Genomic DNA, 57107 nt, shown 5'->3' on the forward strand with positions numbered 1-57107 from the left:
CGATGCCGATCATCAGCACACCTCTTCGAGCTCGTTGGATCGCTTGTAGGCATCGGCGATGAAGGCCGCGGCGCGGCGCAGTGCCGGGCCGGCTTCGGGCGCCAGATGCGGCAGGGCCTGGAACACGTGAACCATGCCGGGCCAGACCTCGAGCGTGCTGGCGCCACCGCCACGGCGGAGTTCGGCGTCGAGGTAGCGGGCGTCGGCGCGCAGCATCTCGAAACCACCGACCTGAATCAGCATGGGCGGCAACTGCTCTGCCTTGGCGAAGTCGAGCCGCAGGCGCGGATCGGCCAGGTTCTGGCCTTGCGTGTACAGCCCGACCATGCGCGCGGCCGCGGTGGCCGACATCGCTGGATCACGGTACGTCGCCTTCTCCTGTTCGAGCGCGAGCCCGAGCGTCACGTCGATCAACGGCGAGAACAGCACCACGCCCGCGGGCCGGAAGTCCGGGTCGCCGGCGTGCGCCAGCAGCATGTCGCAGGTCAGGTGACCGCCGGCGGAGTCGGCGCCCATCACGATGTCCGAGGCCGCATAGCCTTCCGCCAACAGCCACCGGTACCCGGCTTCGACGTCTTCGGCCGCCGTCGGGAAGCGGTGCTCGGGTGCCAGCCGGTAGTCCACCACGAACATCGGCAGTCCGGTCGCCTCCGACAACCGGGCCACCAGCTTGCGGTGGGTGCGTGCCGAGCAGATGACGTACGCGCTGCCGTGCACGTAGTAGCCGGCGCGGCGGCCGAACTCGACGCCCGGGCCGAGAACCCACTCGCCCCGCAGGTTCGGCGTGCGGACCGGGACGATCCTGGTGCCATCGGGCATCGAACCGAAGGTCTCCATGATGGTGGCGATCAGCCCGCGGCCGAACCAGACACCTGGGGTGTTCATCGGGATGACGCTGGTCAGATTGCCCAGGGTCCAGCGGGTCACCGTGGCCGAGAGCGCGGCGCGCAACGTTGCGCGCGTGGGTACTTCGGGCAACGTTGCCCGATCAGTTTCCGTCACGGCAACTAGATCATCATTAACTGTGCCATTTGTCAATGGCACAGTTAACGACGACAATCTGACCTGGTCCCACGACGGAAGGCATTTCCCATGACCGCATCGACAGCGTCCAGGTCGCACGAGTTGACCGTGGTCGAGGTGATCACCGAGACCCCCGACGCCGTGTCGCTGGTCCTGACGGCCGCGCACGACGCGCGTGACCAGTTCACCTACCAGGCCGGCCAGTTCCTGACCCTGCGCATCCCGGCACACGGCGGCGCGGTCTCGCGGTGCTATTCACTGTCGAGCAGTCCGGCCGCCGACGAGCACCTGAAGGTGACCGTCAAGCGCACCGCGGGCGGCCTCGCATCCAACTGGCTGTGCGACCATGCCGAGGCCGGTATGACACTGGAATCCCTCACGCCCGCAGGCGCTTTCACGGTCCGTCCGGCAGACAGCGAGCTGGTCTTCGTCGCCGCCGGCAGTGGCATCACCCCGGTCATCTCGATGATCCGCGCCGAACTGCTGCAGTCCGGCCGCCGGGTGACACTCGTCTACGCCAACCGCGACCGCGAGTCGGTCATCTTCGACGCCGAGTTGGCGGAACTGCTTGCGGCACATGCCGACCGGCTGACGGTCGCACACTGGCTCGAGTCGGAGTCCAGCCTGCCCACTCCGGCCGGCCTGCGCTCCTTGCTGCCCTCGACACCCGCAGCCGATACCGCCGCCTACCTGTGCGGCCCAGCCGCATTCATGGACGTGGCCGCGGCCGCCCTGCACGACGCCGGCGTCGCCTGTGAGCACGTGCACCGCGAGGTCTTCGTCTCACTGACCACGGATGCTTTCGCCGCGCCGGAGCCGGCGACCCGTTCGGCCGCAGCCTCCGACGCGGTGACCGCGACCGTCGAGATCGACGGCGATACCCACGAGATCAGCTGGCCCAAGAGCGAAGTGCTGCTCGACACCCTGCTGAGCCGAGGTATCGACGCACCCTACGCCTGCCGCGAAGGCAACTGCGGCGCCTGCGCGTACACGCTGCGCGAAGGCCAGGTGAGCATGCGGATCAACGACACCCTCGACGACTACGAACTCGGCATCGGCGTCCGGCTGGCGTGCCAGTCGATACCCGAATCCGACTATCTGACAGCTGTTTTCGACCGCTGACCGGCCGTCACGCCGCGTTGTCGGCGCCGGGCTCGGTGGCGTAGGTACCGGGGTTGAACATCGACGCCACCGCACCCAGCAGCATCATGACCGCCGCCGCGCCGAACACCACGACCAGGCCGGAGTGGAACGGCTCGGTGATGAGCTGCGGGAAGAAGCTCTGACCCGTCAGGGTGGCGGCATCGACGCCCGGCTGTTGCAGCGTGTGGAACGGAGCCAGCAGCTCGCCCACCGGGTTGTAGCCGAGGAAGGCCGCGAACAGGCTGCCCACCGGCGGCAGTTCGGCGACCTGCTGCGCGACGTCGGCCGAAACCCCTTGCTGCTGCAGGCCACTGGACAACGCGGTCGGCAAGGTGCCGGCCAGCCCGACGACCATGAGCGAGAAGAAGATACCGATCGACAGCGAGCTGCCGGCGTTGAAGAACGTCGACCGCACACCCGACGCCGCGCCGCGCTGCGCCGCCGGCACGCTGGACATGATGGCCGCGGTGTTCGGCGCGGTGAAGATACCGCCGCCGACGCCGTTGAGGAACACCAGCAGGGCGAATTCCCAGTACGCGAAATTGACCGGAATCAGCAGCAGCGCAACGAAGGTCACCGCCATCAGCAGCATGCCGCCGACCGCCAGTGGCCGCGCGCCGAAGCGGTCGGACAGGCTGCCGGCGACGGGTGCCGCAACCAGGAAGCCGATGGTCGCCGGCAGCAGGTAGATGCCCGCCCACAGCGGCGTCGATTCGAAGTCGTAGCCGTGCAACGGCAGCCAGATGCCCTGCAGCCAGATGATGAGCATGAATTGGAGGCCACCGCGGCCCACCGACGACAGCAGCCCGGCCAGGTTGCCCATGCCGAAGGTCGCCGACTTGAACAGCCGCATGTCGACCATCGGCGATTCGACCTTGAGCTCGATGAAGCAGAACGCGACCAACAGCAGCAGACCGACGCCGATGGAGCCGAGGACGGCGGGACTGCCCCAGCCCGTCGGCGAATTGCCGTACGGCTGAATGCCATACGTGATGCCCAGCAGCAGCACCGTCAGGCCCAGCCCGAATGTCACCGTGCCGGCCCAGTCGAGCTTGCCGGGCGACCGCGTGCCCAGCTCGCGCAGCGAGCGGTAGCTCCAGATGGTGCCGATCACGCCGATGGGGATCCCGACCCAGAACACGGCCTTCCACTCCCATTCGGAGAGGAACCCGCCGATCAGCAGACCGAGGAACGAGCCGGCCACCGCGGCCACCATGTTGACGCCGAGCGCCATGCCGCGCTGGTTGGCCGGGAAGGCGTCGGTCAGGATCGCCGACGATGACGCCATCAACATGGCGCCACCCACGCCCTGGATCACGCGCCACGCGATGAGCCAGACCGCGCCGCCACCGAGGTGGAACGGATCGAACGACAGCGCCACCGCCGCCAGGGTGAAGACCACGAAACCGAGGTTGTAGATCCGGACCCGGCCGTACATGTCACCGAGCCGGCCGAACGGCACCACCAGAACCGCGGTTACCACGAGGTAGCCCATCAGCATCCACAGGAGGTAGCTGACGTTGGTCGGTGCCAACGGGTTGAGGCCGATGCCCCGGAAGATGGCGGGCAGCGAGATCAGCACGATCGACGCGTTGATGGTGGCCAGCAGCGTGCCCAGCGTGGTGTTGGACAGGACGACCCACTTGTAGTGCGGGTGGTCGTGGTCCATCTGGACGCGGCGGCGCGCGGTTGCTGCGAGGGCGGTCTCGCTCTGCTCGGTGAGCTCGGTGTGAGTCGTCATCAGTCGGTGTTCGCTCCAATATCAGAAAAACATATGTTAGCTATACAAACGACCGCATGACAATTCGATTCCCAGGTCTCGACCGCTGGACGGAACGCCGCCGCTGCACCCTTGCCTTCCAGCACGGATCGACTACGGTGAACACCGTCCGCGCGGGAGCGCACACCTTGGTGCGCTGAGAGGACGGCTGAATGGCGCCGTCGACCGTATGAACCTGACCGGGTAATGCCGGCGTAGGGAGTAAGCAGATGACTGCAATTGGCGTATCGCCAGCTCGTTTCAATGACCTTTCCTGCGGCCCCATCCAGGGCAGCACCAAGGTTTACCGGGAGCTTCCGGGCGGTGGAAAGGTCCCGTTCCGGCGGGTCAACCTGACCACCGGCGAGCACCTCGACCTGTACGACACCTCGGGTCCGTACACCGACGAGAACGCCACCATCGACCTGGAGAAGGGCCTGCCCGCCCGTCCCGGCGTCGTCAAAGACCGCGGCACCCAGCTGCAGCGCGCGCGCAACGGTGAGATCACCGCCGAGATGGCGTTCATCGCCGAGCGCGAAGGTGTGCCCGCTGAGCTGGTGCGCGACGAGGTTGCCCGCGGTCGCGCCATCATCCCGGCCAACCACAACCATCCCGAACTCGAGCCCATGATCATCGGCAAGGCCTTCGCCGTGAAGGTCAACGCCAACATCGGCAACTCGGCCGTGACGTCGTCGATCTCCGAAGAGGTCGACAAGATGGTGTGGGCCACCCGCTGGGGCGCCGACACCATCATGGATCTCTCCACCGGCAAGGACATCCACCAGACCCGCGAATGGATCCTGCGCAACTCCCCCGTCCCGGTCGGGACCGTGCCGATCTACCAGGCGCTGGAGAAGGTCAACGGCGATCCCACCAAGCTGACGTGGGAGCTGTACCGCGACACCGTGATCGAGCAGTGCGAGCAGGGCGTCGACTACATGACGGTGCACGCCGGCGTGCTGCTGCGCTACATCCCGCTGACCGTCAAGCGCGTCACCGGCATCGTCTCCCGCGGCGGCTCGATCATGGCGGCGTGGTGCCTGGCGCACCACCAGGAGTCGTTCCTGTACACGCACTTCGAAGAGCTCTGCGACATCCTGCAGCGCTACGACGTCACCTTCTCCCTCGGTGACGGCCTGCGTCCCGGCTCCATCGCCGACGCCAACGACGAGGCCCAGTTCGCCGAGCTGACGACCCTCGGCGAGCTCACCAAGATCGCCAAATCCCACGGTGTGCAGGTGATGATCGAAGGCCCGGGCCACGTCCCGATGCACAAGATCGTCGAGAACGTCCGCCTCGAAGAGGAACTCTGCGAAGAGGCGCCGTTCTACACCCTGGGCCCGCTGGCCACCGACATCGCGCCGGCGTACGACCACATCACCTCGGCCATCGGCGCCGCGATCATCGCCCAGGCCGGTACCGCGATGCTGTGCTACGTCACCCCCAAGGAACACCTGGGCCTGCCCAACCGCAAGGACGTCAAGGACGGGGTGATCGCCTACAAGATCGCCGCGCACGCCGCCGACCTGGCCAAGGGCCACCCCGGCGCCCAGGACCGCGACAACGCATTGAGCCAGGCCCGCTTCGAGTTCCGCTGGCACGACCAGTTCGCGCTGTCGCTCGATCCGGACACCGCCCGCGAGTACCACGACGAGACGCTGCCCGCCGAGCCCGCCAAGACCGCGCACTTCTGCTCGATGTGCGGCCCGAAGTTCTGCTCCATGCGCATCACGCAGGACATCCGCGACGCCTACCCGGACGGGGTCGCCCCCGATTACGCGGACGAGATCGCGCAAGGCATGGCCGAGAAATCCCAGGAGTTCGCGGACCACGGCAACCGCGTGTATCTACCCTTGGCTCCGTGAATCTCTTGCCCTTGACCCCGCCGGGCGACACGCCCCTGCGGGTGATGACGATCGCCGGCTCCGATTCCGGCGGCGGTGCCGGTATCCAGGCCGACCTGCGTACCTTCGCGATGCTCGGCGTGCACGGCTGTGTCGCCGTCGCGGCGGTGACGGTGCAGAACTCGGTGGGGGTCAAGGGTTTTCACGAACTGCCGCTGGACATCATCAGCGGTCAGATCACCGCGGTGGCCGACGACATCGGCATCCAGGCGGCCAAGACCGGCATGCTCGCGTCGGCCGAGATCATCGGTGCGGTCGCCGAGACGTGGAGTTCGCTCGACGGTGACATCCCGCTCGTCGTCGACCCGGTGTGTGCGTCCATGCACGGCGACCCGCTGCTGCACCCGAGTGCGCTGAATTCGGTTCGCACCCAGCTGTTTCCGATCGCCACACTGGTCACCCCGAACCTCGACGAGGTCCGGCTGATCACCGGTATCGACGTGGTGGACGAGGCCAGCCAGCGTGATGCCGCCAAAGCCCTGCACAACCTCGGCCCGAAGTGGGCCCTGGTCAAGGGCGGCCATCTGCGGTCCAGCGACCACAGCCCCGACCTCCTGTACGACGGCAGCGAGTTCCACGAATTCACCACCGAGCGCATCGACACCGGCCACGACCACGGCGCCGGCGACACCCTCGCCGCGGCGACGGCTTGTGCACTGGCGCACGGTTATTCGGTGCCCGACGCGGTGGCGTTCGGCAAGAGCTGGGTGACCGAATGCCTGCGCGCGGCCTACCCGCTGGGGCACGGCCATGGTCCGGTGAACGCGCTCTTCCGGTTGCAGCATGGATCTTGAGGCCATCGCCGGCGTCGCGCACGAGCCGTCGGGCACGCCCAAGGGGACAGTGCTGCTCACCCACGGCGCCGGCAGTAACCGCGACGCGGCGCTGCTCGTCCGGCTCTGCGACGAATGGGCGCGCCACGGTTGGCTGGCCATCCGCTACGACCTGCCGTACCGGCGCCGCCGGCCGAAGGGGCCGCCGTCGAACTCGGCGGCGTCCGACCAGCAGGGCATCACCGAGGCCATCGAGTTGGCCCACACCCTGACCGACGGGCCCGTGATCGCCGGCGGCCATTCCTACGGCGGCCGGATGACGTCCATGGTGGCAGCCGCCGGGGCTGACCTGGCCCTGCTGGCGCTGTCGTCGTATCCCCTCCACCCGCCCGGTAAGCCAGAGCGGGCCCGCACCGAGCATCTGCCCCAGATCGCCGTCCCGACGGTCTTCACGCACGGCACGGCCGACCCGTTCGGCACCATCGCCGAGCTCACGGCCGCCGCTGCCCTGATCCCCGCCCCCACCGAGCTCGTGGAGATCACCGGCGCCCGCCATGACCTGGGTTCCAAGACGCTGGACGTCCCCGCGCTGGCGGCTACTAGGGCCATTGGACTCATGGCCGCAGGCGGTACCTGAGGTACCGTCTGACTATGACGACGCAGCAGTTCGACGCGGTCATCGTCGGCGCAGGATTCGCCGGTATCGGTGCGGCCATCCAGCTCAAACGCCTCGGGATCGAGAACTTCATCATCCTGGAGCGCGAGGACGACCTCGGCGGCACGTGGTACGTCAACCACTACCCCGGCCTCGCCGTCGACGTGCCGACCACCACCTACTCGTACTTCTTCGAGCCCAACCCGAACTGGTCGCGGCTGTTCACCCCGGGCCCGGAGATCAAGCGGTACGCCGACGACGTCGCGGCCAAGTACGACGTGCGCCGGCACATCCGATTCAACGTCGTCGTCAACGGGGCCCGCTGGGACGAGGAAGCCTCACTGTGGCGCATCAGCGTCGCCGACGGCGAAACCCTCAGCGCCCGCTACCTGATCACCGCCACCGGGTTCCTGTCGCAGCCGAACATCCCGGCGATTCCGGGTATCGAGACGTTCGAAGGCCGCGTCATCCACACCACCGACTGGGACGACGACTACGACCCCGCGGGCAAGCGCGTCGCGGTCATCGGTACCGGTGCCACCGCGGTGCAGCTGATTCCCGAGCTGGCCAAGACCGCCGCCGATCTGACGGTGTTCCAGCGCACGCCGATCTGGGTGGTGCCCAAGATCGACCCGCGGTTCGGCGCCCGGGCCAAGAAGATGTTCGCCCGCTTCCCGTTGACGCAGCGCGTACTTCGCTGGCTCACCGACTCGATCTACGAGGTCATGGTGTCCGTCGGCGTCCGCCACTACGGCATGTTCCGGGGCCGCTTCAACATCTCGGCATCCGACCTGTCGAAGATGCACCGGTTCTTCGTCATCCGCGACAAGGATCTGAGGCGCCGGCTGACCCCGGACTACGACTTCGGTTGCAAGCGGCCGACTTTCAGCAACGGCTACTACCAGGCCTTCAACCGGCCCAACGTGCACCTGCAGGACGCGGGCATCGACCACATCGTCGCCGACGGCATCATCGGCAACGACGGCGTCAAGGTTGAGATCGACACCCTGGTGCTCGCAACGGGTTTCGACCTGTGGGAGGCCAACTTCCCCGCCATCGAGGTGATCGGCCGCGAGGGCCGCGATCTCGGAAAGTGGTGGCGCGAAACGCGGTTCCAGGCCTACCAGGGCGTGTCGATGCCGTACTTCCCGAACTACCTGAGCCTGGCCAGCCCGTACGCCTTCCTGGGGTTGAACTTCTTCAACACCATGGAGTACCAGATGCGGCTGATGGACCGGCTTTTCACCGAAGTCAAGGCGCGCGGGGCGACGACGTTCGAGGTCACCGAGGAAGCCAACACCGCCTTCCTGGACCGGATGACCGAACTGCTCGGCGACTCGCTGTTCACGCTGGGCAACTGCGCCAGCGCCCACTCGTACTATTTCAATCCCGCGGGTGAGCCCACGCTGCTGCGGCCGTCGTCGACCGAGACGGCGATCCGGGAAGCGTCCGAATTTCCGTTGAGCGACTACAAGATTTCGTGATCAGAGAGGACCACAGGTGACCGACGCCGCTGAGAACACCGCTGGGAAGAAGAGCCTGCTGACCGGCATCCTGCTGGCACTGGCCGGGGTGGCGCACTTCGTCAAGCCGGACCTGTTCAAGGGCATCACCGCGACGGCGTTCCCGCAGGACATCGACAAGCATCTGCAGATCAACGGGTCCATCGAGACGGCGCTCGGCGTCGGTCTGATCGTGCCCCAGACCCGCAAGGTCGCCACCGTCGGTGCTATCGGCTACGTCCTGTACCTGGCCGCGAACGTCATTCGCAACCGCGCCTGACTACGCCGTGGCGGGCAGGTGCTTGGACCAGCCCGCGGCGCAGACGACGGTACAGCCCGCCGCCAGTAGACCGACCACGGTGAGCATCGTCGGGTAGCTGACGTAGTGGGCCAACGCTGCCAGCACCGCCGGCAGCAGGAAACCGACGTACGCCAGCGAGTAATAGACGCCAGAAACCCCAGCCAGCTCATGGGGTTTGGCGATGCGCTGAATCTCCAGCAGCCCGGACACGATGGCGATGCCGTAGGCGCTGCCCAGCAGCATGGCCACCAACACCGCGATGGCCGGTGACCGCGTGACGGCGGTGGCGACCGCGGCGAACACCCCGGCCGACATCAGCACCATCGACACCACCACCGCGCGGGCGCTGGAATGGTCGTCCAATCGCCTCGCGATCGGCTGCACCAGCACGCCGCACGCCAGCGTCAGCACCGTCAAGCCCGCGGTGTACAGCAGCGCCCAGGAACCCAGCCGATCGGCCACGAGGGCCGGCACGATGGCGTACGCGATGGCCGCGGAGCCGAACACCCACGGCGCCATCGGGGCCACCACGCGGACGAAGCGGCGGTGCGTCGCGGCCGGAACTCGCAACTGGGACAACAGGTCTCCGCTGACCCGCGCGCCGCGGGTCTCCACCGTCCGGGTCAGCACCAGCCAGAGCGCCGGCACACACAGCGCCGCCTGCACCAGATACGTCAGGGTCAGGGGCAACGGCGCGAACTGCGCCAGCAGGCCCGAACACAGCGGCCCGATGGCCAGCCCGAGCGACAGCCAGATCGAGGCCCGGCGCGCGCCGGCGCCGGTCGCGGCCGAGTCATACGGCGGCGCGGACAGCTCGGCGATCCAGGTCGAGCCGACCGCCATTGCGACGCCCACACTCAGCCCGCAAAGCAGCCGACCCATGAAAAGTGCTGGGAATCTGCCGAGTTCGCCTGTGGCGAGGATCAGGCTGCCCAGCGCCGAGCTAATCAGCCCGGCAACCATCAACGGCCGGCGGCCATAGCGGTTCGACATCGCCGCGGCGACCAGCAGCCCGGGGATCAGACCCAGCACGTAGGCGCCCAGCAGGACGTCGACGTCCACGCGGGAGTACCCGGCGCGGTGCACGTACTCGATCAGCATCGGCGTGAATTGGTTTCCGCCCCAACCGATGCAGAAGACACCGGCGGCGACCGCGAGCCAGGGCCTCATCGGAGCACCACCTCGTAGGTCGACTCGAGGTGCGCGAGCAGACGGGCGTCGAACGCCGCCGCGTCGCGGGTCCCGATGGCCTGGGCCAGTTCGGCATGCTCGGCGATGAGCCGGTCGACGAGGCTCCTGTCGGCCTGCACGGCGTCGGCCATCATGCGACGCTGCCGGTCCCCCAGCGAGCCGTAGAAACGCTGCGCGATGCAGTTGCCCGCCGCATCGACGATGTGCCGGTGAAAGGCGTCGTCGAGTTCGGCGAAGCGCACCAGGTCGGCGGCAGCACCGCGCTGCTGGTCGATCAGGCGGGCGAGTTCGGCAGACGCCGCCTGCGCGGTGGTTTCGGAGCGGCAGAGCCGGCGCACGGCGCTGCCCTCCAGCGCCAGGCGCATCTCGAGCAGATCAGTGGCTTCCCGCGGCGGGATGGGCACAACGACCGCGCCCCGGCGGGGCAGCAGGTCGAGCAGGTCCTCCGCGGCCAGGCGTAGGAAGGCCTCGTGCACCGGCGTCCGGCTCACTCCCAGTTCGGCCGCGACCTCGACCTCGCTCAGCAGTTGGCCACCCTTGACCGCACCGACCAGGATCTTTGCCTTGGTATCCCGGTAGGCGCGCTCGCTGGCGGGAGTCTGCTCGATGGCCATCTGACAACGGTAGCAACTTGCATGCAAGGTTGCATACAAGCAGTGACGGACCTAACTCAGGGCCTGATCAGTGCTGCTGCGGCCCGAAGTTGTTGAAGCCGCCGCGCTCGCGCGGCTGCGGCTGGTAGACCGTCGAGGTCTGCACCGACGTCGACGTTTCCGTCGAGGTCTGCACCGACGTCGAGGTCTCGGTCTGCGTCTGGGTCTCGGTCTGGGTGGCCGTCTCGGTGTTGGTCACCGTCTCCGGAGCGGGCGCCGGCGCCTGCTGCTGACCGCCGCCCGCGCTACCGCCGCCACCACCGCCGTGGTGCTGCTTGGCCGTCGTCGTGGTGGTCGTGGTGCTCGACGGGGTGACTGTCACGGTGGCCGGCGCGTTGTTGCCCTGCGAACCACAGGCGACGGTCAGCCCGCCCATGGCCACGACAGTCACGGTGCCGGCAACGGCCGACCAACGGCGATAGGTGCTTTTCATGGGCACCATTACTAACCCGGCAACCTGGCAACCGGACTCACAGGAACGGCGATTCCAGTTATGCAGTAGCTGTGAAACTCGGCTACTTGCCTGCTTGCCGGTGTCGTTCGTCGTGCAACGGCACACCGTTGGGGCCCGTCAGCGACTGCGCGTACGTGCCGACCGCAAACGCGACGGTGGGTCCGGTCACGGCCAGCGCCGCGCGGTTCAGCTGCTCGACGGTATCGCCCTTCGGCCCGTACCCGGGATCGAAAGCGGCGCCCGCCTGTCCGCCCCACAAGCGCGCCTGGATCGGTGATTTCCGCTGCGACGTGCCGGTCGAGATGCCGCCGACCGGAATCCCGGCGGTGAGGAACGGACCGTAGCCACTGCCCAGATCCATCGTCATGTCGGCGGGCCGCTTGCCGGCGAGATACAGATATCCGGCCAGCGTGCGCTCGAGCCCGGCCGACCCGGCGGGCACCGCGTCAAGCGGGATCTCAGGGTTCGCCTGGCCGGACTGGTCGCCGTCGAACGTGAAGAACCCGGCGTTGGGTGAACCGAGGATGTCGAAATCCAGATACAGCGCAATGTCATTCAGCGGTTCGGCAGCCAACCCGCGCACGTACTTGGTGGCGCCTTCCTGACCCACGGCGCCCGAACCCCAGAACGTGAACCGCACCGCGTTCTCGATCTTCGGCGAGCCGCCCAGCGCTGCGGCCGTCTCCAGCAGTGCCGACACCCCGGTTGCCGCGTCATTGATGCCCGCGCTCGTCGGCGCGCTGTCGAGGTGCGCGCCCGCCAGCACGACGCTGTGCTGGTCGCCGGTCTTGGTCTGAGCCAAGACGTTTCGCGATTTCACACCGGTGTTCTTGGCGTCGAGGGTGAGCTTCACCGGGCTGTTGGTTTTCAGCAGTACGGCATCGGCGTCCTTGCCGATGATGCCCACCGGCGTGTTGAGGTGTTCGTAGTAGCCGGGGCTGAACAGCCCGCGCGGGGCGCCGTTCGCGCTGGGCGGGCTGACCACCAGCACCGCGACCGCGCCGCGGGCCACCGCCGCATTCTGCTTGTCGACCACCGAGCACACCGCGTCGTCGACCACCGCGATGGCTCCCCGCAGGTTGAGGGTGCCGTAATCGTCCGGAGCGCAACCGGCCGGCTTGACAGGGTGCAACGTCGGCGCGGTCAGGCCGCCGGGCGCCGTGGACGTCAACAGCGAGGCCTGCACGACCCCCCACCGACGGCCACCGACGTCGAGCACCGGATTGCCGGGGGCACCGCGTTCCACGCGCACATACTCGGGGGTCTGCACGTCGAACCCTTTGTCCCGCAGCAGGTTCGCGACGTAGTCGACGCTGGCCTGGTAGCCGGGGGTGCCGTCGGCGCGGGTGCCCTTGTTCTCCGCCGCGATGGCGGCGAACTTCCTCAGATGCGTGTAGATGCCGTCGGTGCCCACCCTGCCGGCCAGATCGCGCGCGAGATCAGGCGCGGGCGGCGGCGGTGGGGCCGGTAGCTGCGGCGGTGGTGCACACGACGCCAGAACAGCGGTCAGCAGCCCGGCGGCCAGTGCCCGCCTCATGATGCCGAGACCACGTGCCGGGTCCGGTCATCGCGGACCGGAACGCCGTTGCGGCCACTCAAATCCTGGGCGTACCGCCCCACCCCGAAAGCCACTCCACGACCCATGATGTCCATTGCCGTGCGGTTGATGTGCGCCAAGTCGTCCGTCTTCTTGTGGTAGTTGGAGTCGAAAGGTTTTCCGGCGGTGCCGCCCCACAGCCGGGCCTGCTCGTCGTTCATGTTTTCCTCGTCGCCGGTGCCCAACCCACCCGCCGGGATACCGGCCTTGGTGAAGGCGTCGTAGTCCGACCGTCCGTTGAACGGGTAGTCCTGAGGCGGCTTACCGGCATCGGACAGATACGCCGTGAAGGTGCGATCGATTCCCGCCGAGCCCTCCGGGATACGCGGCACCAGGTCGTCGGCCAGCGGCGGGCCGGACAGGTTGCCGTCGTAACTGAAATAGCCGGCGTTCTCCGAGGCCAGCATGTCGAAATTCAGATACAGCGCAATGTCTTTGAGCGCCTCGACGTCGAGGGATTCGATGTATCGGTCAGAGCCGATCGTGCCCTCCTCCTCGGCGCCCCAGAACGCGAACCGCACCGCGTTCGCGATCTGCGGGGCGCTGCCCAGCTGCAATGCCGTCTCCAGGACCGCGGCCACGCCGGAGCCGTTGTCGTTGATCCCCGGCCCTTCCTTGACGCTGTCCAGATGTGCACCGACCATCACGACGTCATGCTCGGACCCGGTCTTGGTCTGGGCTATCACGTTGCGGGTGTGGTCAACCCGCACACCGGCATCCAGCTTGAGGGTCACCGGCCCCGGCGCGGCCCGCAGCCGGGCCCCGGCGGCCTTCGGGATCAGTACCACGGGAATCTTCACCGTCGCCTTGGCACCCAGGGTGCCCCCGCGCGCGGGGGCACCCGCGTCGTCGACGTCGTCCTTGTTGTCGGCCACCACCAGCGCGACCGCGCCGAGGACTGCCGCCGTCGCTTCCTTCACCGCGAAGGTGCACGTGCCACGGTCGACCAACACGACCGCGCCCTTGATCGGAAGGCCGTCGTAATCGGCGCTGTTGCAGCCTGATCCGGGACCGCCCTTGACCGGCACCAGCGGTGCGGTGAGACCGGGGGTGCCCACCGAATACTCCAGCGCCCGCGCCGGTATCCGTGCGCCGGCCACGGTCAGTTCAGGCGTGTTGTTGTACGCCACCTTGACTTCCATATCCGGAGTGACGACGTCGAAACCCTTGGCGCGCAGCGCATTCGCGACGTAGTCCACGCTCGCGTCGTAACCAGGTGTGCCGAACGCCCGGTTCCCACCGTGAGCGTCGGCGATGGCCTGCAGCTTGGCCAGGTGACCGGTCGTCGCCTCGACCGTCACGCTCTTGGACAGCTCGCCGGCGAAGTCATCGGCCGTAGGCTCCGATCGGCCGCACCCCGAGATGCCGACCGCCAGCACGAGCGCGAGCGCGACGCGGGTGCGGACCATGGGCACCACCGTAGCGTGCAGGCTCACAGAAACCGATGCACCGGGCCAGATGGCGAAGCTGGTGGCCGTTCCCGAACGCCCGCAGTGGATGAGCTGAACCGTTTCGGTGGAAGCGCAGCAAACATCAACCGAAATCGGGTATACGGATTCAGTGGACAATCCACCCGGGCCGACCATCTGCCTCAACATGATCGTGCGCAACGAAGCACACATCGTCACCGAGGTGCTCGATGCGGTCGCGCCCTATATCAGCTACTGGGTCATCGTGGATACCGGCTCCGCCGATGGCACCCAGGAGACGATCCGAAATCACATGGCGCATCTCGGAGTCCCCGGGGAGGTCCACGAACGCAGATGGCGCAATCTCGGCGAAAACCGTTCCGAAGCACTGCAGCTCGCCCATGGCCACAGTGACTACATCTGGGTCATGGACGCCGACGACACCGTCCGCGGCCGGCCCGACTTCACGCGACTCTCCGCCGACGTCTACTCCATGCGGATCAGCGACGGGCTGCTGTACTGGCGGCGGCAGCTATTTCGCGACGGCCTCCCGTGGCGATACATCGGCGTCGTCCACGAATACGCCGACTGCACTGAGCCGTTCCACGAGGAGCGCCTCGAAGGCGACTACTTCATCGAGTCCCGCCGACTCGGCGCCCGTAACAACGATCCGCGAAAGTACGAGCGGGATCGCGACCTGTTGCTGGTGGAGGTGCAGCGCGACCCGACGAACGAACGTTCGGCCTTCTACCTCGCCGAAAGCTATTTCAACCTGGGTGATTTCGCCAACGCCCGAATCTGGTCGGGCCGGCGCGCCGAGATGGGCGGCTGGGACGAAGAGACGTTTTACGCCCTATGCCAGGTGGCCCGGTCGATGTGCCGCCTGGGCGAACCGTGGCCGCAGGTCTTGGATGCTTACCTGCGGGCTTGGGCGTTCCGGCCTACCCGCGCTGAGCCGCTACATGCCATCGCCGCCGAGTACCGTGCCCGGGGCGAGTATCAGCTCGGTTATCTCTTCGCACGATGCGCAGCGGAGATACCGCTTCCGGAGGCAGACATCCTGTTCGTCGATTCGTCCGTCTACCAATGGCGTGCCCTCGATGAACAATCCGTCTGCGCATCATGGACCGGCCGGCACGCAGAATCGTTTGCGTTGTGCCGTCAGCTGCTCGCCCGTACTGACATCAACGGCGAGGACCGCAGCCGAATAGCGAGGAACCGCGATCAGTCCGTTCCGGCGCTGCTCGAAGCCGCGTCGGCATACCCTGAAGCATTGGTACACAACATGTCCAGCCACCAGCGGGGTGCCGCGGTGACGATCAGCCTGCTCGCGGGACCGGACATCCGAACAACCCAACTGGCGCTCAACACATTCATGAACTGCTGTCTGGACGTAGGCCAGGCACATCGATTCCTGGTGCTCGACACCGGTCTCGCCGGCCGAGACCGGGCACTCTTGTTGGAGCAGTACCCCTTCCTAGAATTCGTCGATCACACCCCTCGACGGAACCACTGGCAGAACTCAGCGCACTGCGCGAGCACATCAATGGCCGCTACTGGTTCCATCTCGACCAGGGGTGGCTGTTCTTCGCCCCCGAGAATTTGGTCGGCAGGATGCGGGCAGTCCTCAACGCCGAGCCGACCGTCGTTCAGGTAGGCGTCAACTTCGCTGACGCACAATCCATCTCCGGCGTGTACGCACGAAACGACATAGTCTTGCGGACCGCTGAAGGCCACCGATACGTCGTCGTCGATGACGCCACCCGCGGTCCGGCGATGATCGACCTATGGCGTCTGGACGCCAAACCCGCAGCTGGGCCACGAACAACCGCCCTTGACGAGGTGTTCTGCATCAAGGGCGGTTGATCGTTCGCGGTTTATCCGCCGGCGCCACCTGCACCGCCGGCACCTCCACCGCCACCGGCACCACCAGCGCCGCCGCTCACACCGAACGTCGCATGGCCCGCGGAGCCGGTGCTGCCCGCGCTGCCGGCAGCACCTGTGTGTCCGGCGCTTCCTGCCGCACCCGCAGTGCCACCGGCGCCAGTGGCGCCCGTACTTCCGGACGCGCCGGTCTTTCCGGGCGTTCCGGCTGCGCCGGTGCTGCCTGTCGCTCCGGTCGCGCCTGTCGCACCCTTCGCGCCGGTGGCACCTGTGCTGCCGGCCGTGCCGCCGGACCCAATTCCCAAGCCGCCCAACAAACCGCCACCACCGCCGGCGCCCGCAGCGCCGCCGGTACCACCCGTGCCGCCCACGCCGCCCTGGCCGCCGTTGCCTCCGGCACCAGGCGCACCGCCGGCCCACCGGTTGCACCGCCGCCACCGGCACCACCAACGCCGGCCGCGCCGCCGGTACCACCCGTACCGCCGGTGCCACCCTTACCACCCGCACCGCCGGTGCCACCCGCACCACCTGCGATCGCGAAGGGCAGCGGGGCAATCGGCGAGATGCCGTCGCCACCGGCGCCACCGGTACCGCCGGTGCCACCGGTACCGCCGGTACCGCCCGTGCCACCAGTCCCACCGGAACCGCCCGTGCCGCCTGCGCCACCATTGCCGCCTGCGCCACCATTGCCACCATTGCCACCCGTGCCGCCGGTGCCACCCGAACCGCCGGTGCCACCGGTTCCGCCGGTGCCACCAATACCGCCGTCACCACCTTGGCCGCCGCCACCGAACAACGTGAGCAGGCCGGCACTGCCACCGGCACCACCGGCACCACCGGCACCGGCCGCAGTACCCTGCAGACCCGTCCCACCGGCACCACCGCCGCCGCCGGAGCCGCCCGGCGTACCGGCACCACCGGTTCCGCCGGTGCCACCGGTTCCGCCAGTGCCACCGGTACCACCAGTGCCGCCTGAAGCACCCGCGCCACCCGCGGCGCCCGCACCACCGGTGCCACCAGTGCCGCCCTTCAACCCGATCAATACAAAGTCGCTGCCCTTGGAGCCGGTCGCGCCGGCAGTGCCCGCAGTTCCCGCGGTGCCCGCGGTACCTGCCGCGCCGGCTGCGCCTGCGGCTCCGGTAGCGCCGGTCGCACCTGCCGTACCGGTCGCGCCGTCGGTGCCAGCAACGCCGTCACCGCCCGCGCCGCCGGTGACGCCAGTCGCACCGAAGCCACCTGCGCCGCCATTACCGCCCTTGCCGCCGGTCCCGAACAGCCCGAGCAGACCCATGTTTCCGCCCTTGCCGCCGTTACTGCCGGCCAGGACGTCGGTGCCGTCGGCGCCGTTGCCGCCTCGGCCGCCACTACCGAACAGCAGACCTGCTGCGCCGCCGTCACCGCCGTTGACTCCTGCATCGGTGCTGTCCCAGCCTGCGCCGCCGTCACCGAACAAGATGCCACCGGCTTGGCCGTTCGGGTGCGCAGCCGTACCTGCCGCGCCGTTACAGATCAGACCGCACGGACTGTCCAATGGGTCCGGCGTCGTCGGGGCGAACGGCTTGATGAGCGCTTTCGGTCCCGGCGGCGACGCGTTCGCCCCGAACAACCCGGTCAACCACCACAAGGGGTTGTTCGGATCCTGCGCAGGCGCCAGCGGGAAGCTGAAATCGGTGAGTTCAACCGCTCGCGGCGACGCTGTGAGCGCGTCCACCGCGCCTGGCGGAATCGCCATTACGATGCCGGCACTCGCGGCTGCGACGCCCAAGGCACCGGTCGCGAGATAATTGACGGACCTCAAGGTCCTGCCGGACTTTTGTTTGCGATGCTTGGACACGATCGAATCCCCTTTGGATTCAGAGCGTTTTGCCGCCCCGCGCTCGGCCTATTGGAAATTACCATGTTTGCCCACTAGCCAACAGATTCCTCAAAAAATCCGCATAAACGCACGTGGAGTGCTGATATTGCTACTGCATAGTAAATATTTGCAGTTTGCAGGAAGAAGGTTTATTAACTATCGCGATTGAATATTTTTAATCGGTCTCATACGCCTCATGCGCCACTCCATGTTCTCCGCTACACGAAAATGGAAACGCGCGGCAGAGAGTCGACTTTGCAAACAAATCTATGCTCGGCCAATCGTGAAAAGACGGGGTGGTTTCCATTTTCTGCGGACGGCATCTTCTTTTGCGGGTGCGGCATCGAGGCGGCGGTCGACCATTGTCGATGCCGCCATCGAGGACACCGATCACGCCAAGTTCGAAGCAAAACGCAAGGGCGGCAACGCCCATCGCGATGGCAGGGAAGGTACATGCTGAGGCTCTCGCGTCGTTTGGCTCGCTACGTGACGGGGATCAGTGCTTTATGCCGATGAGGAGGCGATCGCACCACTATGGAAGGGCAAACGCTTTCCGATGGAAGCGTGCACCGCGCCGACAAGGCGATGTACCGCGCGCGCCGAGCAAGCTGAGAATGGCCTACGTTTCCCGCCGCATACCTACAACCTGCGTTCGGGCGGCGTAGAGGAATGACGCGGGTCTGCGTCGGATCGGTGCCGAGGGGTGGCCGAATGTACCGACAAGAATCGGGTTTCGCCCGAACCTGTCGCTTTGGCCTGATACATGGCGGCATCGGCCTGGCGTAGAAGATCGGTGGGCGTTGTTGGCCGGGTCGGGTCGACGCCGGCAACGCCGATACTGGCGCTGACGGCGATGGTGTGCTCATCGGTGACGATTGGGTTCTCGAGGGCGTGGTGCAGCCGCCGAGCGATCTGCTGAAGGTCTGCGGCGCTGGCTGGTGCAGCGACGAGCACCACGAATTCGTCGCCGCCGACACGGGCGAGGGTGTCGGTCGCGCGGATCGCCCCCTGGAGACGCTCAGCGCAGGCTTGCAACACCACATCGCCAACGTGGTGCCCCAGCGAGTCATTAATCCGTTTGAGTTGATCGATGTCGATGAACATCAGCGCCGCCAGATGAGGGTGGTCGCTGGGCGTCATGGCCGCAGTGATCATCGCCAGGGCGCGGCCACGATTGGGTAGCCCGGTGAGCGTGTCGTGGTGCGCCGCGCGGCGCAGATGCAGATTGGTCAGGTGCTCGGTGGTGACGTCAGTGAGCGACATGACAATCGGCGAACGTTCGGGTTCATCGGGGTTGAGCAAGGTTGTGGTGAACGAAATCCAGGATTGATGGCCATCGTCGCGACGCAGGCCGAGAACCTGCGCGTAGACGGGCTGCCCGGTGCGCAAGGTGATGTTGGCCGGCCGCTGCGGGGCAGGCACCATGTTTCCCTCGGTGTCGAAACCGGGTAGTCCAGCGCGCGCTCAGCATGTGTACTAGGAAAGCGTCCGCCCCCGGGTCCGCGGATGCGGATGGCGGCCGGATTGATGGAGGCGATGGTGCCGTCACGATTGATGACCACGATGCCGCGGTCCAGCGATGTCACCACCGACTGATAGTGCTGTGTGGTATCGAGCGCGTCGGCGCGGTCGGTGCAGATGAGGATGTACCCGGTGTCGACCGCTGCGACAGAGACACGCACCGCCACAGGCCCTCCTGTCAACGTGTATCAGGTGAGGTCGCGGGCACGTCCCTCTGCGGCGATGGCAACCACATCGAGTTCGACGCCGAGCGCGTCGCGGATCAGCTGCCCGAGGGAGTCGGCGACTGATCGCCCGAACAGCCGCTCGGCAGCGATGTTCCATCCGGTGATCAGGCCGTCGACGGTGGCGGTGATGATGGCCTCCGGCGCATGCCGGACATGCAGTTCGTGGTTAATTGTATTGCTGTGCAACACTATTGGCGTGGTCACCGCTCGCAGCACCGTCTGATGGGCGGGGCGACCTTCCCACGGGGTGGCTACCGTGGTGGCTTCGATGTCGAGCGTGGTTCCATCGCAGCGCAGCAAAACCGACATCACTGGTGCCGATGCCTGGCCTGAGTCGCCGGGAGCGGTCAAGGCGCTCAAAATTGCTGCGGGATGCACAAAGTCGGTGATGAGCGCCAACCATCTGCCCCGTCGACTCGGCCATCGTCAAACTCGCCGCCGCGGCGTTGGCGTACACTACACGTCCACGATCGTGCACCAGGACGGCGTAAGGGCTGGTCTCGCTGAGGCTCCGGAAGCTGGCTGCCGATGCACCGACTGACACATTCCACGAGGTACCAGAATCGTGCCCCGTCGCATGATTGTTATGCATGCGTCACGCTCCCATCGGGGCCGACAGACACTGCCCGACGACAGTCGGGACGACCCCTGCCAAGCCTCTCTGCAATGATCGGGCGGTCTTGAGCGTCTGCGCATACCGCTGCGCCGCCGAGTCGGCGAAGTACTTCCCTGCCATGCATCAGTCCCGTCAGCCGGTGCGCGAACACCGTTCCCCGCGTCGCGCCGTCGCGCGACAAACCCCACCAACCACCTGCGAAAAATGACTGGCGCTAGCACTTCTAGCAAATCACTGATGCAGTGCTAATTCAACTTCTGGGCGCAAAGAAGTCGCAAAGAAGTTCTGATCGCGCGCCGACGACCGATCGCGCCATTCACTACCACCCGCCGGGTCATCCCAACATCATCGGCGGTCTTGAACACGTATTACTGACGAATATCCGCGAACTGCACTTGACGCATCCGCGAGAAGACGACTCCTCCCGGAGGTGCGGCCACAACTCCGAGAGGACCACTGACGAGTGTCGAACAGAAATTAACTGTGAATGATATGAGCTAAGTTATTAGCCGATACTCCTACCTAGCGGACCATGCTCACCTATGCGGACCGGTGATCGAACGCTTTTTGGTCAACGGCCCCGCCGCGGCGGGCTCTTGTCCGCGACGCGAACGCCAGGCTCTGCGTTTCAGCCGGGCGGGGTCGGGTCGCTGAATCTGTCCGCTAAGGCCGCGCGCACTGGCGAGGGGACGGTCGGCGCGAACCGTCGCAGGTAAGCCTCGACCCAGGCCGGCGAGGTGTTGAGAAAAGCGAAGTCACTGCCCACCATGTGCCGTATCGCGAGGAGCGGAACGGGCGACTGCAGCGGACGGAAGTCGGCATTCCAGAGACCGCGCTCGGTGCAGCCGTCATAGAACTGGCCGACCATGAGGCCGGCGTCAACGAATTCGGGTTTGAGTGCCTGTTGCACCGCATCGATGACGGCGACGTCGGTCAGATCGGGGAACACGATGAACACCGCCTTGAGCAGGCTCTCGGGGCCATCAGCCGGCTCCAGCTCCAGGAATGTGTCACGCAGTGTGTGCAGCTCAGCTACCAACTTGGAGAATGCCGGGAGTTCGCTGTGCACCGCGGTAATCCACAGCATGTCCTGATCCAACGAGGCGCGGGCAAAAGGGCACACCGGTCCCGCCCGCCCCAGGTCCCTATGCGGTTCCATGAGGTACTCACGAATCCAACCGCGCAGCAGGTGAGCAAATTCTGACGTTTCGTTGTCGGAATCGTCGCCGTCAGATAATTTGCAAAGACCGTCAAGCAGGGTGACCGCCATGTGCACAATCTCCCTGTCTCTGCTAACCGCCGCAGCTGTCGCGATATCCCCGTGGAGGGTGAAAACACCCATGTCAGTGCCCACCGAACGTCGAATCGCGATCGTATATGAACCCGACTCGGTCCCGCTGCTCATACTCACAGAGACGGCGACACGAAACGGGATTCACCTCGTCTGGTTAGCCGGTCAGACCGACGCACGAATACTCAGACGATTCGGAAGCGTTGTCATTACCGACGGCAGTTCCACCGAGAAGGTGACCGCGCAGCTCACACTACACGATGTCGTCGGCGTCACCACATTTGCCGACTCACGCATCGAGCATGCCGCCGCCCTGGCACGGAATATTGGTTTGCCAGCAAACCATGCCTGCACAGCACGGCTACTCGTCGACAAAATCGCCCAACGCCACGCACTGGCCGATGCCGGCGTACCCGGACCCGGGTTTGTCGGCATCGACAGCCCGGCCAGGGCAACCAGCGCCGACGAACTACTCAAGAAGCTGACCTACCCGGTCGTGGTGAAACCGGCGTCGGGGCACGGGGGCCGCGACACCATCTGCATTCCCGATTTCCCGGCGCTGGCAGCAGAATTGGCAATCCGATGCCACGCCAACCCATGGCGACCGACCATCATCGAAGAACTCCTCGGTGACTTCCCACCAACCGATCGCGGCGGCGTCGGCGACTACGTCTCGGTTGAAGTGGTGGTGGACAACGGGCTGCCCTCGGTCCTCGCAATCACCGGCCGCATGCCCCTAGCCGAACCATTCCGAGAAACCGGCGCCTTCCTCCCGGCGATACTGAGCCCAGTCGAGCGACACGACGTCGCAGACGTGGCGCTAAAGGCAGCACTAGCACTCGACGTGCAATGCGGCTGCCTACACATCGAGATCAAACTGACCACGACCGGGCCCCACATCATCGAAGTGAACGGGAGAGTTCCCGGCGGCGGCATCACCGACCTGGTTGCCGCACAAACCGGCATCGACCTTTTTGAATGCGCGCTGAACTCGGCCGCCGGACAGATCGTCGACCGGAGGCCGGGCAACGCAGCCGGGGTCCATTACCAGTTGGCCCTCCAGCCGCCGATCGGCCAACGAGTCCGACTACGACCGGATTGGTCGGCACAGTTGCGCACCGTCGCCGGCATCGAACACGTTGCGCTACGGTCAATGACCGCCGAAGTCGACCTGCGCGACGGCTCCTACGGCTACCTGCTGATGGCACGTGGCTGCGCCGACGACCACGAGGGCTTGCTAGAAACCCACCGGCGTCTGAACACCCTGTTGCTCAACGACTGATACCACTCACGAGACAGGACATCAATGACAGAATTGCACGCGCGAGTGCGCGCGCACCTGGCCGCTGCCGCGGTGACGCACCGGGTGCACGATCACGCCGCCCTGCCCGGCCCCATCTCATCGCCGACGGACTTCGCAGCCGCGCTGGGCTACCCCGTGGACCGGATTATGAAAACGCTGATCTGCCACGAACACTCCACGGGCAGACTGATCGCCGTCACCTGCCCGGTGAACATTCGGGTAGACCTCAAACGTGTTGCCACCGAACTCGGTTGCAGCAGAATCGAAGTCGCCAGCAGCGTGCAATTAGAAGCGACTACCGGCTACCCCCGACTCGGGGTATCACCACTGGGCCTGGACCCCAGTTTCATCGTCGTCATCGCGCAACACACGCTGACCTATGACACCGTTCTGGTCGGTGGCGGAGCAGCCGGAATCGAAATCGAACTCGCCCCCCGCGACTTACAACGCACCACTGACGCAGTTCCCGTCGATCTCCGATAGCGTCCCACCGCACGCGGGTACGAATACGGGCGGCACAGCCGTGCTGGCGAACTCTAATTTCTGATCGTTCTCAGCGTGTCTTCAGGTCGTGGCTCCTACGGTCGGGAGGTATATGCCCGGCGTAGCGCCACACCTGACCGAAGGCAAGCATGTTGCCTCGGCCGCCGGTCATTCACACGACCAGAAAGGACAACGCCGTGAGCCGAGAAGGAGAAATGGTCTTTCTCGATGATGTGTTGGTCCAGCATGCTGGACGGCTGCGGCAAAACACTGGGTTGTCGATCCGAACCGACCTGCAGCCGACCTACGTGGTGGGTGACGCTACGACATTGAACCGGGCGGTCACTGCGCTGGTCGAACATGCACGTTGCAACGCCGTATCGGCGATCGAGCTTGAGGTGTACCGCCGAGATGCTCAGGCGGTCATCATCATCCGCGACGACGGCCCCCATATCGCGGTCGCCGACACCGGCCGGATGTCGTCAAAGTGCAACTCCGGTCTGGAGTTGGCTGCTCGGATCATCGCCACTCACGGCGGGACACTTGCCGTGGGTGAACGCGGCGCGTGCACCAATGCAGTGAGCGTGCGGTTGCCGTCCACGCGGCAATCTCTGTTCAATTCGCCTGCACCGAAATGGATTTCGGATGGGCAATGACATCGCGCGCCGCCGAGGACGCACGCTGTGACATCGCTGCCGGAGACGGCAGTGAATGATGGAGCGATGTGGGTCGGTCGTGGGTGGGTCTCGCTGAGGGGCCTGCAAGGCCAGGGCGCCGAGTGAGCCGCCGCGTGGCGCTGAGGGATTTCGCAGGCCGGTGGCGTGGCTGGTTCGGCGGCATTGCGGTCCGCTCAGCGCTGGTGGCCGCGGCGGTGGTGCTGGCCGGCCTCGTGATCGTGGGGTCGGCCTCGACGCTGTTGCTGTACCGGATGATGTGCGCCGACGTGGACAACGCAGCGGAGGCCCGCGCCCAGGCGGTGGCCGATGTGCTGCGCAAGGAACCACCCGATGAGGTGGAATCGGTATTGATGCACACCGATCACCGGATCGTGGCCGTGCAGATCGCCGACGCCGCCGGCACCGTGGTGGAGCGATCCGACAGCGCACCGCAGACCCCGTTGATTCCTGTGCCGCACGAAGGTGCCCAGGTCGGGGTGCTGGCAACCGATGACGACGACGTGCGCGTCAGCACAATCACAGTGGCATCCCGCAAGGGGCGGCAGTACACGGTACTTGTGGGCGGGGGCATCGAGCCGATCGAGCAGATGATCGGCACTGCCGGGCAGATGCTGGCGATCACGGCGCCGGTTGTGGCTGTGGTGGCCGGAGTCGTCACATACCTGCTGGTGCGCCGGTCGTTGCGGTCCGTGGAGGCCATCCGGTCGCGAGTGTCGGCGATCAGTGCCTTCGATCTGGGCGAGCGGGTCCCCGTCGGTCGCAGGTCGGATGAGATTTCCGCGCTGGCGGTGACCATGAACGACATGCTGGCCCGCATCGAGGCCGGCCATGCCGCGCAACGACGGTTTGTCGGGGACGCATCCCACGAGCTGCGGAGCCCGCTGGCAACGGTGGTGTCCGCGTTGGAGATCGGAGCCACCCACCCCGATCTCCTCGACAGAACGCTGCTGACCAACGCATTGTTGCCGGAAGCACGCCGGATGCAGACCCTGGTGGAGAACCTGCTCCTACTGGCGCGCGCCGATGAACGCGGCTTGCCGCTGCGTCGTGTCGAGACCGATCTCGACGATCTGGCGACTGCGGAGGCGGCACGACTCAAACGGGAAACGACGTTGCGAATAGTCTCCGATCTTTCGGCGGTAAAGGCCAGCGTCGATCCGGACGGGTTCGTGCGATTGTTGCGCAACCTGGCCGACAACGCGGCCCGCCATGCCACCAGCGAGGTGACCATCGTCGTGCGCGCCGAGGGTGACAACGCCGTCGTGCAGGTGATCGATGACGGCCCGGGAATCCCTGCCGCCGCACGGGACAAGGTTTTCGAGCGGTTCTTCCGGCTGGACGCCGACCGATCCCGGCGTGGTGGTGGTACCGGGTTGGGGTTGGCGATCGTCTCCGAGATCGTGGCCGCCCACGATGGCTCGGTCAGCATCGAGGACCGACGCTCTGGCGCAGGAACCGTGGTGACGGTTCAGTTGCCGCTTGCCGGTTCGCCGGATTCGAGCCGGTAGCCTGCGCCACGGAGCGTGGTGATCGCCTCCGAGCCGATCTTGCGTCTCAGATAGCCGACATAGACTTCCACCACGTTGTCGGGGCCGTCGTAGTGACTGTCCCAGACGTTGTGCAGGATCTGGGTTTTTGTGAGGACAGTGTCCTTGTGGCGCAACAGGTATGCCAGGAGCGCGAATTCTCGCGGTGTCAGCGAGACGTCCTCGCCACCCCGGTGCACGGTCCGGCGCGCGGGGTCCAGTGAAATGTCGCCGGCAGTCAGCACGACGGGACGCTGCGGTGCGCCGCGGCGAATCAAGGCCCGCAAGCGCGCGGTGAGCACCATGAACGAAAAGGGTTTGGTCAAATAGTCGTCTGCGCCCAGATCAAAGGCGTCGGTCTGGTCGTAGTCGCCGTCCTTGGCGGTCAGCATCAGCACCGGCGTCCAAATGTGTGCGGCGCGCATCTTGCGCAAGACCTCGTAGCCGTTGAGACCCGGCAGCATGATGTCGAGCACGATGACGTCGAACTGCTCGTGGGTGGCCTGCCAGAGGCCCTCGGCACCATCGGCCACCGCGACCACGACGAACCCTTCGGCGCGCAGCCCAGCGGTGATCGTCTCGGCCAGCATGGGCTCGTCTTCGACCAGCAGCACTCTCACCTGCGTAGCCTGGCACAGACTGAGGCGGCGGCCATAAATTGGCCGGCTACATCCCCTGGACGAGTGCGCTGTCGTAGTGCCCGCCGTTCGACAGAGCCGGTGCGTTCTGGGCGCGCTCCTGGGCCTCGTGGACCGACATCGTCGCCGCCACCAGCATCAGGGCTCCGACCATCAGGTTGATTGCTTCTCGCCGGGCTGTCATGTCCATCAACACCTTTCACGGGATTCCAGCTGATCGAAGCCGAGCAGCTGTCGGGTATGCCACCAGACTGACAGCAGGTCGCTGTGAGGACGCTGAGCACGAACCGACCGGATGTGATCACATTGAAGACCGGGCATCCGGTTCACCGGCCGCCATGATGAGCGGGCGCAGCCGGGTCGTGGCGGCGCGGACCACCAGCTGCCTCAGCACCGGCCGGGCGATGAGGTATCCGGAAACACTCAGGGTCGCGCCTAGAGCGAGACCGGCAAGGACGTCTTCGGGGTAATGCGCACCGACATAGACGCGAGCCAGTGCCATGGCCGCTGCCGCGATGGCGGCGATCACGCCGAGCCGTCGATTCACCAGCCAGACCCCGGCAGCGACGGCACCGGCCATCATCGCGTGGTCGCTCGGGAAGCCGCCGTCGATATTGCAGTGCAAAACCACGATATGAGGTAAAGCATTGCAGGGACGGGTTGCGTTGATGGTGTCGGCTATCGGCTGGTTGACGGCCACCGCGGCCAATACGCCCAGAGGTGCCCATACTGCCGCGGTCATCGCGCTGAGGTTGTCGGCTCTGCGGGCAATCCACCACCCAGCGAGTAGAAAGATAGCGAAAAGCACGACACCGTCGTTGGCGTATGCGGCCACGACCGGATGCAGCCACGGCGTGTCCCGGGCGAAATTGTTCACGTAGTAGAAGATTCGGGTGTCGAGGTCCATCGAGGCCTTGTCGGTATGAGGTTTTGGCTGCGTAGATGCGTCAGCGCAGGCTATTCAGAAGCGTTGTCAGGGCGCGTTTTTCGTCATCGGCGCTGGGGCTGCTGGATCGCACGGACTTGAGTGCCGTGTCGATCTGCTGGTCGAGTGCGGTCCAAGCGCTGGAGTCGATGGCCTGTAGGCGGTCCTGGTCGTGGTCCCATGCTCTTTCGAGGTCGGTAATGCGCGCGCGGGCGCCTGATTGGTCTCCGGCATTCACCTTCACCAACGTGTCTTGGGTGACGTTGCGGAAGTGGGCGATGTCGGTCGCAGGGAAGGCACTGACCTTGCCGGGCGCGAGAGCCACGGCCGCGGCTGGCGCGGGCCCTTCCTCACTGTCGGTGGCCGGGCCGTGGGGCTGCATCGAAGCCCATTGCAGCAGCGCGCCGGCGGCCAGGATGACAACGGCGTAGAAACCGACCGTGGCCACCGCGGACACTCGGCGTTGAGATGTGGGCACAGTGTGGTCGTTCACGTCGTTCGTGTCGATCACGTCGACTCGTGTCCGGGTCAGGTAGATGACTGCGGCGGTGATCGCGGCCAGGAAGATCCCGCTGGTCAGACCGTATCCGAGGCCGTAAGCACTTCTCGGTGCGGCCAGCCAATCGCCGAGATTGGCCCCCAGCGGGCGGGTCAGAATGTAGGCCAGCCAGAACGACAGCACGGAGTTCACACCGAAACGCCAGCCGACAGTCACGACTGCGATGAGGGTGAGCGGTAGCAGCACCGATACCCCTGGGCTCCACCCGGTGAGGGCCAGGGTCCAGTCACCGGCGGCGGTACCGAGGGCGAAAGTGACCAGAACAGCGAGCCAGTAGAACAGCTCCCGAGATCGCGTTGTGATGCTGTGGATCGACAGCGTCCGCTCCCACGCAAACCACACCCCGAACACCGCCGCCAAGGTAACTGTGAAGACAGCCGTACTCGTAGCCAAGGGCACGGCGAGAGTGTCGGTGAGCAGGTCGGTGTAGAGGGTGCCGGTGACACTGAGCACCACAACGGTCAGCCAGTAGATCACCGGGACATAGCGCGGCAGGCGCAGCTGCGCGCCCATCACCAGGGCCAGCAAAACGGTGAAGATCATCGCAGTGGCACTTAGGCCCACACCAAGACCTTCGTTGATCCAGTCCGCGAAGCTCTCGCCGACGGTGGTGCACAGCACCTTGATCAGCCAAAACCAAATGGTGACTTCGGGAACCTTGCTCGTAAGAACACTGTTCACGATCGTTGATGGGCGGGCAGCACCGGTCATGCCCGCCGACGGTAGACACCGCTTACTGAACAGACGCTGAGAACGACAGCATGTACGAGCCGCGGTGGCTGTGGACCGAGCCCGTTCCATCTCACACCCACCTAGTCCTCCAGGTCGACTTCGGTGTACACCACGGTGCGGAAGCGTGCCGCGGCTTCGCGCCGAGTGCTGACGCCCAGCTTGGCGAGCAGGTTGTGCACATGGTTTTTGACCGTGTGGATCGCAATGCAGAGCTGATCGGCGATATCACGGTTCGATAGGCCCGACTCCAGCATTCGCAGGATCTGGACCTCGCGCACCGTGAGGACTTGTTCCTTAGACATGGACTGTCGTTGCGCAGCCAGACTGGACAAGCGACGCATCAACACCGCGGACACTCGAGGCGAGCAGAACGTCTCACCGTCGATGACCCGGCGAATGAGTTCGAGCAGGTCGCCTATGGAAGCCGTGCGAAGGTGGTAGCCGGCAACGCCGGCTTCGGCACAGGCCACGATGGCTGCCTGATCGTCTTCGTCGATGCCTAGGACAATTACTTTCGAGTTCGGGCAGATTTCGAGTATCGCCCGCAGCAGCATGGCCCGGTCACGAGTGTCGAGGTTCAGCAGGACCAGGCTGGGCTGGTATTCGGTCAGAGCTGCCAGCAATGACTCAAGGTCCCATGCCACTGCTGGCGCGGCGGCGCCATCGGTACCGAATACGGCAGCGAGATATTCGCGATAGAGCGTGCAGTCGTCGACGATCAGCAGAGCTGGTTCCCGCTCGGTCCGTCGCGTCTGCGAAACATCGGCCAGGTCGCGTAGCACCGAGACGGGCTGCCATGACCCAGAATGTTCGGACGCATTGTTTGCTGAGGCCGAGCTGCTTCCGGCGAATTCTGCGCCCATTTCAGCCTCCCAGCAGACAACGGTGCTCGCGACAACCCTGCGGTCAATCATTGTGAGCGCGCAGCGATCGTTTGTCTACAACCCGCAAAAATTATGTCACCGTTGCAAAATTTGCTAGGTCCAATGAATGCAGCCAGGATTGTTGATTTTTCCAGTGGCCAACACCAGCATCCACGCGTTGATGACGACGCCAACTCGCGCTATTTGGCCACTACAACACGATAGAGGAACGCAAACGCGGGCTGTGAATCACACACAACATCTAGGGCGCACGCAGCCCCCCGGAAAGGCGTTTGCTAATCACACATGTTTGCTTGTAATTCGATCATCAGGGTTTCAGCAAATAATCGCGGAGGCTGGCTTTCCTCTTGCGAACGCCAGCCCACATCGGGGGCAGACCGTTGTTCTGCCGGTCGCAAAACGTTCCGCGCCAGCCGACTAGTTGCCGCAAGAGCCACGTCCGGAACATCGGGCGCCCTTTTGCCCACCGCGCCGAAAGTCCCTTACCCGCGATCGGCACCGGCCGCTTTCAATTCGCTCCACAACGTAGGTCCCCTGTGAGCTGTCGGGTACCGGTCGTTGCGCCTAACTCGGACAGCATGCATCCTTACTTTTGTCACATATGACGTTCGTTTGGCATCCCGAATGAGCCCCTGTAACTCACTTGCAGAGGCCGGCAATCTTGATGCTGACGGCGTCACCGGCCTTCAAGCGGGCCGCCTGCGCCGGCTCGGTCCCGCCGATCCCGGCCTGCCCGTACATCGAAATATCCTGCAGATCATTGGAAAATTCGCGAATGGCGGCCGCGAGGTCGGCTGGTGTGGCGGGATCCAGACGCGCCAGCAGATACTACGCGCCGCTGCTCATGGCCAACCGCGAGACCGCGGTTACCGCTTGCACCGCAACCGGGTCAGCGCCGAGATCGGTGTGTGTCTGCAGCGCCACCGCCGTCCGCACCGTCACGAAGGCTGTACAGGCACGAGTCTTCGCCTCAGCAACCTGTTGTTCTGTGGGTGCAGGCGCCGACGGCGCTGACTGGTGCGGCGGCGATACGAGTGCCCAGACTGCGACACCGAGTGCGACTATCGCGACTGCCAGTGACGTCGGCGCGATCCACTTCGGCTGGACATCCACCGCGACAGGCTGGCGCGAGACGGGCGATGCTTCCGATTCTGCCTCCGACATGTTCGCGATCGTAGAGCAGCAAACCCGTCAACATCTGCTGTTGGACGAACAACTGGCAGCAACAGGTTCATTCGAACCACACTCGGGTGCCGTTATCGCGGCGGAACAGAAACCGTGCCGCTGCCGGCCATCTCATCACGGGGTGCCGCCGAATCGGGCCGACCACGAATGTCCTCCGCTACGGCCTTGCACCGTTCCCACGGCACGAACGACAGGTACAGCACAAAGATGGCCAGGGAGAAGAATCCGACAGCCATCGTCAGAAGAATCGTCAGGTGCAGGAACACGCCGGCAAGCAATATCTTTGTGCGCCAACGCTTATTCCAAACAAATACCCCTAGGCAGAATTCGACCGCCAGGGTGCCCCACGTCATCGCATTCGCGATCAGGGGACTGGTGGTCATCCACGCCGGGCTGGGCAGGAGCAGCATGTCATCGAGTCGCAAGGTGTACGAGACGGCACTGCCGTTCTGCCACGTATCGCCATGCAACTTCGAGATCACTGTCGTGATGTAGATGATCGATATCTGGACCTGCATCAGGCGCATGGGCCACACTTTGATGTCCTGTGCGGACCAGAAGGATCCGAAGCGGCGGCGTTGGTCCAGCGACAGCGCCGCACCGCAGGGCGACAGCGCCAAATACAGTGAGAGGATTCGGATCAACCCGTCACCCGAGTTGAAGATCCAGGGATTGCGGCGTTCGAACGACATGATCATCACGAATACGAGGAACGCTGCCAGTTTGGTGTGCCAGCCGACCATCAAGGCCAGTGACACCACCATCAGCACAATCCAGCCGACGAACAGGGCGGTATCACCCGGCCAGGCGTAGAACACGCCCCAGAGGTAGGGATACGTCGGAGGCTGCGGCACGATGCCGTTGACGCCGAACTTGTCGAGCAAGTCCAACCCGACTTCGAGCGACCAGACGAAAGCCAAGGCGCCGAAGGCAATCCGGATGATCCCCAGCGTGTAGGCCGGCTCGGTACTGAACCAGAAGCCTCGCCAAGCATGCACCGCAGTGAGACCCGACTCGCGCAGCCTCGCCACCGGAGCAATCATGACGCAGGCCCAAATTTCCAGTCGTACAAGATCTTTTGTTGATGCTCTTCCGGTGCATTCGATCCCGGAGGCCGAAGCTTGCGCGTATCGGAGTAGATCGTCACACCGACCGGACGCTCCCCCGGCTGCATCAGCTTCCGAACGACCCACATCGCGTATGCCGGACGCGTGACCGGCTCATTGATCAGTTGTTCTTTGAACTTGCGCCACCGGTCCCAGTGGAATTGGCCGACCAGTGACCGGCCGCCTTCGAGTTTCCAAATCCGCCGCGCACCACTGTCATAAAGCACGGCAGTTTCCACCTCGGGCACCGACAACGGCGGATTCGGCGAGAACATCCCCCACGCCTGATCCAGGCCAGTGAACCGAGCTATCGGCTGCAACGGCGGCACCATGACGTCCTTGATCGGCGCGCCTGGCATACTCCAGATCACCGCGACGATCAGCGCGATGATGATGCAGAAGCTGGCGAAAGCCTCCCGCAGTTCAGACCCGCGGGAGGTACGTCGCCGGAGCGATCTCTCTAACAGGCTTCGCAAACGAGACATTCTCAGCATCGTAGAACCGGTGGACTGGGTGCAGCTATCACTACGGATCGCGGCGGGTGACCATCACCAGGGACAGCACGGAGACCCCTGCTGCCACGGCGGCGAAGTAGAAGGCGGCACCGACCGGCCCCCACCACATCGTGAACGTCTGAAACCAAGGAGTTTTGGTGAACGCGTAGGCATTCGCGAAGGGCAGCAACGACCCGATGCGGCCTCCGATCTGCGGAATGGTCCCGAGGAGTGGCTCCACCACAAACGGCATCAGCACCAGCACTGCCACCACTGCCGCAGTGTGCCGCAGCAAGGCCCCGAGTGCGACCGCCAAAACTGCACCGAGCACGGCGTACAGACTGGTGGCACCGACCGCCCGCCAGACCTCCCAACCCGACAGATCAAGCTCTCCCGCACGCTCGCTGGACAACAACCGCGCCAGCCCGATGGCACCGACCATCATGACCGCCGTGACGATCCCGGAGAACGCAGCAGCGACCACCGCTTTGGCCGCCAGCACGACACCGCGGTGTGGCGTGGCCAGGAACGTCGTTCGAATCATCCCCGTGCGGCATTCGGTCGTCACCGACTGCGCGGACAAGATCATCAACACCGGAACCCCGAACATGCTGACCCCAAGGGCCGCTCGCTCCGGCGACAGATAGCTGTACGGCAACCCACCAGCCTGGATCGCCGCGAAACCGAGGCTCAACACCGTGACCGACAGCGTCGTCCATACCACCGCACGGGTGGACTGCAATTTGATGCGTTCAGCATTCAGTGTCGCGAGCATCAGGAAACCGACCGATAGTCGACAGCGTCGTCAGTCAGTTGCAGATAGGCGTCCTCCAGGGACGCCTGCCGGGAGCTGAGCTCATGCAGAGTGATGCCGTGCGCCGCGGCAAGTTCCCCAACGCGTTCTGTCGAACAATCGGCGACCGCGAGCACCTCACCGTCAGGCCGGGCCGAAATCCCCTGGGCGGTCAACACTTCCCGTAGCCGGTCGAGTTGCGGGCTGCGCACCCGGATGGTGTCGCTCCCGGAACTGGTGAGGAACTCCGACATGGTGCTCGAGCTGATCAACTGTCCCCGCCCGATCACCAGCAGCCGGTCCGCGGTGTTCGCCATCTCTGCCAGCAGGTGACTGGACACCAGCACCGTCCGGCCCTCAGATGCCAAGTCCCGCATGAGCGTCCGAATCCACCGAATGCCCTCCGGGTCCAGCCCGTTCACGGGTTCGTCGAACAACAGAACTCGTGGATCACCCAGCAACGCGACCGCGATGCCCAACCGCTGTGACATACCGAGCGAGAACGTTCCGGCCTGCTTTCCCGCGACGTCGGTCAGTCCGACGATGTTCAGCACTTCATCGACGCGCGCCTTCGGCAGCTTGTTACTGGCGGCCAGCCAACGAAGATGTGCACGGGCCGTCCGATTCGGGTGTACCTGACGCGCGTCGAGCAGCGCGCCGACGCTGCGCAACGGATGCTTCAGCTCGTGATAGGTCTTGCCGAGCACTGTTGCGCTGCCGGAGGTCGGGCGATCCAGCCCGACGATCATGCGCATGGTGGTGGACTTGCCCGCGCCGTTCGGCCCCAGGAAGCCAGTGACGAAACCGGGCTCGATGGCACAGGTCAGGTCATCGACGGCACGTTTCCGCCCGAAAACCTTTGTCAATCCGGTCAGCTGAATCATCGCCGGACACCCCCCTCGCGCGGTGGCAGCACCATCACGCGCACGATACGCGTTCGATCACCAACTTCGCGACGGCGCGCATGCCCGCGGCATTGGGATGCAACGGCGCCACTCGGCCCGGCAGCGGCAGGTGAAAAGCCGTGGTCCAGGGGTCTGCGGACCACGCATGATGATCCCGGCTCGCGTCCGCTGCCCGCACCAGTTCGCATCCGGTTTCCGCGGCAGCCGCGGCGGTGAGGTCGGCCAGTCGGGTGGCGATGTGCCGACCCAGGTCGGCCTCGGCCGCGCCGATCGGCGGCGCGGGTACCCCGGCCGGCGGCAGCAGCGTCAGGTAGTCGACGAACAGCACCCGGGCCAATGGTGCACGCCGGCGTACTTCTCGCCCAACGGTTTTCAACGACTCTGCGACGACGTCGAGCGCCTGGTCCCGCGCCGACGCATCGAGCAGTCCGCGCAGCGATGAGCCGACGATGGGCACCGATCGGACGAAGCGGGGCAGGCAGGCAACGCCGAGCATCGGGACGTAGCCGGCGTCGTTGCCACCGATGGTGATGGTGACCAACGACTCCGATCCGTCGAGGGCGTCCACCTGTGGCGATGCGTCGTACTGCCGTTCGGTGAGCACGTGCGCCGTGGTGGCACCCGAAAAGGTCACGTCGACAAGGTCGTAACCGAGCTGTGCGGCGACGAGGTGCGGATAGTTGACCGCCGACCGGCCTGATCGTTTCGGCGCGCCCGGGGCTCCCGGCGCGATACCCGGTCCCGCCGCCATCGAACTACCGAGGGCGACGTAGCGCGCGCTCACAGCGCCGGGCTGGACGCCTGTGCCCAGAACCGCTTGGGGACGCGGCCGGCCCGCGAGGCGAGGCGACCCGCGGTGACGGCGGCTGCCATGGCGGCGGCCATCATCGGAGGATCGGACGCCCGCGTCACCGCGGTCGCGAGAAGGACTGCATCGCAACCCAATTCCATCGCCAGCGCCGCATCGCTGGCCGTGCCGATACCGGCGTCGAGCACCACCGGCACGCCGGCGGCCGCCACGATCATCTCGATGTTGTGCGGGTTGGAGATGCCCAATCCCGTGCCGATCGGTGCGCCCAGCGGCATCACCGCGGCGCAACCGGTGTCCTCGAGCCGCCGCGCCAGCACCGGATCATCGTTGGTGTAGGGCAGGACGACGAAGCCGTCGTCCACCAATTGTTCTGCGGCACGCACCAATTCGATCGCATCCGGAAGCAGCGTGCGCTCGTCGGCGATGACCTCGAGCTTCACCCAGTTGGTCTGCAATGCCTCGCGCGCCAACTGCGCTGTCAGCACCGCCTCGGCCGCGCCGCGACAGCCCGCGGTGTTCGGCAGCGCCGCGATGCCGAGCTTGTTCAGCAAATCCAGTACCCCGGTGCCGGTTTCGGCATCGATACGGCGCATCGCGACGGTGGTCAGCTCCGTGCCGGAGGCGACGAGCGCTTCCTCGAGGACCGACAGGTTGGCCGCGCCACCGGTACCCATGATGAGCCGGGAGCCGAATTCACGGTCGGCGATGCGCAGGACATCGTGCGATGTACAGACCTCAGCCACCCTGCACCGCCGTCACGACCTCGATCTTGACGCCCTCGGTCAGGACGTCGTCCCACTCCGACCGCGGCAGCACCGCCCAGTCCACGGCGACGGCGATGCCCTTGTCCGGAAAGCCCAGTGCGTCAATCAATTCGGCCACTGTCGTGCCTTCGCGAATCTCGACGCTCTCATCGTTGACTGTGATCAGCACAGGGCCACCTTCTCTTTCACATCTTCGGCCAGCAGTTCCGAAATCCGTTGTGCGGTCCACGCGGCCAGCAGAAAACCGTTCCGGCCGTGACCGGTGGCCGCCAGGGTGCGGTCATCGAGCCAGCCCACGATCGGCAGACCGTCCGGCGTCATCGGCCGCAGTCCCGCAGCACATTCGGCCAGTTCGTACTCACCGAGTGCCGGCATCACCGCGCAGGCATCATCGAGGAGGTCGCGTACCCCGGTGACCGCGGGAGCGGTGTCGCGACCGTGCTCGTACTGGGTGGCGCCGACCACCACACCGTCGGCACGCGGCACCAGGTAGACCTGCCGGCCATGGACCCGGGCCCGAACCACCCGCGTCGGCACCGGCATGCATCCCTTGCGCCACCGCAGCCGGAGAATCTCACCCTTGACCGGACGCACGGGCAGGCCCGGCCACAGGGCCGGCGCGTCGATCCCGTTGGCCAGCACAGTGATATCGGCGTCGCGCGTCTGCTCCAGAGACTCGACCGGCCCGGCCCACTGCACACCCAGGCGCTCGCAATGCGCGACCAGGCCTTCGACAACCAGCCGGTTGTCCACGGCCAGTTCGGTTTCCGCGCGGAAGCCGTGCCGGATGCCCTGCGCCAGCAGCGGTTCGATGTCGCGTGCAGCGGTGGTCACGGTCACCGGATGCCCCTGCGCCGCGAGCCACTCGGCGACCGTGCGGACGTCGGCGGCATCAGCCCGGTCGACGGCGACCACCAGCGAGTCGTGGGCCGTCACCACGTCGTCGGGCAGGCCGTCGAGGAATCCGCCGTGCCACAGCGCCAGCGAGTCCAGGCCCAGCTGCAGCTGGTCCTCCTCCCTCGGCCAGCCCTCAGAGTGCGGCGCGAGCATGCCGCCGGCGACCCACGAGGCGCCGCGCGCCTCGGTCCGGTGCACGCGCACCGACCACCCGTCCAGCGCCGCGCGCCTGGCCACGGCCAGACCGATGACGCCGCCGCCGATTACCGCCATGCCAGCCGGCACGATGATTCCTCTCCCTTCGCCGGCATGATCCGGATCAGGTGTGACGGTAAGGGTAGGACGACCCCACTCTCAGCCCCCGGTCCCGGGACTCCCGTGTGTGCGGCGTCCACGGTAGTCGCTACCGTCGCGCTGTGTCTAAAGCCTTCGAGCGTCTGCAGTCCGCGTCCCTGTACCTGTGCACCGACGCCCGCCGGGAGCGCGGTGACCTGGCCGAGTTCGCCGACGCGGCACTCGCCGGTGGCGTGGACATCATCCAGTTGCGGGACAAGGGCTCGGCCGGTGAAGCACAGTTCGGTCCGCTCGAGGCCAAGCAGGAGCTCGAAGCGCTGGAGGTGCTGGCCGACGCGGCCAGGCGGCACGGCGCGCTGTTCGCGGTGAACGACCGGGCCGACATCGCCCGCGGCGCATTCGCCGACGTGCTGCACCTCGGCCAGGACGATCTGCCGCTGGCCCTCGCCCGCGACATCGTCGGGCCGGATCCGCTGTTCGGCCGCTCGACGCATGACGAGCAGCAGCTGGCCGTCTCGGTGACCGAGGACGTCGACTACTTCTGCGTCGGCCCGTGCTGGCCGACGCCGACCAAGCCGGGCCGCACCGCGCCGGGCTTGGAACTGGTCCGCGCGGCGGCCGCGACGGGTACCGACAAACCCTGGTTCGCCATCGGCGGCATCGACCTGGCGCGGGCCCCCGAGGTGGTGGCCGCCGGTGCGCGGCGCATCGTCGTGGTCCGGGCGATCACCGCGGCCGAGGATCCGGCCGCGGCAGCGCAGGCACTCAAGCAGGCCCTGCCTACGAACTGAGCGGGATACTCGCCGTCACGCTGCGCAGCTGTTCCCAGCTGGCGGCGAATCCGGGATGCAGCGGCAGCGACGCGACGTCGTCCTCGGAGACCCACCGCAGCTCGACGCTCTCCCGGTTGGGCACCGTCGCGAGTTGTTCGGGTGCGTCGGCGATCACCGTGGTGTACGTCCACACCTCGCCCATCGCGATCGCGGTGACCACCGTCGTCCGGACCGTCAGCTGCTCGGCCAGCAGGCCGGCCTCCTCGTAGGCCTCGCGGACGGCGGCCTCCTCGACGGTCTCGTGGCTGTCGCGCGCCCCACCGGGCAGTGCCCAGGTGCCGCCTTGATGGCTCCATGGCGCGCGGTACTGCAGCAGCACCGCCGCTCCGCCGCCCGGCTGCGGCGCCCGCAGCAGAAGTCCGGCCGCACCATGGCGACCCCAGAAGTGGGAGCCGTCAGCCGCGAGCACCCATCCGTCACCGTCGCCCTGCACGAAACCCACAATAGGGAACGTCGCGAAAGATTTGGGGGACCGGGCCGACCGGTAGTCCACCCCCTACGCGCCGCAAGCTCTTAGACTTCTATTAAACGAGTTCGGCAGGGCCAACGGGTCAGGAAAGTTGAGGTCGGCGCACACGTGACGGTGGAGTTGGCGCACCCTTCGACCGAGCCGGTGGTATCTCGGTCCCCCGGGACTCCCGCGCACACTCGATGGTGGTTCATGTGGACCACCCCCGGCCGCATCCTCCTGATCGGGTTGATGCTCGCCAGCCTGGTCCTCGCGTGTGCCTTCGCCACCTCGACCACGATCCACGCCCGCCAGCAGGCCCTGACCACCGTGCTCGACCACACCGAGCCGCTGGCGTTCGCGGCCGGCCAGCTCTACACCACGCTGTCGGTCGCCGATGCCGCCGCCGCGACCGCCTTCATCGCCGGCTCGGAGCCGGTGGATCTGCGGCAGCGCTACGAGCAGGCCATCACGGACGCCGCCGTCGCCGTCACGGCCGCGTCCAGTGGCATCACCGACGAGCCCATGGTCAAGGTGCTCGGGCACATCAATGCCGAGCTGGCGGTCTACACCGGCCTGGTGGAGACCGCGCGGACCAACAACCGCGCCGGCAACCCGGTGGGTTCGTCGTACCTGTCCGAGGCGTCATGGCTCATGCAGACCCAGATCCTGCCCGACGCCCAGCGGCTCTACGAGAACACCTCGGCGCGGGTGAACTCGGAGACCAGCGGCTCGTCGCAGGTGCCCGCACCCGTGATCCTGGTGGTCGCGGCGACGCTGATGTTCGGCTTCTTCTCGAACCGCTGGCTGGCCCAGCACACCCGCCGGCGCGTCAACATCGGTTTCGTCGCCGGCGGCATGGCGGTACTGATCATGATCATCTGGATCGGCGCGACGCTCATCATCTCGACCACCGACACCCGGCATGCCCGCAACGCGGCAGCGTCGCTGCAAACTGTGACGAGCATGGCCATCACCGCACAGCAGGCGCGGGCGGACGAGACGCTGTCGCTGATCCGGCGGGGCGACGAGAGCGTCCGCAAGCAGTCGTACTACCACCGCATCGACGCCCTCCAGCAGCAGCTCGGGGATTACATGCGTCGCCCCGATGCGATCGGCAAGAAGGACCTGGACGGCGCCGATCAGTTGATCCGCCGGTGGCGTGCCGCCGACGACCGGATCAACGCCTACATCTCGACCGGCAACTACCAGTCCGCCACCCAGGTGGCGCTGGGTACCAGCGAAGACGATTCGACGCCGGCGTTCGACAAGCTCGACGAAGCGCTCTCCAAGGCCATCGACGAAAGCCGCAAGCAGCTGCGCAGCGACATCCTGAACGGACGCCAGGCGCTGTCCGGGGCGACGGTCGGTGCGGCCGCGTTGAGCTTCGCCGCGGCACTCGCGGTGGCGCTCGGGCTGTGGCCGAGGTTGAGTGAATACCGATGAGTTTCACGATGCGTTCTCGGTTGGTCCCGGCGATGGTCGCGGTGTTGGTGGCCGCCGGCTGCGGCGAGGCCCCGCCGCCCGTCGCGCCGCAGAGCATCACCATCGCGCCGCCGACACCCGCGGGCATGGAGGTGCAGTCCGCCGTGCCGGAGCTCGGCCCGGAGGACAAGTCCGACTGCACCGCAAGCCTGCGGCCGTTCCCGACGCCCGAGGCCGCCGCGGCGGCCGTCACCAACATCAAGGACCGCGGCCGGCTGATCGTCGGGCTCGACATCGGCAGCAACCTGTTCGCGTTCCGCGACCCCATCACGGGGCAGATCACCGGATTCGACGTCGACATCGCCGGGGAGGTGGCCCGCGACATCTTCGGCACCCCGTCACAGGTCGAGTACCGCATCCTGTCCGACAACGACCGGATCTCGGCGCTGCAGCACAATCTCGTCGACATCGTGGTGAAGACCATGAGCATCACGTGCGACCGGCGCAAGCTCGTCAACTTCTCAGCCGAGTACTTCTCCGCCAAGCAACGGATCCTCGCCACCCGCGACTCCGACGTCCGCAGGCCCGCGGACCTGTCGGGCAAGCGGGTCTGCGTCGTGAAGGCCACCACCTCGAAGGCACGCCTGCAGCGCATCACCCCGCCGCCGGTCCTCGTGGAAGCGGTCACCTGGGCGGACTGCCTGGTGGCGTTGCAGCAGCGGCAGGCCGACGCGGTGTCGACCGATGACGCGATCCTGGCCGGTCTGGTGGCGCAGGACCCGTACCTGCACATCGTCGGCCCCAACATGGCCGAGGAGCCGTACGGCATCGGAATCAACCTCAACAACACCGGTCTCGTGCGGTTCGTCAACGGGACGTTGGAGCGGATTCGCCGCGACGGCACGTGGAACACGTTGTACCGCAAGTGGTTGACCGTGCTCGGCTCGACGCCGAACCCACCCGTACCGAGGTACAGCGACTGATGCCCGACAGCGAAGCGACGACAGGCCCCGTTGAGGCGGGCCCGGTGGATGCGGGTCCGGTGGACGCGGGTCCCGACACCGACCCCGGCACCCAGGCCGTCGAGGTGACGTGGGATTCGCTGGCCACGATGCGGCCGATGGGCACGCAAGCCGTGTTCCGGCCACTGTTCGACGACTCGATGAGCATCCCGGTGCCGGTTCCGCCCGAACGGGATTCCGCGCCGACCGGCCTCGTCACCGCGACCACCCGGGTCTCGCCCATCCGGCGCCTGGGCGGCGGCCTGGTCGAGGTGCCGCGGGTGGTGGACCAGGATCCGCTCGCCGCGTTGATGACCGATCCCGTGGTGGCCGAGGCCAAACGGTTCTGCTGGTCCTGCGGCAAGCCCGTCGGCCGCTCCGAGAACGGCGAACCCGGCCGGTCCGAAGGCTCCTGCCCACACTGCGGCGCCGCGTATTCGTTTCTGCCACAACTGAGTCCGGGCACCATGGTGGCCGACCAGTACGAGGTCAAAGGCTGCATCGCACACGGCGGGCTGGGCTGGATTTACCTTGCCCTGGACACCAACGTCAACAACCGCCCGGTGGTGCTCAAAGGCCTGGTGCACTCGGGCGACGCCGAGGCGCAGGCCATCGCGATGGCCGAGCGACAGTTCCTCGCGGAGGTCACCCACCCGGCGATCGTGAAGATCTTCAACTTCGTCGAGCACGCCGACAAGCACGGTGACCCGGTGGGCTACATCGTGATGGAGTACGTCGGCGGCACGTCGCTGAAACAGGCCAAAGGCGCCAAACTGCCGGTGGCCCAGGCCATCGCGTACATGCTGGAGATCCTGCCCGCACTGGGCTACCTGCATTCGATCGGACTGGTCTACAACGACCTCAAGCCCGAGAACATCATGCTCACCGAGGAGCAGCTCAAACTCATCGACCTGGGCGCGGTATCGCGCATCAACTCGTTCGGGTTCCTTTACGGCACACCGGGTTACCAGGCGCCGGAGATCGTCCGGACCGGACCGACGATCGTCACCGACATCTACACCGTCGGCCGCACCCTCGCGGCCCTGACGCTGAACCTCAAGACCGACAAGGGCCGCTACGTCGACGGGCTCCCCGAGGACGATCCGATTCTGCTGCAATACGATTCGTTCGCCCGGTTGCTGCGCCGCACGATCGACCCCGACCCGCGCCGGCGGTTCGGCAGCGCCGAGGAGATGTCCGGGCAGCTGCTCGGGGTGCTGCGCGAGGTCGTCGCCCAGGACACCGGGACGCCGCGGCCCGGCCTCTCGTCGGTGTTCAGCCCCTCGCGGTCGACGTTCGGTGTCAACATGCTGGTGGCCCACACCGACGTGTACATCGACGGGCAGGTGCACACCGAAAAGATCACTGCCCCAGAGATAGTCCGCGCACTGCAGGTACCGCTGGTCGACCCGGCCGACGTCGGTGCGACAGTGTTGTCAGCCACTGTGCTGAGCCAGCCGGTGCAGACCCTGGATTCCCTCCGCGCCGCCCGGGAGGGGTCGCTGGACTCGGAGGGCGTCGACCTGTCACAGTCGGTCGAGCTGCCGCTCATGGAGGTGCGCGCGCTACTGGACCTCGGTGACGTGGCGAAGGCCAACCGGAAACTGGAGAACCTCGCCGACCGGATCGGCTGGCACTGGCGCCTGGTGTGGTTCCGCGCCGTGGGCGAGCTACTGTCGGGCAATTATGCCGCGGCGACAAAGGATTTCACCGAAGTCCTCAATACCCTGCCGGGCGAGCTGGCCCCCAAGGTGGCGTTGGCGGCCACCGCCGAGCTGTCCGGATCGACAGCCGAGCGCGCCTTCTATCAGACGGTATGGAACACCGACAACGGCATCATCTCGGCCGGTTTCGGACGCGCCCGGGTGCAGGCGCAGGCCGGTGACCGCGAGGCCGCGGTCCACACCCTCGACGAAGTACCCGCCACCTCAAGGCATTTCACGACCGCGAGGCTGACCAGTGCCGTCACACTGCTGTCGGCCCCGACCACCGCGGAGATCACCGAACGCCAAATCCGCGACGCCGCGCGACGGGTCGAGGCGCTACCGGAGACCGAGCCCCGGGTGTTGCAGATCCGGACGCTGGTGCTCGGCACCGCACTGGACTGGCTGGCCGACAATACCGCCAGCACCAACCACATCCTCGGGTTCCCCTTCACCGAATACGGCCTGCGACTCGGAGTGGAGGCGTCGTTGCGCGGACTGGCCCGGGTGGCGCCGACCAAGGCGCACCGCTACGCGCTCGTGGACCTGGCGAACAACGTGCGGCCGATCAGTACGTTCTAGTGCGGCGTGTTGCCTTCGGGCGTGTCAGCTCTCCTGCAACACATTCGATCTGAAGGCGGCAGCTTTCCCTGACGGTCAAGGAAAGTGGCTCTTGTGACACATGTGTGGGTGATTTTGGGGTTTGAATAGCCGAACGCCGTTCCCGGTCTAGGTTTCTGGCTTGTCGAAGGTCAGGTACCAAGAGAGCGGGGAACGGCGTGCGGAATGCCAGCTTATGGCGTGCGGTGTTGGGCGTCCAGAACACGGTCATCGAGGACATCGAATATGACGAGGGCGCCCAGACGGTGGTGGCCCATGTGCGACCTCGACGGTCGCGGGGGCGGTGTGGAACCTGCGGAAAGCGGGCATCGTGGTACGACCAGGGCCAGGGCCGGCGGCGCTGGCGCACACTGGATCTGGGCACCATCGAGGTTTTCCTGGAAGCCGACGCCCCGCGGGTGCACTGCCCGACCCACGGGCCCACGGTGCGTCAGGTCCCGTGGGCCCGCCACGGCGCCGGGCACACTCATGGGTTTGATCAGCAGGTGGCCTGGCTGGCCATTCATTGCTCCAAACGCGCAATCACTGAGCTGATGCGGATCGCGTGGCGCACCGTCGGGTCGATCATCGCCCGGGTGTGGGCTGATACCGCCGCTGGGATTGACCCGTTCGCCGGGCTGGCCCGGATCGGGATCGATGAAATCTCCTACAAGCGAGGCCACAAGTACCTGACTGTGGTGGTCGACCACGACAGCGGTCGGCTGGTGTGGGCCAGCCCCGGCCGTGACCGGGCCACCGTGCGCGCGTTCTTCGATGCTCTGGAAGCCTCTGGTGCGGGCCGGTGCGCGCAGATCACCCATGTCAGCGCCGACGGGGCGGGCTGGATCGCGGACGTCGTTGATGAATGCTGCCCCGACGCGGTGCGCTGCGCGGACCCCTTTCACGTGGTCAGCTGGGCCAACGAGGCACTCGATGAAGTGCGCCGCGCCGCGTGGAACACCGCCCGCAAAGCCGGGCAGACCCGCAGCCACGGGTGGGCTCGTGGCCGGCGGGTCACCGTGGCCACCGGCGATGCGAAAGCATTGCGCCGCAGCCGCTATGCGTTGTGGAAGAACCCGGAGAACCTCACCGAACGTCAACAAGTGAAGTTGGCGTGGATCGCCAAGACCGACCGCCGGCTCTATCGTGGCTACCTGCTCAAAGAGGCCCTGCGCACGATCTTCAAACTGCCCGTCGACGAGGCCACCGACGCGCTGGACCGGTGGGTGTCCTGGGCCCGGCGTTGCCGCATCGAATCATTCGTCCTGTTGCAGCAACGCATCACCCGCCAGCGCCCACAGATACTGGCTTCCATCGAACACGGCCTCTCCAACGGGCTCGTCGAGTCAGTCAACACCAAGATCCGCCTGCTCACCCGCATCGCATACGGCTTCGCCACCGCCGAACCCCTGATCGCACTGGCCATGCTCAGCCTCGGAGGACACCCACCAGCACTACCCGGTCGCTAAACCACCCACACATATGTCAGCAGGGCCATGAAAGTTGACGGGTTGAAATCGCAAGTGCCTCAGGAGAGAGACGACACACCGAGCACGACTCGCCGACGTCGCGCGATCAGCGATAGCGGTCCCGCAACTGCGGATCTTCCTGCCACCACAGGCCGCTCGACGGCGCCTCGGCCAGCGGTTCGTCGGAAGCGGCCGGGACGGCGAGGGCCTCCGCGTCCAGCTCCGCATCGACCTCAGCCGCCTTGCGTCGTTCGTCAGAACCCAAGGCGCGCATCAGAAGCAGGATGAACGGCACGCCGAGTACGTCGCCCAGAATCCACAGGATCCCGGCGCCGAACGTCTGGTCCTGGCGGATGCTCGGACCGAAGTCGCGGTGCAGGCCCGCGTAGTAGTCGTAGGCGATCACCGGGCCCAGCCACAGCACCAGCCCCAAGATGCCGTCGCCGAGACCCTCCGCCACACTGATGCCGATGGACAGCAGTGGCGGGTAGCGCCGCGGTACGGGGTCCACTTGCAGGCGGGCGTAGAAGTAGCCAAACCCGATGCCCAGCAGCGCAAGTCGCGTCAGCGAGGCGAGTGGACCGGTCATCGACGCCACGTACCACGGCGTCAGGTAGAGCAGCCACGGCGTCGCCAGCATCAGCACAGAGGTCACCGGAGGCGACAGGAGTATCCGTGCCACAACCGAATCCAGCACCGGGTCGAGCACGGTCCCCAGGATCGCGACCGGACGGCCCAGCGCCAGGAAGAACGGCACCACGTACAGCAGGAGCAGAACCTGAAGGGCACGCACCCAGAACAGCACCGGCGCGTAGACCGCGACGGCGCTGAGCGTAGCCACGCTCCAGACCGCGATTGCGATACCGAGGCACCACCATTGGGCACGGGACATGCGTCGGCGCAGCCGCACCAGGACACCGATGCCGAGCAGCATCAGTACCACGGCTACGGGATCGAACGTCGCGGTCAACACGAGCGCAAGCTACGCCCCAACCCTGGCAGGTTCCTTCAGTCCACCTTGCAGACGTCTACGCAAGCCCGTGCGATGGCCAGCTCCTCGTTGGTGGGGATGACCAGCACGCTCACCGGCGAAGTGTCGGTGGAGATCCGCCGGGCACCACGGTTCGGGGAGAGGTTCCGCTCCTCATCGACCTCGATCCCGAGCGCCAACAGCCCGGCGAGCGCATCGCGCCGGACCGCGGCGTCGTTCTCCCCCACGCCCGCGGTGAAGGTGATGACGTCGGCCCCACCCAGCAGCGCGAGGTAGCCGCCGATGTACTTGCGCAGCCGGTGGATGTAGACGTCGTAAGCGAGTTGCGCGGCGGCATCGCCGGCATCGATGCGCTTGTGCAGCTCGCGGAAGTCGGTGGCACCGCCCAATCCCGATACGCCCGAACGACGATTGAGCAGCACGTCGATGTCCTCGACCGACATCCCGGCGGCGCGCGACAGGTACATGATGATGCCGGGGTCGACGTCGCCGGAGCGCGTCCCCATCACCAGGCCCTCCATGGGCGTCATCCCCATCGACGTGTCGATGGGCCGGCCGCCGGCGATCGCCGACGCCGACGCACCGTTACCGAGATGCAGGACAATCTGATTCACCGATTCCAGGGGCAGTCCGAGGAACTGCGCGGCCTGCTCGCTGACGTACTGGTGCGACGTACCGTGGAAGCCGTACCGCCGAATGTGCCACTGTGCGGCCACATCCCGGTCGATCGCGTACTCGGCGGCGGCCGCGGGGAGGTCGTGAAAGAACGCGGTGTCGAAGACGGCGACGTGCGGCGCGTCGGGCAACAGTGCACGGGCCTCGGTGATACCGAGCACCGCAGGCGGGTTGTGCAGTGGCGCCAGCGGGGCCAGCTCGTCCAGCTTGGCGACCAGCGCATCGTCGATCAGGGTCGGCCGGTAGAACTGTCGCCCGCCGTGCACCACCCGGTGCCCGACGGCCATCACGTCGTCGGGGGACACCCCGACGGCAGCGACGGCGTCGAACACCTGCTGCAGCGCGGCGCGGTAGTCGACGACGCGCTCGACGATGCCGTCGACCAGGGACTCACCCGAATCCGGCTGCACCAAACGGTATTTCACGGAGGACGAACCGGAGTTGAGAACCAGGACCGGCTGGCTCATTTCGCCCCCTGCGCCTGGATTGCGGTGATCGCGACGGTATTGACGATGTCCTCGACCAGCGCACCGCGGGACAGATCGTTCACCGGCTTGTTCAGGCCCTGCAGCACCGGGCCGATCGCGATGGCCCCGGCGCTGCGCTGCACCGCCTTGTAGGTGTTGTTGCCGGTGTTCAGGTCCGGGAAGATCAGCACCGTGGCGCGGCCGGCCACCGGTGAATCCGGCATCTTGGTCGCGGCCACCGAGGGCTCCACCGCTGCGTCGTACTGGATGGGACCTTCGACCAGCAGCTCGGGGGCCCGCGTGCGCACGAGTTCCGTTGCCGCCCTGACCTTGTCGACGTCGGCCCCGGTCCCCGAATCCCCGGTCGAGTAGGACAGCATGGCCACCCGGGGCTCGATGCCGAACTGCGCGGCGGTCTGCGCCGAGCTGATCGCGATGTCGGCCAGCTGCTCGGATGTCGGGTCCGGCACGATCGCGCAGTCGCCGTAGGCCAGCACCCGGTCGGCCAGGCACATCAGGAAGATGCTCGACACGGTCGAGATGTCCGGTGCGGTCCGGATGATCTCGAACGCCGGGCGCACGGTGTGCGCGGTGGTGTGCGCGGCCCCGGACACCATGCCGTCGACCATGTTGTTGTGCACCAGCATGGTGCCGAAATACGAGACGTCGTGGATGATCTCGCGGGCCTGCTCGAGGGTCACGCCCTTCTTCTTGCGCAGTTCGGCGTATTGCGCCGCGAACTGGTCGCAGAGCTCGCTGGTGCGCGGATTCAGCACCACGGCGTCCGACAGATCCAGGCCCAACTCGGCGGCCCGCGCCCGGACCGTCGGTTCGTCACCGAGGATGGTGAGGTCGGCGACCGACCGGGCCAGCAGTCGTCCCGCCGCCCGCAGAATCCGGTCGTCGTCGCCTTCGGGCAGCACAATGCGCTTGCGGTCGGCCCGGGCCCGGTCCTGCAGCTGGTGCGTGAACATCTGCGGCGTGACGACCGACGGGATCGGAACCGCCAGCTGTGCAAGCAGATCCGCCACATCGACGTGCTCGTCCATCAAGGCGAGCGCAGTGTCGACCTTACGCAGCGACGTCGCCGTCACCCGGCCCTTCGCCGTCGACGCGGCGCGGGCGGTGTCGTACGTACCCAGGTCAGTCGCCACAATGGGCAGCCGCAGGCCAAGGCCCGCAACGAGTTTGGCGATCGACGGATGCAGCGGAAGGCCGCCGTTGAGGATCAGGCACGAGATCGACGGAAAGCCTTCCGCCGCATGGGCGCTGGCGATGGCCAGCACCACGTCGGAGCGGTCGCCCGGGGTGATGACGGCCATGGACTCGCGTAGCCGCTCCAGGCAGTGCTCGGCCGTCATGCCGGCGACCATCATGCCCATGACCACGCGGGTCAGCAGTTGCTCATCGCCGCTGATCAATTCGCCGCCCACCGCGTCCCGCAGCTCCGCGACTGTCGGCGCCGCCAGCAGCGGCTCCTCCGGCAGCACATAGCTTTTCGGCGTGAACCGCTGCAGCGCGGCAGCGACGTCGGCGAGTTCGTCCGGGGCGCACCGGTTGGCGACCACCGCCGCCGTATGCGCATGCTGGGCCGCGAGCTCGGCCAGACACAGCTCGACCACGTGGGCCACCTCACCGGGCGTGCGATCAGCGGCGCGTACCGAGAGCAGCACGGGCGCACCGAGATTCACCGCGATGCGGGCGTTCACCGATAACTCGCTGGGTGATGCCACATCGGTGTAATCGCTACCGACGATCACCACCGCGCCGCACTTGTCCGCGACCCGATGATATCGGTCGACGATGTCCGCTATCGCGGCGTCGGGATCGTCGTGCAGCTGCTGATAGGTGACCCCGGCGCAGTCGTCGTAGTCCAGACCCGCGGTGCTGTGCGCAAGCAACAGATCCAAGATGTAGTCGCGGTCTGTTCCCGCACGCACGATCGGGCGGAACACCCCGACATTGGCGACGGTCGCCGCCAGTCGGTGTAACAGCCCCAGCGCAATGGTCGACTTGCCGGTGTCGCCTTCGGGTGAAGCGATATAGATCGCGGATGAGCGCTCGCGCGAAGACCATGTTCGGGTGGCGTCAGGCACTGCGTCAGCCTACCGAGCCGAGCGGCCCGTCAGCCGAGTTTGCGGAGGCGCGGTTCCAGGTCGGTCTTGAACAGCTCCAGGAAGCGGCGCTGGTCCTGCCGGGGGTCGTGGAACACCAGGTGGTTCAGGCCCCAGTCTACGTACTGCTTGACCTTCTCGACGGCTTCGTCGGGGTCCGACGCCACGATCCAGCGCTTGGCGACCTGCTCGATGGGCAGCGCGTCGGCGGCCGCCTCCATCTCGATCGGGTCTTCGATGGAGTGCTTCTGTTCAGCGGTCAGCGACAGCGGCGCCCAGAACCGGGTGTTCTCCAGAGCCAAAGCAGGATCCGGGTCGTACGAGATCTTGATCTCGATCATGCGGTCGATGTCGTCGGGGTTCTTGCCCGCCAACTCGGCGCCCTCACGCATGGCCGGGATCAGCTTGTCCTTGTACAGCTCTTCGCCCTTGCCCGAGGTGCAGATGAAGCCGTCGCCGGCGCGGCCGGCGTACTTGGCCACCTGCGGGCCCCCCGCGGCGATGTAGATCGGGATGCCGCCCTCAGGAACGTCGTAGATCGAGGCGCCCTTGGTCTTGTAGTACTCGCCCTCGAAGTCGACGCGGTCGCCGAGCCACAGCTCCCGCATGAGGCGCACCGATTCGCGTAGACGCGCATACCTTTCTTTGAACTCCGGCCATTCGCCTTCATAGCCGGTGGCGATCTCATTGAGCGCCTCACCGGTGCCAATGCCCAGGAAGATCCGGTCCGGGTACAGGCAGCCCATGGTCGCGAACGCCTGCGCGATGACCGCCGGGTTGTAGCGGAACGTCGGGGTCAGGACCGAGGTGCCGAGGATCAGCCGCTCGGTGCGCTCGCCCACGGCGGTCATCCAGGCCAGGGAGAACGGGGCGTGGCCGCCGGTGTGGCGCCACGGCTGGAAGTGGTCGCTGACCGTGGCGCTGTCCATGCCTGCCGCTTCGGCGGCCACCGCCAGCTCGACGAGTTCACGCGGCGCGAACTGCTCCGCCGACGCCTTGTATCCCAGTCTGAGTTCAGCCATGAGTCCCGTTCCTGTTCGTCGCCTCTGCAGTTCCTTTTCTACTCTGCCTACACTCGCGTCATGGCGGCAGCCCTGAGCGCGATCTCCGACAATGTCCACTTCGCCCAGACCGACCTGGTGAACTGGACCCTGGTCAGCGACCACAGCGGGGTGATCCTCATCGACGCCGGCTTCCCCGGCCAGCGCGACGACGTCCTCCGCTCCCTGCGTGACCTGGGATTCGAGGCCGGCGATGTGCGGGCGATTCTGCTCACGCACGCCCACGTCGACCATCTCGGCGCTGCCATCTGGTTCGCCAAAACCCATGGCACGCCGGTGTTCTGCCACAGCGCCGAGGTCGGGCACGCCAAACGCGAGTATCTGGAACAGGTTTCCCCGACCGATCTGCTGACCAAGGTCTGGAACCCGCGGTACCTGTCCTGGTCACTGAACATCGTCGGCAAGGGCGCGCTGGTGCGCGAAGGTATCCCGACTGCTCAAGCGCTCACCGAGGACGTCGCCGCGACACTGCCCGGCAGCCCGCAGTTGATCCCGAGTCCGGGCCACACGGGCGGGCACTGCTCCTACGTCTTCGGCGACGTGCTGGTGGCCGGCGACGCCGTGGCGACCGGTCACCCGCTGATCGCCAAGGGTGGGCCCCAGCTGCTGCCGCAGATGTTCAATCACGACCAGGCGGCATGCGAACGGAGCCTGTCCGCGCTCGGCCTGCTGGACACCCAGGTGCTGCTGCCCGGCCATGGCCCGGCGTGGCGCGGGCCGATCCGCGAGGCCGCCGAGCTGGCACTGCAGCGGAGCTGACACCGGCGCCGTTACGCGCCGTGCTTGACCAGTTCCAGGAACAGGACGAACAGCCCGGCCAGCAGCAGACCGCCGGCGACTACGACGGCCGGCAAGAACAACATGTGGTCGAGCTCTTCGTCATCAAAGGTGTTGTTGCCCTGGGCATCTCGGTTGACCGGACCGTAGAACACCCGACCGAAGGCAGACCAGCGTACGGCGCGCGCTCTGCGGCGGTGCGGGCTGTCCTCAGGCGTCCGGCCGATGTACGTGCGCGCCACCATCCCCGTGCCCAGCACCAGCACGGCGGCAACCAGCAGCAGACACCCAGCGGTCCAACCGGTAAGCACAATTCAAGCGTATCGACCGGATCGCCGGAGCGACCTGAATTCTGCAGGCTCTAGTCAGGGATCCGGCCCGTGATGACGCTTGTTACGTCGGTGGAGATTTCACCGGCATTCGAGAAGTGCACCGAGTAGACCTCGGCGAGCACCGCGCCCTTGGTTTCGTACACGTGCGAAGCGTCGTGCCAGCTCAGCATCAGGTGCGACGGTGCATTCCGCGTCACCGTGTACTGGGAGTACCTGCCGCTGGTACCGGCGCAGCGGCCGTATGCGGCCGCGATACGGTCCAGCGCCGCGGCAGCGTCGGCCGCACCGCCGTACACCGCGACCGCTTGGGTGACAGAACGGTTGGCGGAGCCGACGTAGTCGACCGACCTGAACTCCTTCCAACCGCCGCCGAAAACCGATTCCATCGGGAGTGCCTGCTGACATTCGGGCGACAAGAATGACGGGTCGTAGAGGTTCTTGGGCCGGCGCAGGTCAGCGGATTCCGAATTGTGGAGGTCGTCGGCGCCGGCAATCTTCTCGATGTCATCGAGGCCGACGATCAGCGCATCCGCCGACGGCGGCGTGGGTTCGGCATGGGCCTGCGGGGTGCAGCCGAGGAGAATCAGCAGGCATGCCAGCAGGGCTCCCGCGTTCCTACGGGCCAAGGTGGACATTGCGGTGCTGCTCCCCCCTGATGGGACTGACTTCAACCGGAGTACCTGAACCACTCGCCTGAATCATCAGACCGTTGCCGGCGTACACCGCGACATGATGCGAATCCCCCGGTGTCCCATAGTAAATGAGATCGCCGGGCTTGAGCGCGGAGTCCGGGACGACATTGTGGGCGCCACTGCCGGTCATCGCGCCGTACTGCATCACCGTGTTGCCCGAACCGATGTCGACGCCGCGGCCTTCGGCGGTCGCGAAGCGTGCGAGTCCCGAGCAGTCGAAGCCGATGCGATTCTGGTCGTTGTAGGTCCACGATGCGTCGGGAGTGTCGTTGCGGAACCCTCGGGACACCCCGGGGTTCTTCGGGTCGTGGCCGCCGCCCCAGGTGTAGGACACACCCTGCTGCTTTGCCGCGGCCCCAACGGTTTTGAGCCCGGGATCGGATACCGCGTCCGGATTCGGGAGCACCAGGGTGCGTGGATCGACACGCCCCGGCCTGGTGCCGTCGGACTGGTTGAGGTACGCCTGCCACGCCGCATCCCGGGCGGGGCCGGCCGGGCCGTTGTAGCCAGGTGGGTTGTCCTGCAACGTGATCGAGGCCGACGACCCGGCGTCGACGCGCATGGGCGGCTGGTCCGCGGGACTGCCGGCCAGAGTGGGGGTCTGCCCCGTCCGGTAGCCCGGATCCCCTGGATTGGGTCCTGGCACAGTGTCTTTGGTGGGCTCGTCCGGCGTTGGCGGCGGCGCAGGCGGCGGCACGGGGACGGGGTCAGGGACGGGTGCCGAGGGCACGTCCGCCGGACGTGTCGCGGCACGAACGGCGTCAGCCACATTCGAGTCGGTCGCGGTGAAATGCGCCAGTGCCGACTTGAGTTGGGCCGTCTCGGCCATGGCCAGCAACTGGGCCGTCACGGCGACCACCGGGCTGATGCGCGCCCAGTTGTCAATCACACCACCGCGTTTGATGGACACCGTGCCGTCGGAGTCAACCTGCCAGCCCGTGAGCGTCAGCAGATCGACCTTCCCGACGATCTCCGACCGCATCGACGACAACTGACTGCCCCCGGTGGTCAGCACGGTTCCCAGCCGCCCGTACATGTTCTCGAGTTGCCGCAGCGCAACGACATTGAGCTGCGCCTGCCGATTCGCGGCATCCGACGCGTCACCCTGCCAGCCACTACTGAGGCTGGAGGTTATCGACTGTCCGTCAGACACACTCCGCTCGGCCGCCGCCTCCGACGACCGCGCACCCGCTCCGGCCTGTACCAGCGCCGCGGGATCGGACGCCCGCACCTGATCGACGGTCGCTACCACGATCCGCCGGCCTTACCGATCTTGCCGCCCTGCTCCGCGTCCGTACGTTCGTACGCCTGCGCGGCGTCGGCCAGGTTGCCACCGAGAGCGGACCAGCCATCACCGCTGCGGCCCGAGGCTGCGGCCACCGATTCGGCAGCGGCTTGGCATGCGCCGGCGGACTGCAAACCAGCATTTGCGGCCGCCGCCGAACTCAACGACACGCATGCGGCCGAACCGGCCGCCTTGACGTCGGCGGCGAGCCGCGATGTCTTCGCCGATTCGGCGCGGAGAATCGCCGGATCAACCCTCAGGGCACTGGTCACCGATTCAGCCTAAGGCCGGTCAAACACGCACCCAGACACCAATTTCGGAGCCCATCCTGGCCCTCTCGGTACCAGGAAGATCGCGGCCTACCCGGGTGGCAATCCGTCGCGGCAAGGTCGAGTGCAAGCCGCCACCCCCGCGGTCGCATCGCCGCCATCGAAGGAGCCGCCATGTCCCTACTGAACGAAGTCATCTCCGCATACGGCGGCCAAGACCGATGGGAGCAGATCAACAGCATCAAGATCCACCAGCTCATCGGCGGCGGGCTGTGGGGACTCAAGGGGGTCGCCGGCATCCTCGACGACTCACGGGTCGAGATCAGCCCCAAGGACCAGCTGGCATGGCACTACCCGCTGCCCGAGCCCGGGTTCCATTCGTCGTACAGCCCCAGCCGCGTCCGCATCCAAACCGACGGGGAATCGCCAAAAACGTTGGAAACACTCGATTCTCCGCGCGAGTCTTTCGCCGGACACGTCCTCGAGACGCCATGGTCCATGCTGCAGCTGGCGTACTTCGCCGGCTACGCGATGTGGACGTACCTGTCTGAGCCCTACCAGCTGACGCTGCCGGGCGTCCACACCGAAGAGCTCGGGACGTGGCAGGAGAACGGTCAGACGTGGCGTCGACTCGGGGTGACGTACCCCGATTCCATCGCGACACACAGCGCCCAGCAGACCCTCTACATCGATGCCGACGGCTTGATCCGGCGGCGCGACTATGACGTCGACATCGCCGGCGATTCCCCTGCCGCGCACTACTCCGACAACCACACCCAGTTCGACGGCATCGTGCTCCCGACCAAGCGCGTCGTCTACGTCCGCGACGCCGACGGACAGCCCGTGCGCGACATGGTCACGGTGACCATCGACATCGACGACGTCACCGTGAGCTGACATGGACGTCCGGGGTGCGCACGTGCTCGGGCCGGAACCCGCGACCGACGACGAGCGGCGGGATGTACTGCAGCGGGCCCCTTCCCACGAACGACGGCACCTCGATAGGTGACAGGTCGCCGGCCAGGTTGGGCTCGATCACGCGATCCTGGGCCAGCACCTGGCCGGCCTGGATGATGCGGGTCGGCAATTCACGGCGGCGCTGTACCTTGGCCAGGTCGGCGTCGGCCAGCAGACCGTTACGCAAAGGCCCGCACAGGATGTTCGCGGCGGCGACCGCGTCGGCCACCGCCAGATTGATGCCGACGCCGCCGGCCGGCGACATGGCGTGGGCGGCGTCGCCGATGCACAGGAGCCCGGACCGCCACCAGGTCTTGAGCCGGTCCACGCGCACATCGAGGTGGCTGGTGTCGTCCCAGGACTTCAGATCCTCGACATGTTCGCGAAGCTGCGGCCGCACCGACACCAGTCGGGCCTTGAAGTCGTCGAGCGAGCCACCCTGCGGATTGGTGCCTTTCCGCATCAGATACGCGACCTGCCAATAGTCGCCGCGGTAGATCATCGCCATGAGCAGGCCCTTGCGGATGATCCCAAAGAGCTCCTTCGGGTCGCCCTGGCGCCAACCCAACCGGAACCACAGCACATCCATGGGGCTGTGGGCGCTCGCCACCTCGAGACCTGCTGCCTCACGCACCACGGACTTGCGGCCGTCGGCGGCCACCACCAGGTCGGCGCGCACCTCCAGCTCGGGAGTGCGCACACCGACGACGCGGCCACCCTCGACGATCAAGTCGGTCACCTCGGCGTTGCGGATCAGGGTGAATTCCCGGTATTTGGCGGCCTTTTCGGCCAGGAAGTCCAAGAAGTCCCACTGCGGCATGAGCGCGATGTAGGGCTCGGGGAAACGCAGTAGCCGCAGGGCGCCGAAATTGCCGAAGGTCCGGAGGGTGCCGTCGGCGTCCATGCAGATTCGGTCGATCTTGGTATGCGGCAGCTTCAAGAACTCATCGATGAATCCCAACTCGTGCATGATCCGCAACGTCGTGGGGTGGACGGTGTCGCCGCGAAAGTCGCGCAGAAAGTCGTTGTGCTTCTCCAGCACGACGACGTTGATGCCGGCCCGCGCCAACAGCAGGGCGTGCACCAGACCCGCGGGTCCGCCACCGGCTACACAAACCTGGGTTCGCAGCGCGCGCGTCATGCCCCGACAGTAGCCCGCTCCGGCGACCAAATCAGGGCTTCATTTCAAAACTTGACACGTGTAAAGTTTGCGGCCATGGACAACATCCGCGGCAAGACCATCGCGATCACCGGCGCCGCCCGAGGTATCGGCTACGCCACCGCCAAGGCCCTTCTCGCCCGCGGTGCGCGGGTCGTCATCGGCGACCGCGATGTCGCAGTGCTCGAGTCCGCGGTCTCTGAGCTGGTCAAACTCGGCCCGGCCACCGGCTATCCCCTCGACGTCACCGACCGTGAATCGTTCGCCGTCTTCCTGGACAAGGCCCGCAGCGACGGCGCCGGCCACCTCGACGTGCTGGTCAACAACGCCGGTGTCATGCCCATCGGCCCGTTCCTCGACGAGACCGAACAGTCCATCCGCTCGGCGATGGAAGTGAATCTGTACGGCGTGCTCGCGGGGTGTCAGCTGGCGCTGCCCGAGATGGTCGCCCGCCGCAGTGGCCAGATCATCAACATCGCCTCGATGGCCGGTCTGATTCCACTGCCCGGGCAGGTCGTCTACAACGCCTCGAAGTTCGGCGTCGTGGGGTTGACCACGGCACTGGCCGACGAGGTGGCGCCGCAGGGTGTCCAGGTATCGGTCATCATGCCGCCGTTCACCCGGACCGAATTGATCTCCGGCACAACGGAAAACATCGCCACCAAGCCCGTCGAGCCGGAAGAGATCGCCGCCGCGATCGTCAAGACGCTGGACAAGCCCAAGACCCACGTCTCGGTGCCGCCACCGTTGCGGTTCGTCGCGCAGAGCGCGCAGATGCTCGGGCCGCGAGGACGACGCCTGCTCAACAAGCTGCTCGGCATCGACACCGTTTTCATGTCGTTCGACGCCGCCAAGCGACAGAGCTACACCGACCGCGCTCACGACGCGCAGGGGGTTGTCGAGAAGGACTAGGCCGGGTGTAGGTCCGGCCGAAGCCGAGCTCGTGTGTCAAATGTGTTGTGAGATAGGAGCATAAGCTCATCGTCGGCGGGTGGCTGGCCTGTCGCCCGGCTGCTTTCGAGGGCCGAAATTTGTCGGTGCCCTCTGCGAGAATGGTGTCATGTCCACCACCGCAACACCTTTGGATGCCGAGGCGTCGCCGGGTGAGCGTATGGACGCGTTCTTCGACGAGATCGGTGAGCTGACCGGGCAGCGCAACGCGATCGACGCACGGCTGGTGGAGATCGTCGCTGAGATCGATCGTGACGGGCTGTGGGGCGCGACCGGGGCCCGGTCGCTCACGTCGTTGGTGGCGTGGAAGACCGGGGTGTCGCCTCGCAACGCCGAGGTCATGGTGGCCGTCGCGCATCGGTTGGAGGAATTCCCGCGCTGCGCCGAGGCGATGGGTGAGGGCCGGTTGTCGTTGGATCAGGTCGGTGTCGTCGCCGAACGTGCGGCCGACGGGTCCGATGAGCACTACGCGCAGTTCGCCGAAAGCGCCACGGTCACGCAACTGCGGACGGCGGTGAAGCTGGAGCCGCGCCCCGACCCTGGCCCGGACGCGGAGCCGACGCCGGAGCCGCAGCGGTCGATCAAGAAAACCACCCACGATGACGGTTCCACGACGTACACGATCCGGTTGCCGAAGTTGGAGGCGGCCAAGTTCGATGCGGCGGTGGCGTCGCATCAGGATGCGTTGATCGCGGACTGGAATCGCGACCACGACGCTGGGGAAACCGGTGAGCCCGCGTCCGAGCAGGTGCCGCCATTCCCGAACCAGGTGGACGCGTTCATGAGCCTGGTCGAGGCCGGCTGGGACTGTGATGTGGCGCGCCGCCCGCACGGTCAGCACGCCACGGTCGTCGTGCATTTCGATCTTGAACAGCGTTCGGCGGCTCTGCATCTGGGGTCGTTGCTCACCGACGACGAACGTCGGCTGCTGTTGTGTGATGCGACGTGCGAGGTGTGGCTGCAGCGGCATGGTCAGCCGATCGGCGCCGGGAGGTCGACGCGCACCATCAGTCGCCGCCTACGCCGCGCCCTGGAGCACCGCGACCGCTGCTGCGTGGTGCCCGGATGCGGGGCCACCCGCGGCCTGCACGCCCACCACATCATCCATTGGGAGGACGGCGGGGTCACCGAACTGCACAACCTGGTGCTGGTGTGCCCCTATCA

At 66.3% G+C, this 57107-nt stretch carries 57 protein-coding genes, 1 pseudogene and 1 riboswitch (2 of these 59 only partly in view); of the genes and pseudogenes, 21 read left to right on the forward strand and 37 right to left on the reverse strand.

What is annotated here, in order from left to right; translation table 11 throughout:
• Together EB75_RS07155 and EB75_RS07160 are read right to left on the reverse strand one after the other, a co-directional pair.
• Positions 1–13, reverse strand: partial view of an SDR family NAD(P)-dependent oxidoreductase gene (locus tag EB75_RS07155; RefSeq protein WP_133427845.1) — the start only. It extends 845 nt beyond the left edge of the window; the window shows 13 of its 858 coding nt (coding positions 1–13); it begins with the start codon at positions 11–13; the stop codon falls past the left edge of the window.
• Positions 13–1002, reverse strand: coding sequence for an alpha/beta hydrolase (locus tag EB75_RS07160; protein ID WP_073694758.1), 990 nt, complete (start codon positions 1000–1002; stop codon positions 13–15). Before EB75_RS07160 ends, EB75_RS07155 begins: the two co-directional genes overlap by 1 nt.
• A 90-nt stretch (positions 1003–1092) precedes the next feature.
• On the opposite strand from EB75_RS07160, the gene EB75_RS07165 reads away from it, so the two are divergent.
• On the forward strand, positions 1093–2145 hold the full coding sequence (locus tag EB75_RS07165) for a ferredoxin--NADP reductase (RefSeq protein ID WP_073694759.1): 1053 nt from the start codon (positions 1093–1095) through the stop codon (positions 2143–2145).
• A 7-nt stretch (positions 2146–2152) separates the two neighbouring features.
• Here the strand turns inward: EB75_RS07165 and EB75_RS07170 are convergent, their stop codons facing one another.
• Complete coding sequence (locus EB75_RS07170) at positions 2153–3907, reverse strand: MFS transporter (RefSeq protein ID WP_073694760.1); 1755 nt, start codon at positions 3905–3907, stop codon at positions 2153–2155.
• Positions 3908–4049: 142 nt separating this feature from the next.
• Positions 4050–4164: riboswitch (TPP riboswitch) on the forward strand.
• Between EB75_RS07170 and thiC the strand changes: the two genes are divergently transcribed.
• The 5 genes from thiC to EB75_RS07195 all read left to right on the forward strand — a co-directional run bounded on the left by thiC (position 4156) and on the right by EB75_RS07195 (position 9039).
• Positions 4156–5790: a phosphomethylpyrimidine synthase ThiC gene (gene thiC / locus EB75_RS07175; RefSeq protein WP_073694815.1), complete on the forward strand. Its 1635-nt coding sequence runs from the start codon at positions 4156–4158 to the stop codon at positions 5788–5790. It overlaps the preceding riboswitch by 9 nt.
• Complete coding sequence (gene thiD, locus EB75_RS07180) at positions 5787–6623, forward strand: bifunctional hydroxymethylpyrimidine kinase/phosphomethylpyrimidine kinase (protein ID WP_083612046.1); 837 nt, start codon at positions 5787–5789, stop codon at positions 6621–6623. Before thiC ends, thiD begins: the two co-directional genes overlap by 4 nt.
• Positions 6613–7239, forward strand: a complete 627-nt coding sequence (locus EB75_RS07185; protein ID WP_073694762.1) for an alpha/beta hydrolase family protein — start codon at positions 6613–6615, stop codon at positions 7237–7239. Before thiD ends, EB75_RS07185 begins: the two co-directional genes overlap by 11 nt.
• 14 nt (positions 7240–7253) lie before the next feature.
• Entirely contained in the window at positions 7254–8741 is a 1488-nt protein-coding gene (locus EB75_RS07190; protein WP_073694763.1) for a flavin-containing monooxygenase, read from the forward strand.
• A 16-nt stretch (positions 8742–8757) separates the two neighbouring features.
• A complete protein-coding gene (locus tag EB75_RS07195) occupies positions 8758–9039 on the forward strand; it encodes a DoxX-related protein (protein WP_073694764.1) in 282 nt (93 codons plus the stop codon).
• Here the strand turns inward: EB75_RS07195 and EB75_RS07200 are convergent, their stop codons facing one another.
• From EB75_RS07200 to EB75_RS07220, 5 genes are all read right to left on the reverse strand, one after another.
• Positions 9040–10230, reverse strand: a complete 1191-nt coding sequence (locus tag EB75_RS07200) for an MFS transporter (RefSeq protein ID WP_073694765.1) — start codon at positions 10228–10230, stop codon at positions 9040–9042.
• On the reverse strand, positions 10227–10865 hold the full coding sequence (locus tag EB75_RS07205) for a GntR family transcriptional regulator (protein ID WP_142239473.1): 639 nt from the start codon (positions 10863–10865) through the stop codon (positions 10227–10229). Before EB75_RS07205 ends, EB75_RS07200 begins: the two co-directional genes overlap by 4 nt.
• Positions 10866–10932: 67 nt before the next feature.
• Complete coding sequence (locus tag EB75_RS29220) at positions 10933–11337, reverse strand: hypothetical protein (protein ID WP_162563420.1); 405 nt, start codon at positions 11335–11337, stop codon at positions 10933–10935.
• A gap of 82 nt (positions 11338–11419) precedes the next feature.
• Positions 11420–12895, reverse strand: coding sequence for a M28 family peptidase (locus EB75_RS07215; protein WP_073694766.1), 1476 nt, complete (start codon positions 12893–12895; stop codon positions 11420–11422).
• Positions 12892–14364, reverse strand: a complete 1473-nt coding sequence (locus EB75_RS07220; protein WP_073694767.1) for a M28 family peptidase — start codon at positions 14362–14364, stop codon at positions 12892–12894. The genes EB75_RS07215 and EB75_RS07220 overlap by 4 nt, the downstream gene beginning before the upstream one ends.
• Positions 14365–14515: 151 nt before the next feature.
• Between EB75_RS07220 and EB75_RS07225 the strand changes: the two genes are divergently transcribed.
• A complete protein-coding gene (locus tag EB75_RS07225) occupies positions 14516–16021 on the forward strand; it encodes a tetratricopeptide repeat-containing glycosyltransferase (protein WP_286150109.1) in 1506 nt (501 codons plus the stop codon).
• A gap of 59 nt (positions 16022–16080) precedes the next feature.
• The gene (locus EB75_RS29870; protein ID WP_234785527.1) at positions 16081–16230 is read left to right on the forward strand and encodes a hypothetical protein; all 150 of its coding nucleotides are present in this window, start codon (positions 16081–16083) and stop codon (positions 16228–16230) included.
• Between the two features lie 76 nt (positions 16231–16306).
• Here the strand turns inward: EB75_RS29870 and EB75_RS29225 are convergent, their stop codons facing one another.
• The 5 genes and pseudogenes from EB75_RS29225 to EB75_RS07250 all read right to left on the reverse strand — a co-directional run bounded on the left by EB75_RS29225 (position 16307) and on the right by EB75_RS07250 (position 21737).
• Positions 16307–17980, reverse strand: coding sequence for a PGRS repeat-containing protein (locus EB75_RS29225; protein ID WP_064860938.1), 1674 nt, complete (start codon positions 17978–17980; stop codon positions 16307–16309).
• Positions 17981–18742: 762 nt separating this feature from the next.
• On the reverse strand, positions 18743–19525 hold the full coding sequence (locus tag EB75_RS07235; RefSeq protein WP_162563441.1) for a GGDEF domain-containing protein: 783 nt from the start codon (positions 19523–19525) through the stop codon (positions 18743–18745).
• 287 nt (positions 19526–19812) lie between these two features.
• Complete coding sequence (locus EB75_RS29875) at positions 19813–20250, reverse strand: PAS domain-containing protein (RefSeq protein ID WP_131808858.1); 438 nt, start codon at positions 20248–20250, stop codon at positions 19813–19815.
• Positions 20251–20275: 25 nt separating this feature from the next.
• Positions 20276–20443 (reverse strand): annotated as a pseudogene (locus EB75_RS30160) (PAS domain-containing protein); the annotation flags it as partial.
• A 652-nt stretch (positions 20444–21095) separates the two neighbouring features.
• Entirely contained in the window at positions 21096–21737 is a 642-nt protein-coding gene (locus EB75_RS07250; RefSeq protein ID WP_064860949.1) for a DUF6875 domain-containing protein, read from the reverse strand.
• Positions 21738–21807: 70 nt separating this feature from the next.
• Here EB75_RS07250 and EB75_RS07255 point away from each other — a divergent pair, with 70 nt between their 5' ends.
• From EB75_RS07255 to EB75_RS07270, 4 genes are all read left to right on the forward strand, one after another.
• Positions 21808–23040 (forward strand): ATP-grasp domain-containing protein, encoded by a 1233-nt coding sequence (locus EB75_RS07255; protein ID WP_073694771.1) that lies wholly within the window; start codon positions 21808–21810, stop codon positions 23038–23040.
• A gap of 24 nt (positions 23041–23064) precedes the next feature.
• The gene (locus EB75_RS07260; protein ID WP_064860937.1) at positions 23065–23544 is read left to right on the forward strand and encodes an aminoacyl-tRNA deacylase; all 480 of its coding nucleotides are present in this window, start codon (positions 23065–23067) and stop codon (positions 23542–23544) included.
• Between the two features lie 197 nt (positions 23545–23741).
• Positions 23742–24200 carry an ATP-binding protein gene (locus tag EB75_RS07265; protein WP_131808857.1) on the forward strand — a complete coding sequence of 153 codons (459 nt, stop codon included), beginning with the start codon at positions 23742–23744 and terminating at the stop codon, positions 24198–24200.
• 140 nt (positions 24201–24340) lie between these two features.
• Positions 24341–25729: a HAMP domain-containing sensor histidine kinase gene (locus EB75_RS07270; protein WP_276555120.1), complete on the forward strand. Its 1389-nt coding sequence runs from the start codon at positions 24341–24343 to the stop codon at positions 25727–25729.
• Here the strand turns inward: EB75_RS07270 and EB75_RS07275 are convergent.
• From EB75_RS07275 to thiO, 14 genes are all read right to left on the reverse strand, one after another.
• Positions 25690–26367, reverse strand: coding sequence for a response regulator transcription factor (locus EB75_RS07275; RefSeq protein ID WP_061003619.1), 678 nt, complete (start codon positions 26365–26367; stop codon positions 25690–25692). The genes EB75_RS07270 and EB75_RS07275 overlap by 40 nt on opposite strands.
• Positions 26368–26413: 46 nt before the next feature.
• Positions 26414–26569 carry a hypothetical protein gene (locus EB75_RS29235; protein ID WP_165605570.1) on the reverse strand — a complete coding sequence of 52 codons (156 nt, stop codon included), beginning with the start codon at positions 26567–26569 and terminating at the stop codon, positions 26414–26416.
• 117 nt (positions 26570–26686) lie between these two features.
• Positions 26687–27292: a phosphatase PAP2 family protein gene (locus tag EB75_RS07280; protein WP_073694773.1), complete on the reverse strand. Its 606-nt coding sequence runs from the start codon at positions 27290–27292 to the stop codon at positions 26687–26689.
• A 40-nt stretch (positions 27293–27332) separates the two neighbouring features.
• Entirely contained in the window at positions 27333–28580 is a 1248-nt protein-coding gene (locus EB75_RS07285) for a COG4705 family protein (RefSeq protein ID WP_073694774.1), read from the reverse strand.
• A 101-nt stretch (positions 28581–28681) separates the two neighbouring features.
• Positions 28682–29464: a LuxR C-terminal-related transcriptional regulator gene (locus EB75_RS07290; RefSeq protein WP_083612050.1), complete on the reverse strand. Its 783-nt coding sequence runs from the start codon at positions 29462–29464 to the stop codon at positions 28682–28684.
• 849 nt (positions 29465–30313) lie between these two features.
• The gene (locus EB75_RS29880; RefSeq protein ID WP_083612052.1) at positions 30314–30649 is read right to left on the reverse strand and encodes a hypothetical protein; all 336 of its coding nucleotides are present in this window, start codon (positions 30647–30649) and stop codon (positions 30314–30316) included.
• 92 nt (positions 30650–30741) lie between these two features.
• The gene (locus tag EB75_RS07300; protein ID WP_286150110.1) at positions 30742–31701 is read right to left on the reverse strand and encodes an HTTM domain-containing protein; all 960 of its coding nucleotides are present in this window, start codon (positions 31699–31701) and stop codon (positions 30742–30744) included.
• Positions 31702–31709: 8 nt separating this feature from the next.
• Positions 31710–32261, reverse strand: a complete 552-nt coding sequence (locus tag EB75_RS07305) for a hypothetical protein (protein WP_142239474.1) — start codon at positions 32259–32261, stop codon at positions 31710–31712.
• A 40-nt stretch (positions 32262–32301) separates the two neighbouring features.
• On the reverse strand, positions 32302–33045 hold the full coding sequence (locus EB75_RS07310; protein WP_073694776.1) for an ABC transporter permease: 744 nt from the start codon (positions 33043–33045) through the stop codon (positions 32302–32304).
• Positions 33045–33947, reverse strand: coding sequence for an ABC transporter ATP-binding protein (locus tag EB75_RS07315; RefSeq protein WP_073694777.1), 903 nt, complete (start codon positions 33945–33947; stop codon positions 33045–33047). The genes EB75_RS07310 and EB75_RS07315 overlap by 1 nt, the downstream gene beginning before the upstream one ends.
• A gap of 34 nt (positions 33948–33981) precedes the next feature.
• Positions 33982–34752 carry an SGNH/GDSL hydrolase family protein gene (locus EB75_RS07320; protein ID WP_286150111.1) on the reverse strand — a complete coding sequence of 257 codons (771 nt, stop codon included), beginning with the start codon at positions 34750–34752 and terminating at the stop codon, positions 33982–33984.
• The gene (locus tag EB75_RS07325; RefSeq protein ID WP_286150113.1) at positions 34749–35492 is read right to left on the reverse strand and encodes a thiazole synthase; all 744 of its coding nucleotides are present in this window, start codon (positions 35490–35492) and stop codon (positions 34749–34751) included. The genes EB75_RS07320 and EB75_RS07325 overlap by 4 nt, the downstream gene beginning before the upstream one ends.
• A 22-nt stretch (positions 35493–35514) precedes the next feature.
• Positions 35515–35712: a sulfur carrier protein ThiS gene (gene thiS / locus EB75_RS07330; RefSeq protein WP_073694779.1), complete on the reverse strand. Its 198-nt coding sequence runs from the start codon at positions 35710–35712 to the stop codon at positions 35515–35517.
• Positions 35706–36713 carry a glycine oxidase ThiO gene (gene thiO, locus EB75_RS07335; protein ID WP_168175998.1) on the reverse strand — a complete coding sequence of 336 codons (1008 nt, stop codon included), beginning with the start codon at positions 36711–36713 and terminating at the stop codon, positions 35706–35708. The genes thiS and thiO overlap by 7 nt, the downstream gene beginning before the upstream one ends.
• Before the next feature lie 143 nt (positions 36714–36856).
• Between thiO and thiE the strand changes: the two genes are divergently transcribed.
• Positions 36857–37525: a thiamine phosphate synthase gene (gene thiE, locus EB75_RS07340; protein WP_073694780.1), complete on the forward strand. Its 669-nt coding sequence runs from the start codon at positions 36857–36859 to the stop codon at positions 37523–37525.
• Here thiE and EB75_RS07345 read toward each other — a convergent pair.
• Complete coding sequence (locus EB75_RS07345) at positions 37515–38000, reverse strand: NUDIX hydrolase (RefSeq protein ID WP_174557639.1); 486 nt, start codon at positions 37998–38000, stop codon at positions 37515–37517. The genes thiE and EB75_RS07345 overlap by 11 nt on opposite strands.
• Before the next feature lie 144 nt (positions 38001–38144).
• On the opposite strand from EB75_RS07345, the gene glnX reads away from it, so the two are divergent.
• The 4 genes from glnX to EB75_RS07365 all read left to right on the forward strand — a co-directional run bounded on the left by glnX (position 38145) and on the right by EB75_RS07365 (position 44213).
• Positions 38145–39461, forward strand: coding sequence for a protein kinase G-activating protein GlnX (gene glnX / locus EB75_RS07350; protein ID WP_061003639.1), 1317 nt, complete (start codon positions 38145–38147; stop codon positions 39459–39461).
• Positions 39458–40423, forward strand: a complete 966-nt coding sequence (locus EB75_RS07355) for a glutamate ABC transporter substrate-binding protein (RefSeq protein WP_073694782.1) — start codon at positions 39458–39460, stop codon at positions 40421–40423. The genes glnX and EB75_RS07355 overlap by 4 nt, the downstream gene beginning before the upstream one ends.
• A gap of 128 nt (positions 40424–40551) precedes the next feature.
• Positions 40552–42726 carry a serine/threonine-protein kinase PknG gene (locus tag EB75_RS07360; RefSeq protein WP_502689346.1) on the forward strand — a complete coding sequence of 725 codons (2175 nt, stop codon included), beginning with the start codon at positions 40552–40554 and terminating at the stop codon, positions 42724–42726.
• A gap of 197 nt (positions 42727–42923) precedes the next feature.
• Positions 42924–44213, forward strand: coding sequence for an ISL3 family transposase (locus EB75_RS07365; RefSeq protein ID WP_073694784.1), 1290 nt, complete (start codon positions 42924–42926; stop codon positions 44211–44213).
• A 106-nt stretch (positions 44214–44319) separates the two neighbouring features.
• Here the strand turns inward: EB75_RS07365 and EB75_RS07370 are convergent, their stop codons facing one another.
• The 4 genes from EB75_RS07370 to fgd all read right to left on the reverse strand — a co-directional run bounded on the left by EB75_RS07370 (position 44320) and on the right by fgd (position 49482).
• Positions 44320–45147: a cytochrome c oxidase assembly protein gene (locus tag EB75_RS07370; protein WP_083612066.1), complete on the reverse strand. Its 828-nt coding sequence runs from the start codon at positions 45145–45147 to the stop codon at positions 44320–44322.
• Between the two features lie 74 nt (positions 45148–45221).
• The gene (locus EB75_RS07375; RefSeq protein WP_073694785.1) at positions 45222–46346 is read right to left on the reverse strand and encodes an acetate kinase; all 1125 of its coding nucleotides are present in this window, start codon (positions 46344–46346) and stop codon (positions 45222–45224) included.
• Positions 46343–48442, reverse strand: a complete 2100-nt coding sequence (pta, locus tag EB75_RS07380; protein ID WP_073694786.1) for a phosphate acetyltransferase — start codon at positions 48440–48442, stop codon at positions 46343–46345. The genes EB75_RS07375 and pta overlap by 4 nt, the downstream gene beginning before the upstream one ends.
• Before the next feature lie 29 nt (positions 48443–48471).
• On the reverse strand, positions 48472–49482 hold the full coding sequence (gene fgd, locus EB75_RS07385) for a glucose-6-phosphate dehydrogenase (coenzyme-F420) (protein ID WP_073694787.1): 1011 nt from the start codon (positions 49480–49482) through the stop codon (positions 48472–48474).
• Positions 49483–49542: 60 nt separating this feature from the next.
• Here fgd and EB75_RS07390 point away from each other — a divergent pair, with 60 nt between their 5' ends.
• Positions 49543–50280, forward strand: a complete 738-nt coding sequence (locus tag EB75_RS07390; protein WP_073694788.1) for an MBL fold metallo-hydrolase — start codon at positions 49543–49545, stop codon at positions 50278–50280.
• An 11-nt stretch (positions 50281–50291) separates the two neighbouring features.
• Here EB75_RS07390 and EB75_RS07395 read toward each other — a convergent pair whose 3' ends face one another.
• The 4 genes from EB75_RS07395 to EB75_RS07410 are packed head-to-tail and all read right to left on the reverse strand — an operon-like array spanning position 50292 to position 52879.
• On the reverse strand, positions 50292–50609 hold the full coding sequence (locus EB75_RS07395) for a hypothetical protein (protein ID WP_073694789.1): 318 nt from the start codon (positions 50607–50609) through the stop codon (positions 50292–50294).
• A gap of 50 nt (positions 50610–50659) precedes the next feature.
• Positions 50660–51265, reverse strand: a complete 606-nt coding sequence (locus tag EB75_RS07400) for a sensor domain-containing protein (protein ID WP_073694790.1) — start codon at positions 51263–51265, stop codon at positions 50660–50662.
• Positions 51246–52574 carry an NlpC/P60 family protein gene (locus EB75_RS07405; protein WP_073694791.1) on the reverse strand — a complete coding sequence of 443 codons (1329 nt, stop codon included), beginning with the start codon at positions 52572–52574 and terminating at the stop codon, positions 51246–51248. Before EB75_RS07405 ends, EB75_RS07400 begins: the two co-directional genes overlap by 20 nt.
• Positions 52568–52879 carry a type VII secretion target gene (locus EB75_RS07410; protein ID WP_073694792.1) on the reverse strand — a complete coding sequence of 104 codons (312 nt, stop codon included), beginning with the start codon at positions 52877–52879 and terminating at the stop codon, positions 52568–52570. Before EB75_RS07410 ends, EB75_RS07405 begins: the two co-directional genes overlap by 7 nt.
• 171 nt (positions 52880–53050) lie before the next feature.
• Between EB75_RS07410 and EB75_RS07415 the strand changes: the two genes are divergently transcribed.
• Positions 53051–53773, forward strand: coding sequence for a hypothetical protein (locus tag EB75_RS07415; RefSeq protein ID WP_073694793.1), 723 nt, complete (start codon positions 53051–53053; stop codon positions 53771–53773).
• On the opposite strand, the gene EB75_RS07420 is transcribed toward EB75_RS07415, so the two are convergent.
• Positions 53760–54974, reverse strand: a complete 1215-nt coding sequence (locus tag EB75_RS07420) for an FAD-dependent oxidoreductase (protein ID WP_073694794.1) — start codon at positions 54972–54974, stop codon at positions 53760–53762. The genes EB75_RS07415 and EB75_RS07420 overlap by 14 nt on opposite strands.
• Positions 54975–55049: 75 nt before the next feature.
• Between EB75_RS07420 and EB75_RS07425 the strand changes: the two genes are divergently transcribed.
• Complete coding sequence (locus EB75_RS07425; RefSeq protein ID WP_073694795.1) at positions 55050–55904, forward strand: SDR family oxidoreductase; 855 nt, start codon at positions 55050–55052, stop codon at positions 55902–55904.
• A gap of 148 nt (positions 55905–56052) precedes the next feature.
• Positions 56053–57107 carry the 5' portion of an HNH endonuclease signature motif containing protein gene (locus EB75_RS07430; RefSeq protein WP_073694796.1) on the forward strand. Its footprint extends 220 nt past the window's final position, so 1055 of the gene's 1275 nt are visible here — the first part of the coding sequence; its start codon is at positions 56053–56055; its stop codon lies beyond the right edge, outside the window.

This window comes from Mycobacterium sp. ST-F2 (assembly GCF_001905655.1).
In the GTDB taxonomy this organism is placed as follows: domain Bacteria; phylum Actinomycetota; class Actinomycetes; order Mycobacteriales; family Mycobacteriaceae; genus Mycobacterium.

What these genes read in the sequence shown, in the direction of transcription:
- EB75_RS07400 (WP_073694790.1), bottom strand. Translation starts at nt 51,265, where the DNA reads ATGTCCACCTTGGCCCGTAGGAACGCGGGAGCCCTGCTGGCATGCCTG.
- fgd (WP_073694787.1), bottom strand. Translation starts at nt 49,482, where the DNA reads ATGGCTGAACTCAGACTGGGATACAAGGCGTCGGCGGAGCAGTTCGCG.
- EB75_RS07185 (WP_073694762.1), top strand. Translation starts at nt 6,613, where the DNA reads ATGGATCTTGAGGCCATCGCCGGCGTCGCGCACGAGCCGTCGGGCACG.
- EB75_RS07285 (WP_073694774.1), bottom strand. Translation starts at nt 28,580, where the DNA reads ATGACCGGTGCTGCCCGCCCATCAACGATCGTGAACAGTGTTCTTACG.
- thiO (WP_168175998.1), bottom strand. Translation starts at nt 36,713, where the DNA reads ATGGCGGTAATCGGCGGCGGCGTCATCGGTCTGGCCGTGGCCAGGCGC.
- EB75_RS29220 (WP_162563420.1), bottom strand. Translation starts at nt 11,337, where the DNA reads ATGAAAAGCACCTATCGCCGTTGGTCGGCCGTTGCCGGCACCGTGACT.
- EB75_RS07390 (WP_073694788.1), top strand. Translation starts at nt 49,543, where the DNA reads ATGGCGGCAGCCCTGAGCGCGATCTCCGACAATGTCCACTTCGCCCAG.
- EB75_RS07370 (WP_083612066.1), bottom strand. Translation starts at nt 45,147, where the DNA reads ATGCTGCTCGGCATCGGTGTCCTGGTGCGGCTGCGCCGACGCATGTCC.
- EB75_RS07255 (WP_073694771.1), top strand. Translation starts at nt 21,808, where the DNA reads ATGTCAGTGCCCACCGAACGTCGAATCGCGATCGTATATGAACCCGAC.
- EB75_RS07425 (WP_073694795.1), top strand. Translation starts at nt 55,050, where the DNA reads ATGGACAACATCCGCGGCAAGACCATCGCGATCACCGGCGCCGCCCGA.
- EB75_RS29225 (WP_064860938.1), bottom strand. Translation starts at nt 17,980, where the DNA reads ATGGCGATTCCGCCAGGCGCGGTGGACGCGCTCACAGCGTCGCCGCGA.
- EB75_RS07420 (WP_073694794.1), bottom strand. Translation starts at nt 54,974, where the DNA reads ATGACGCGCGCGCTGCGAACCCAGGTTTGTGTAGCCGGTGGCGGACCC.
- EB75_RS07315 (WP_073694777.1), bottom strand. Translation starts at nt 33,947, where the DNA reads ATGATTCAGCTGACCGGATTGACAAAGGTTTTCGGGCGGAAACGTGCC.
- EB75_RS07290 (WP_083612050.1), bottom strand. Translation starts at nt 29,464, where the DNA reads ATGGGCGCAGAATTCGCCGGAAGCAGCTCGGCCTCAGCAAACAATGCG.
- EB75_RS07165 (WP_073694759.1), top strand. Translation starts at nt 1,093, where the DNA reads ATGACCGCATCGACAGCGTCCAGGTCGCACGAGTTGACCGTGGTCGAG.
- thiC (WP_073694815.1), top strand. Translation starts at nt 4,156, where the DNA reads ATGACTGCAATTGGCGTATCGCCAGCTCGTTTCAATGACCTTTCCTGC.
- EB75_RS07200 (WP_073694765.1), bottom strand. Translation starts at nt 10,230, where the DNA reads ATGAGGCCCTGGCTCGCGGTCGCCGCCGGTGTCTTCTGCATCGGTTGG.
- EB75_RS07360 (WP_502689346.1), top strand. Translation starts at nt 40,552, where the DNA reads ATGCGGCCGATGGGCACGCAAGCCGTGTTCCGGCCACTGTTCGACGAC.
- EB75_RS07190 (WP_073694763.1), top strand. Translation starts at nt 7,254, where the DNA reads ATGACGACGCAGCAGTTCGACGCGGTCATCGTCGGCGCAGGATTCGCC.
- EB75_RS07355 (WP_073694782.1), top strand. Translation starts at nt 39,458, where the DNA reads ATGAGTTTCACGATGCGTTCTCGGTTGGTCCCGGCGATGGTCGCGGTG.
- EB75_RS07260 (WP_064860937.1), top strand. Translation starts at nt 23,065, where the DNA reads ATGACAGAATTGCACGCGCGAGTGCGCGCGCACCTGGCCGCTGCCGCG.
- EB75_RS07310 (WP_073694776.1), bottom strand. Translation starts at nt 33,045, where the DNA reads ATGCTCGCGACACTGAATGCTGAACGCATCAAATTGCAGTCCACCCGT.
- EB75_RS07170 (WP_073694760.1), bottom strand. Translation starts at nt 3,907, where the DNA reads ATGACGACTCACACCGAGCTCACCGAGCAGAGCGAGACCGCCCTCGCA.
- EB75_RS29880 (WP_083612052.1), bottom strand. Translation starts at nt 30,649, where the DNA reads ATGTCGGAGGCAGAATCGGAAGCATCGCCCGTCTCGCGCCAGCCTGTC.
- EB75_RS07215 (WP_073694766.1), bottom strand. Translation starts at nt 12,895, where the DNA reads ATGAGGCGGGCACTGGCCGCCGGGCTGCTGACCGCTGTTCTGGCGTCG.
- EB75_RS07375 (WP_073694785.1), bottom strand. Translation starts at nt 46,346, where the DNA reads ATGAGCCAGCCGGTCCTGGTTCTCAACTCCGGTTCGTCCTCCGTGAAA.
- EB75_RS07220 (WP_073694767.1), bottom strand. Translation starts at nt 14,364, where the DNA reads ATGGTCCGCACCCGCGTCGCGCTCGCGCTCGTGCTGGCGGTCGGCATC.
- EB75_RS07250 (WP_064860949.1), bottom strand. Translation starts at nt 21,737, where the DNA reads ATGGCGGTCACCCTGCTTGACGGTCTTTGCAAATTATCTGACGGCGAC.
- EB75_RS07415 (WP_073694793.1), top strand. Translation starts at nt 53,051, where the DNA reads ATGTCCCTACTGAACGAAGTCATCTCCGCATACGGCGGCCAAGACCGA.
- EB75_RS29235 (WP_165605570.1), bottom strand. Translation starts at nt 26,569, where the DNA reads ATGACAGCCCGGCGAGAAGCAATCAACCTGATGGTCGGAGCCCTGATG.
- EB75_RS07205 (WP_142239473.1), bottom strand. Translation starts at nt 10,865, where the DNA reads ATGGCCATCGAGCAGACTCCCGCCAGCGAGCGCGCCTACCGGGATACC.
- EB75_RS07305 (WP_142239474.1), bottom strand. Translation starts at nt 32,261, where the DNA reads ATGTCTCGTTTGCGAAGCCTGTTAGAGAGATCGCTCCGGCGACGTACC.
- EB75_RS07280 (WP_073694773.1), bottom strand. Translation starts at nt 27,292, where the DNA reads ATGGACCTCGACACCCGAATCTTCTACTACGTGAACAATTTCGCCCGG.